The sequence below is a fragment of the Planctomycetia bacterium genome (genome assembly GCA_034440135.1).
In the GTDB taxonomy this organism is placed as follows: Bacteria; Planctomycetota; Planctomycetia; order Pirellulales; family JALHLM01; genus JALHLM01.
The window spans coordinates 57,672-101,816 of the sequence record JAWXBP010000246.1; the positions used below are offsets into that span (position 1 = coordinate 57,672).

35 protein-coding genes (1 of these 35 cut by a window edge) are annotated in these 44,145 nt (G+C 61.6%); 20 read left to right on the plus strand and 15 right to left on the minus strand.

Annotated elements, in window-relative coordinates; translation table 11 throughout:
* Both SGJ19_14815 and SGJ19_14820 read right to left on the minus strand, forming a co-directional pair.
* Positions 1 to 70, minus strand: partial view of a RimK family protein gene (locus SGJ19_14815; GenBank protein MDZ4781519.1) — the 5' portion only. The gene continues 1,400 nt to the left of window position 1, outside the view; 70 of the gene's 1,470 nt are visible here — the first part of the coding sequence; the start codon lies at positions 68 to 70; the stop codon falls past the left edge of the window.
* A complete protein-coding gene (locus SGJ19_14820) occupies positions 45 to 800 on the minus strand; it encodes a C39 family peptidase (protein ID MDZ4781520.1) in 756 nt (251 codons plus the stop codon). Before SGJ19_14820 ends, SGJ19_14815 begins: the two co-directional genes overlap by 26 nt.
* Positions 801 to 1,262: 462 nt before the next feature.
* On the opposite strand from SGJ19_14820, the gene infA reads away from it, so the two are divergent.
* From infA to SGJ19_14840, 4 genes are all read left to right on the plus strand, one after another.
* The gene (gene infA / locus SGJ19_14825; GenBank protein MDZ4781521.1) at positions 1,263 to 1,490 is read left to right on the plus strand and encodes a translation initiation factor IF-1; all 228 of its coding nucleotides are present in this window, start codon (positions 1,263 to 1,265) and stop codon (positions 1,488 to 1,490) included.
* Between the two features lie 128 nt (positions 1,491 to 1,618).
* Positions 1,619 to 2,938 (plus strand): Trx7/PDZ domain-containing (seleno)protein, encoded by a 1,320-nt coding sequence (locus SGJ19_14830; GenBank protein ID MDZ4781522.1) that lies wholly within the window; start codon positions 1,619 to 1,621, stop codon positions 2,936 to 2,938.
* A 9-nt stretch (positions 2,939 to 2,947) separates the two neighbouring features.
* Complete coding sequence (locus SGJ19_14835) at positions 2,948 to 3,973, plus strand: nitrilase-related carbon-nitrogen hydrolase (protein MDZ4781523.1); 1,026 nt, start codon at positions 2,948 to 2,950, stop codon at positions 3,971 to 3,973.
* Between the two features lie 760 nt (positions 3,974 to 4,733).
* Positions 4,734 to 6,731, plus strand: coding sequence for an ABC transporter ATP-binding protein (locus SGJ19_14840; GenBank protein MDZ4781524.1), 1,998 nt, complete (start codon positions 4,734 to 4,736; stop codon positions 6,729 to 6,731).
* A gap of 75 nt (positions 6,732 to 6,806) precedes the next feature.
* Here SGJ19_14840 and SGJ19_14845 read toward each other — a convergent pair whose 3' ends face one another.
* Positions 6,807 to 7,343 (minus strand): hypothetical protein, encoded by a 537-nt coding sequence (locus SGJ19_14845; protein MDZ4781525.1) that lies wholly within the window; start codon positions 7,341 to 7,343, stop codon positions 6,807 to 6,809.
* Positions 7,340 to 8,572: a CoA transferase gene (locus SGJ19_14850; GenBank protein ID MDZ4781526.1), complete on the minus strand. Its 1,233-nt coding sequence runs from the start codon at positions 8,570 to 8,572 to the stop codon at positions 7,340 to 7,342. The genes SGJ19_14845 and SGJ19_14850 overlap by 4 nt, the downstream gene beginning before the upstream one ends.
* Before the next feature lie 81 nt (positions 8,573 to 8,653).
* Here SGJ19_14850 and SGJ19_14855 point away from each other — a divergent pair, with 81 nt between their 5' ends.
* The 3 genes from SGJ19_14855 (at position 8,654) to SGJ19_14865 (ending at position 11,142) form a co-directional block, all read left to right on the plus strand.
* Positions 8,654 to 8,875 (plus strand): hypothetical protein, encoded by a 222-nt coding sequence (locus tag SGJ19_14855; protein MDZ4781527.1) that lies wholly within the window; start codon positions 8,654 to 8,656, stop codon positions 8,873 to 8,875.
* A 40-nt stretch (positions 8,876 to 8,915) separates the two neighbouring features.
* Positions 8,916 to 10,031 (plus strand): 3-dehydroquinate synthase, encoded by a 1,116-nt coding sequence (gene aroB / locus SGJ19_14860; protein MDZ4781528.1) that lies wholly within the window; start codon positions 8,916 to 8,918, stop codon positions 10,029 to 10,031.
* A gap of 163 nt (positions 10,032 to 10,194) precedes the next feature.
* Positions 10,195 to 11,142 (plus strand): aminotransferase class IV, encoded by a 948-nt coding sequence (locus SGJ19_14865; protein ID MDZ4781529.1) that lies wholly within the window; start codon positions 10,195 to 10,197, stop codon positions 11,140 to 11,142.
* Here the strand turns inward: SGJ19_14865 and SGJ19_14870 are convergent.
* Complete coding sequence (locus SGJ19_14870; GenBank protein MDZ4781530.1) at positions 11,139 to 12,584, minus strand: PQQ-dependent sugar dehydrogenase; 1,446 nt, start codon at positions 12,582 to 12,584, stop codon at positions 11,139 to 11,141. The two genes, SGJ19_14865 and SGJ19_14870, sit on opposite strands and share 4 nt — an antisense overlap.
* Before the next feature lie 513 nt (positions 12,585 to 13,097).
* On the opposite strand from SGJ19_14870, the gene SGJ19_14875 reads away from it, so the two are divergent.
* Both SGJ19_14875 and SGJ19_14880 read left to right on the plus strand, forming a co-directional pair.
* Positions 13,098 to 14,366 carry an efflux RND transporter periplasmic adaptor subunit gene (locus tag SGJ19_14875; GenBank protein MDZ4781531.1) on the plus strand — a complete coding sequence of 423 codons (1,269 nt, stop codon included), beginning with the start codon at positions 13,098 to 13,100 and terminating at the stop codon, positions 14,364 to 14,366.
* Between the two features lie 5 nt (positions 14,367 to 14,371).
* Positions 14,372 to 17,704 carry a multidrug efflux RND transporter permease subunit gene (locus SGJ19_14880; GenBank protein ID MDZ4781532.1) on the plus strand — a complete coding sequence of 1,111 codons (3,333 nt, stop codon included), beginning with the start codon at positions 14,372 to 14,374 and terminating at the stop codon, positions 17,702 to 17,704.
* A 46-nt stretch (positions 17,705 to 17,750) separates the two neighbouring features.
* On the opposite strand, the gene SGJ19_14885 is transcribed toward SGJ19_14880, so the two are convergent.
* Both SGJ19_14885 and SGJ19_14890 read right to left on the minus strand, forming a co-directional pair.
* Complete coding sequence (locus SGJ19_14885; protein MDZ4781533.1) at positions 17,751 to 18,737, minus strand: GDP-mannose 4,6-dehydratase; 987 nt, start codon at positions 18,735 to 18,737, stop codon at positions 17,751 to 17,753.
* A gap of 120 nt (positions 18,738 to 18,857) precedes the next feature.
* On the minus strand, positions 18,858 to 20,189 hold the full coding sequence (locus SGJ19_14890; protein ID MDZ4781534.1) for a nucleotide sugar dehydrogenase: 1,332 nt from the start codon (positions 20,187 to 20,189) through the stop codon (positions 18,858 to 18,860).
* Positions 20,190 to 20,467: 278 nt separating this feature from the next.
* Between SGJ19_14890 and SGJ19_14895 the strand changes: the two genes are divergently transcribed.
* The 3 genes from SGJ19_14895 (at position 20,468) to SGJ19_14905 (ending at position 23,635) form a co-directional block, all read left to right on the plus strand.
* Positions 20,468 to 21,850, plus strand: a complete 1,383-nt coding sequence (locus SGJ19_14895; protein ID MDZ4781535.1) for a hypothetical protein — start codon at positions 20,468 to 20,470, stop codon at positions 21,848 to 21,850.
* A 197-nt stretch (positions 21,851 to 22,047) separates the two neighbouring features.
* Positions 22,048 to 22,974, plus strand: coding sequence for an NAD(P)-dependent oxidoreductase (locus SGJ19_14900; GenBank protein MDZ4781536.1), 927 nt, complete (start codon positions 22,048 to 22,050; stop codon positions 22,972 to 22,974).
* A 52-nt stretch (positions 22,975 to 23,026) separates the two neighbouring features.
* Complete coding sequence (locus SGJ19_14905) at positions 23,027 to 23,635, plus strand: Uma2 family endonuclease (GenBank protein ID MDZ4781537.1); 609 nt, start codon at positions 23,027 to 23,029, stop codon at positions 23,633 to 23,635.
* Positions 23,636 to 23,721: 86 nt separating this feature from the next.
* Here SGJ19_14905 and SGJ19_14910 read toward each other — a convergent pair whose 3' ends face one another.
* From SGJ19_14910 to SGJ19_14925, 4 genes are all read right to left on the minus strand, one after another.
* Positions 23,722 to 24,786 carry a DUF1559 domain-containing protein gene (locus SGJ19_14910; GenBank protein ID MDZ4781538.1) on the minus strand — a complete coding sequence of 355 codons (1,065 nt, stop codon included), beginning with the start codon at positions 24,784 to 24,786 and terminating at the stop codon, positions 23,722 to 23,724.
* 162 nt (positions 24,787 to 24,948) lie between these two features.
* Positions 24,949 to 25,386: a hypothetical protein gene (locus tag SGJ19_14915; protein MDZ4781539.1), complete on the minus strand. Its 438-nt coding sequence runs from the start codon at positions 25,384 to 25,386 to the stop codon at positions 24,949 to 24,951.
* Positions 25,387 to 25,605: 219 nt separating this feature from the next.
* The gene (locus SGJ19_14920; protein ID MDZ4781540.1) at positions 25,606 to 26,427 is read right to left on the minus strand and encodes a hypothetical protein; all 822 of its coding nucleotides are present in this window, start codon (positions 26,425 to 26,427) and stop codon (positions 25,606 to 25,608) included.
* 221 nt (positions 26,428 to 26,648) lie between these two features.
* The gene (locus SGJ19_14925; protein MDZ4781541.1) at positions 26,649 to 27,509 is read right to left on the minus strand and encodes a fumarylacetoacetate hydrolase family protein; all 861 of its coding nucleotides are present in this window, start codon (positions 27,507 to 27,509) and stop codon (positions 26,649 to 26,651) included.
* Positions 27,510 to 27,624: 115 nt separating this feature from the next.
* Between SGJ19_14925 and SGJ19_14930 the strand changes: the two genes are divergently transcribed.
* Positions 27,625 to 28,872 (plus strand): PQQ-binding-like beta-propeller repeat protein, encoded by a 1,248-nt coding sequence (locus tag SGJ19_14930; protein ID MDZ4781542.1) that lies wholly within the window; start codon positions 27,625 to 27,627, stop codon positions 28,870 to 28,872.
* Between the two features lie 648 nt (positions 28,873 to 29,520).
* Here SGJ19_14930 and SGJ19_14935 read toward each other — a convergent pair.
* The 3 genes from SGJ19_14935 to SGJ19_14945 form a co-directional block, all read right to left on the minus strand.
* Entirely contained in the window at positions 29,521 to 30,210 is a 690-nt protein-coding gene (locus SGJ19_14935; protein MDZ4781543.1) for a metal-dependent hydrolase, read from the minus strand.
* A gap of 177 nt (positions 30,211 to 30,387) precedes the next feature.
* Complete coding sequence (locus SGJ19_14940) at positions 30,388 to 31,818, minus strand: glucose-6-phosphate isomerase (protein MDZ4781544.1); 1,431 nt, start codon at positions 31,816 to 31,818, stop codon at positions 30,388 to 30,390.
* 114 nt (positions 31,819 to 31,932) lie between these two features.
* Positions 31,933 to 32,772 (minus strand): ABC-2 family transporter protein, encoded by an 840-nt coding sequence (locus tag SGJ19_14945; GenBank protein MDZ4781545.1) that lies wholly within the window; start codon positions 32,770 to 32,772, stop codon positions 31,933 to 31,935.
* Between the two features lie 171 nt (positions 32,773 to 32,943).
* On the opposite strand from SGJ19_14945, the gene SGJ19_14950 reads away from it, so the two are divergent.
* The gene (locus tag SGJ19_14950) at positions 32,944 to 33,543 is read left to right on the plus strand and encodes a BMC domain-containing protein (GenBank protein ID MDZ4781546.1); all 600 of its coding nucleotides are present in this window, start codon (positions 32,944 to 32,946) and stop codon (positions 33,541 to 33,543) included.
* 23 nt (positions 33,544 to 33,566) lie between these two features.
* Here the strand turns inward: SGJ19_14950 and SGJ19_14955 are convergent, their stop codons facing one another.
* Positions 33,567 to 35,978 carry a hypothetical protein gene (locus SGJ19_14955; protein MDZ4781547.1) on the minus strand — a complete coding sequence of 804 codons (2,412 nt, stop codon included), beginning with the start codon at positions 35,976 to 35,978 and terminating at the stop codon, positions 33,567 to 33,569.
* Positions 35,979 to 36,087: 109 nt separating this feature from the next.
* On the opposite strand from SGJ19_14955, the gene SGJ19_14960 reads away from it, so the two are divergent.
* The 6 genes from SGJ19_14960 to SGJ19_14985 all read left to right on the plus strand — a co-directional run.
* On the plus strand, positions 36,088 to 36,747 hold the full coding sequence (locus tag SGJ19_14960) for an MBL fold metallo-hydrolase (protein MDZ4781548.1): 660 nt from the start codon (positions 36,088 to 36,090) through the stop codon (positions 36,745 to 36,747).
* A 334-nt stretch (positions 36,748 to 37,081) separates the two neighbouring features.
* Positions 37,082 to 37,492, plus strand: coding sequence for a hypothetical protein (locus SGJ19_14965; protein ID MDZ4781549.1), 411 nt, complete (start codon positions 37,082 to 37,084; stop codon positions 37,490 to 37,492).
* Between the two features lie 386 nt (positions 37,493 to 37,878).
* On the plus strand, positions 37,879 to 38,910 hold the full coding sequence (locus tag SGJ19_14970; protein MDZ4781550.1) for a DUF1559 domain-containing protein: 1,032 nt from the start codon (positions 37,879 to 37,881) through the stop codon (positions 38,908 to 38,910).
* On the plus strand, positions 38,907 to 39,416 hold the full coding sequence (locus SGJ19_14975; protein ID MDZ4781551.1) for a hypothetical protein: 510 nt from the start codon (positions 38,907 to 38,909) through the stop codon (positions 39,414 to 39,416). The genes SGJ19_14970 and SGJ19_14975 overlap by 4 nt, the downstream gene beginning before the upstream one ends.
* Positions 39,413 to 40,936 carry a heavy metal-binding domain-containing protein gene (locus SGJ19_14980; protein MDZ4781552.1) on the plus strand — a complete coding sequence of 508 codons (1,524 nt, stop codon included), beginning with the start codon at positions 39,413 to 39,415 and terminating at the stop codon, positions 40,934 to 40,936. The genes SGJ19_14975 and SGJ19_14980 overlap by 4 nt, the downstream gene beginning before the upstream one ends.
* A 28-nt stretch (positions 40,937 to 40,964) precedes the next feature.
* The coding region (locus SGJ19_14985) for an efflux RND transporter permease subunit (protein ID MDZ4781553.1) at positions 40,965 to 44,145 on the plus strand (3,181 nt) is incomplete at its 3' end.

Genomic DNA, 44,145 nt, shown 5'->3' on the forward strand with positions numbered 1-44,145 from the left:
CGACCACTTCGGCCCCTTCGACTTTGAAGGGCCATTCCTTGACGTTATTGACTACGATCAGAATCGGCATGTTCCGGGGTCCGACGCTTCGTGCGTGGTTCGATGATCAAGAGGTTCGCGTCGTGGGTGACCACGCCCAACAAGATGGCGCCAATCACACGATCGATGCTCACGAGGTACTCGCAGGTTTCCGACAACGGATTCGGGAACAACGGATCGGCGACCAGCACTTCGCGGGTCTCACGGTTGTAACCGGCAAGAATGACGAAGTGACCGGCGGGTTGTCCGCGGATGTCATCGTCAATTTGTTCAGGACCGTACTCGCGGCACGAGCGATGCAAGTACGTCGAGCTGAGCCCCGTGATGATTGGCCGGCCGGTGTTGAGATACCGGCGGACAAGCGCGGTCGTCAAATCCTCGAAACGCAGCCGGCCGCCGTGCTCCAAGTATTCGATGTAGGCCTTGCTCGCGAACTGCAGACGGCGCTTTTTCGTCTTGAACGCCATCTGGGCGCGCAGGCGATTCGCCAACTCCTCCGCGGATAGTTCCCGTTCGAACCAACTCGGGTCGAACACGGGCAGGTTATAGGTGAAGATTTTCGCCGCGTAGTCGCGCTTCAGGGCGTCGCACGCCAGCCAGACCGCCAGTGTGCCGCCATCGTCCAGTTTCGGGATGCCGGCGATCAAGGCGTCGAGCGGCAACTCCAGCCCGTAATACCGATAAATGGCATGTAGACAGGTCGGGCCGCACGTTTCATCGTCCGGCTGCCGCAAGATGTCGATGCGCAGCTTGGTCTCCACCCGCCCAGACCCCCTCCGTAGTCAGTCCCTCGACGCTCCGTCTGTGAGGATGGCTCCTCAACCCTGGCATTGTAGTGGTCGGGGGGATCGGCGTGAATGCGGCTTTCGTTGTACCGGAGGCCCGGCGATTTGCTCTAAAGCGAGTCGGCGCCGCGAATGTGCCTTCTGCAGCCGGGGTCTGTGACCTATAGGGGGGAGGACACGGCGACCCAATAAATCGTCGTCGCGGATCCCGGCGCAGGGCGAATGGTGCGTTCGTGGACAGCGCGGCCGAGGTCACAGACCTCGGCTACAGAAGTCGGAAGTGGGACGGAGAGGATTCAATTGCCCTTATTGGCCTAGCCGCACCAGTTTACGCAACGTGCTATAAAGTATAAGATACGCGAATCTCGCAATATTTGAGCCAACCGTCGGCGGGCGAGTCGCGGGGCAAGTTCCGGTCACAGAGGGCGCTGTAAGCCTATGGCAGAAAAGCAAAAAGAAGAAGGTCTCGAAGTCGAAGGCGTCGTGACGCAAGCGTTGGCGAATACCCGCTTTCGCGTCACCATCGACGGCGGCCACGTCGTCACCGCTCACGTCGCGGGAAAAATGCGCAAGAATTTCATTCGCATCGTGCCCGGCGATCGGGTCAAAGTCGAGTTGTCGCCGTACGACCTGACCAAGGGTCGAATCACGTTCCGCGAGCGGTAATCGCGCCGCTCGCCAGCCGGTACGCCGGGGCGCCTGCCGCATGATTCTTAGGACGCCGTTCGGTGTTCCGCGTTCGCTGCGCGTGTTGCATTTTCCGCTTGCTCATCTCGTCGCCAAGGGTTCAAGCCATGCGCTCTATCGTGCTCGCTGCGATTTGCTTGCTCGTTGCGAACGCGTCTGTTCATGCGCAGGACGAACGGACCAAGCGTTTGAACGAAGACCGGGCCGCGTTCGAGTCCTCGGAACAATGGTATTACAACGACCTGGAACGCGGTTTCGCCGAGGCGCGCAAGTCGGGCAAGCCGTTGCTGGTGGTGCTGCGGTGTGTCCCTTGCGAGGCCTGCAAGGTGTTCGACGAGCAGGTCGCGCACGAAGACCCGCGGATCAAGCCGCTGCTGGAACAATTTGTCTGCGTGCGGGTGATCAAGACGAACGGGCTCGATCTCAGCCTGTTTCAATCCGACTTCGATCAGAGCTTCGCCGTGTTCATGCTGAATGCGGATCGGACGATCTACGGCCGCTACGGCACGCGCCCGGAAACGGAATCGCAGGAAACCGAGATGTCGTTGGAAGGCTTTGCCGACACGTTGCGGCAGGGCCTCGAACTACACCAAGGCTATCCCCGCAATCGCGATCGACTGGCCGCTAAGACGCCGGGCAAGCCGCGCTATGCGTTACCGGAGGATCTGCCGGAATTGCAGAAGTACCGCGAGTTCGCCAAGGTCGAAAAACTGGAAACGCGGATGTGCATCCATTGCCACCAGATTCGCGAGGCGGAGCGGCTGGAATACCGCAAACGCGGCGCGGCGATTCCGCTGGAAACGCTATTCACCTGGCCGGCCACCACGGCATTGGGCTTTGCCCTCGATCCGAACACCTCCGCGACGGTGGCCGACGTGACGAAGGGGTCGCCAGCGGAACAAGCCGGGCTGCGGCCGGACGACCGGTTAATCGCCGTGGACGGGCAGGCGGTGATTTCGCTGGCGGACGTCAAATGGGCGCTGGACCAAGCCGGCGACAAACTTGAAGTCGCCGTTGAATTGGAACGCGACGACATGCCGTTGACGCTGGCCTTGCCGCTGGCCAAGAACTGGCGGGCGAAGTCCGACATTTCCTCGCGCGTGACGACTTGGGACCTGCGCCGGATGGTTACGGGCGGTTTGGTGTTGGAATCCCTCGATGACGAGACGCGGACCGAGCTGAAATTGAGCCAGGTCGAGTTGGCCCTCCGCGTGAAGTATGTCGGACAATACGGCGAGCACGCGGCCGGCAAGCAGGCTGGTTTTCAGGAGGGAGACATCATCGTCGAATTTGACGGCATGATTCGGCGCTGGCGCGAAACGGACCTGATCGCCTACGGCCTCACGGAGCGCCGGCGCGGCGATTCGGTCGCCGTCACGATTTTGCGCGACGGCCAGCACCTCGAACGCAAGTTGCCGATGCAGTAACCTGAGGGCATGCCAAACTGCGATCGCTACTACGCCGCCGCGTGCCAGCTCGACCTGCCGAATCCCCAGTCGCGCGATGAAATCCCGGCGCGCGTGCAACATCTGCTGGCGATGGTCGATCGCGCGGTGCAAGGTTATGAGCCGTTCTTTCCGGTGCGGTTGATCGTCTTCCCGGAATTCGCCCATGCGGCGCCAATCTACGCCAGCGTCGCGGAGTTGCGCGACCGGCTGGCCGTCGAGTTGCCTGGCGAACATACGGATGCCTATGTGCGCCGCGCGAAGGAGCTGGGAGTCTACGTTCAGACCGGCAGCTTCTTGGAAGTCGATCGCGCGTGGCCGGGGCACGTGTTCAATACGACGTGTTTGATCGGTCCCACGGGGTTGCTGGCGAAGTATCGCAAGGTCCATACTTGGATTCCCTGGGAACTGCACACCAGCCCGCATGATCTGCCGGAATACACGGACGCGATCTATCCCGTCGTGGAAACGGAAATCGGGCGGCTCGGCGCGGCGATTTGTTACGACTGGCTATTCCCCGAGGCGATTCGCCAACTCGCCTTGGCCGGCGCAGAAGTGTTGATTCGCGTTTCGGCTTATATGGATCCCTGGGGTACGGCGCAGCCGCTCGATTGGTGGACGCTGGTGAATCGCGTCCGCGCGTTGGAGAATATGGCCTACGTCGTGGCCGCGAACCAAGCGGCGCGATTGGAAAACTATCCGCCGTTCAGTTGGCCAGGCGGCAGCATGGTTGTCGACTACGACGGCCGCATCCTCGCGCAAGCGGAACCAGGCGGCGGCGACCGGATTGTCGTCGGCCCCATCGATCTCGCGGCGCTGCGCGCGGAACGCGAGCGTCGACGCGGGCACCACATGCTTTCACAACTGCGGATGGAGACGTATCGCACCTACAACGCGTCGATCTATCCGGCCACGACCGCCGCGGAACAACCGCACGACGCTGCCCAAATTGAAGCCAACATTGCCGAGGCAAAACGACGGTGGAATTCACGCGCCGACGGGCCGCCAGAAGCGTAGTATTCAGTGGCGAATGGACGTCGGCTTGATTTCCTGCCGGCGAAGTTTGCCCAACGCCTATGACCCGATCAGGGGAGGGCATATTCCCCCAAGAATTTTGGTGAGAAACCCGGAATCTAATTGACGGAGGGGGAGGCGCTCTGATAACGATAGAGTGTGTTGTGCGATACCTGTCGTCCGCATCCTTGAATTCGAAAGGAGGGCTGCCGTGCAGAGTCCGCCGGACAGTTTTGTCGGAGGAGCCGAGCCTTAGGCCCACGACGAGCGGCCCCGTACCTGGCAGGCCGATTGCCTGCCGGCACAGCGTGTGACGGCCAGCGCCGCTCACACCCGCTTGCCGCCTTAAAGGTCGGCCGCTGCGAATGACCTGGTCCCGCTCCTCCGATGTTTGCCAGCGTGAGTTTTTGGTACGAACTATTCCTCCCAACCTCATGTTGTAGTCCACCAACTTTCAACGCCTTTTTTCGACCCTCCGAGCCCTCTGGCCCGGAGGGTTTTTTCGTGCGCGGACCGGGAAGCTGCGGAGTGCTGGCGATTTAGCGAGACGAGAGAAGGCTTCCATCGCATCGCTTATTCCAAGCCCAGGGAAGGCCGCCATTGACTATGGTGATAGAAAAGTCTCCGAGGGCCTTCCCTGGGCTTAACGGCGAAAATCATTGCTTTTCTAAAGTGTCCGGCGAGATTTCCGGCCTTGGTCGCCCCCTGGGCTTCTGTTACAAACTGCCCGGTTTGTCAGATCAGCCAGGGACGGCTTGCGACGATGGAAAATTTTCTGAGGGCCATTCGACTTGCCCTCCACTATCGATGGACGTTCGCCGCATCGGTGTTTTGTGCACTGATGGTCGGCGTGCTTTGGGGCGGCAACATCGGCGCCGTGGCCCCGTTCGTGCAGGTGGCGTTCGAGAAACAGTCGCTGCACGATTGGGTCCGCAACGAGATTCGCGAAGACGAGTCGAAGGCCGCGGAGCAAGCCGCACTGGGGGCGAAACTTGCCGCCGCGCCGGCCGGCGAATCGCCTGAGCAGCGCGAGCAACGCCTGGCGGAGATCGCGCAACACGAGGCCGAAGCGGCGGATGCGCGTGCATCGGCCGCTTACTACCAGCGGATCGAGCCCTACGTCCAGCGCTGGCTGCCCGTCGATCCCTTCCGCACGCTCGTGCTGGTCGTTGCGCTGTTGATGATCGGCACGACGATCAAGAGCGTGTTCCTGGCGCTGCACGCGATTCTAGTCAATCGCCTCGCGCAACTCGCCATCTTCAATTTGCGCAAGGAATTCTTTCGGCACAGCCTGAAAATGGACCTGTCGCAGTTCTCCGAGGACGGCGCCAGCGACTTGATGAGCCGCTTCACCTACGACATGGAAAGTCTTTCCAACGGGCTCGAAAACCTGTTCGGCAAGGCAGTCCGCGAACCGCTCAAGATGATCGTCTGCTTGATCGGCGCTGGCATAGTTTGCTGGCGACTGCTGCTGTTCTCGCTGATCACCGCGCCCCTCTGCGCGATCCTGGTGCGGCAACTTGCCAAGGCGCTGAAGCGGGCCAACCGCCGCGCGATGGAGGAGATGTCGCAGATCTACAATCTGCTGACCGAGACTTTCGACGGCATCAAGGTGGTGAAAGCGTTCACGATGGAGCGCTACGAGCGCCGCCGCTTTCACGAGAGTTGTAAGAACTATTATCGCAAGGCGGCGAAGATCGCCCGGTACGATTCGCTCACGCACCCGCTGACGGAAATGATCGGCGTGACGATTATCTGCCTGGCGCTCCTTTCCGGGGCTTACCTGGTGATCAACCGAGCGACGCACCTGTTTGGCATCCGCATGTGCGACGAACCGCTCACGCTGACGAGCCTGGCGTTGTTTTATGGGTTGCTGGCCGGCGTGAGCGATCCCGCGAGAAAGCTGTCGGAAATCTTCAGCCGGATGCAGCGGGCTTCGGCCGCAGCCGATCGGATTTATCAACAGATTGATCGCGCGCCGGCCATTGTCGATACGCCGACGCCGCGCCGTTTGCCGCGGCATCGTCAGACGCTTACTTTCGACCAGGTCGGCTTCGCTTATGCCGCGGGGAAACGCGTCCTCGACGATATCCAGCTCGAGATCCAGTTCGGCGAGCGGATCGCCATCGTCGGCCCGAACGGGTGCGGCAAGACCACGCTCGCCAACCTGGTGCCGCGGTTCTACGATCCCTCGGCCGGCTCCGTTCTGCTCGACGGCGTCGATCTGCGGCTGGTCCGCCGCCGCGAGCTAAGACAGCAAATCGGGCTCGTCACCCAGGAACCGACGCTGTTTGACGACACGGTGTTCAACAACATTCGCTATGGTTCGCCGCAGGCCACGGCCGACGAAGTGCTGGCCGCGTCGAAGCGCGCCCATTGCCACCGCTTTATCGAAGAGCGCCTGCCCGACGGCTATCAGACCCAGGTCGGCAACCGCGGCGGTCAACTTTCTGGCGGCCAGCGCCAGCGGATCGCACTGGCCCGGGCGATTCTCCGCGACCCGCCGATCCTGATCCTGGACGAAGCCACGAGCCAGGTTGATCTGGAAAGCGAGCAGGTCATCCACCAGGTGCTGGAGCAATTCACCAGGAATCGCACCACAATCATCATCACGCACCGGATGAGCACGCTGGCGCTCGCGGACCGCATCGTGGTCATGGACCACGGCAACATCCTCGACAGCGGCACGCACGAGCAACTCCTCCGCCGCTGCGAGCTCTACGGCCGGCTGCATGACATTCAATTCCGCGAGATCGCTTAGGTCCGCGACTTTTTTTTCACCGCGGAGGCGCAGAGGCGCGGTGGATCGCGGAATGTCGTCATCGACCTTCCTACTTTAGTCACTCGGTGGAACGAATTGTTCCTTCAAGAAGGATTCCAGGCCTTCGCTGATGGGCGCGACGGAGATCTCTGCTCCGCTTTCCAGTAGTCGCAAGCGCTGGGCTTCCGGGGCGAAGAGAATCGTCGCACGCTCGTCTGTTTCGCCAAATTGCAGCGCGTATTGCCAATCCGCCGACTCGCTCGACGTGGCGTTCCAATCGAAGCAATTTGCGTTCAACAGCCCGCTACGGAAATGAACCAAGCCGCGCGCGTTGGTTATGTCGCGGCGTTCGACGACGTGTAGCCGTTGCCCGTCGAGGGTGATGGTTTCCAAGACGTCCGCGGACGTGGGTTCGTCGTCCGTTGATAGTCGCCAAGCTTGGACTTCCTTGCCATGGGCGATCAGCTTGGCCGCCGCCGGTCCCCAGAGTTCCATTGGCCGGTGCTGCTGGCGATAGTGGAAGAGCCACGCTCCCACGGACATCGCGATGGCTAGGCCGAAGGCGGTGAGGATCATCCATTTGCCGGAGACGGTTCGGGGTGCGTCACTCATGCGACGACTCCCGACTGGCGCAAAGTTTGAATCCGCGCGGCGTCATAGCCGATCCAGTCGCGCAATACTTCATCGGTATGTGCCCCCAGTTCCGGCGGCGCGCCGACTTTGCGCCGCGGTTCGTCGTGCCAATGAATCGGGCTTCCAAGTACATGATATTCGCGTCCAGCGCCGTCGCGAACCGGCACGACCAGCTCTCGCGCCAACGTCTGCGGCGCGGCGAGCGCGACATCGAGCGGCACGACTGGCGCGTGCGGCACGCCGGTGGGTTCGAGCAGTTCACGCCACGCCGCCGTCGTGCGCGTGGCGAGGATAGGTTGCATGAGCGCGATCAACTCCGCGCGATGTTCCACGCGCGCCGGGTTCGTAGCGAACTTGGGATCATTCGCCCAGTTCGCTTGGCCGGCCACCTGGCAGAACTGCCGCCATTGACCATCGTTGCCGACCGCGAGCACCAAATGTCCGTCGCTAGTCGCGAAGACCTGGTACGGCACGATCTGCGCGTGAGCGTTTCCGTAACGCGTCGGGCGCTGGCCGGTGACGAGCGAACTCTGGGCGACGTTCACCAGGCTCGCGAGCGTGCAGTCAAACAAAGATAAATCGAAAGCCGAGCCGCCGCGCCCTGCGATCCGGGCGAACAGGCCGGCCAGAGTGCTGATGGCCGCGTAGAGACCGGTGATGACATCGGCGATCGCTACGCCGACTTTCATCGGCGCGCCGTCCGGCTCGCCCGTGATCGACATCAATCCCGACGTGGCTTGGATCACTAAATCGTAGCCGGGTCGATCGGCTAGGGGCCCGGTGCGGCCGTATCCGGAGATCGAGCAACTTACTAGCAACGGGTTGAGCTCGGTGAGCCTGGCCGGCGTCAGGCCGTACTTCGCGGCGGCGTCCGGCAGAAAGTTTTCGACGAGAATATCCGCGCGCCGGATTAAATCCTCCAGCACGGCGATCCCGTCTGACTGGGAAAGATCGAGCGCCAGCGAACGTTTACTGTGATTGGCGCTGGCAAAATAGGCGCTCGGTCCGCCGTCGGGCACGAAAGGGGGGCCCCAAGCCCTGGTGTCGTCGCCCGTGCTGGGACGTTCCACTTTGACAACGTCGGCGCCCAACTCGGCTAATACCTGGCAACAAACCGGGCCCGCCAAGACGCGCGATAAATCGAGTACTTTGATACCCAGCAGCGGCGTCACGCCCGGCATCATCGGTCGGCCTCCAGCCCTGGTCACGGGGACTCCGGGGCCAGTATACTTTTTGCTTCGACATCACGAAACCGGCGCGACGCCGACATTCGCATTGGGTAGCACGTAATGGCCAACGCATTTGATCCGTACCGCGAAGCCTTGGTGGTGGAAACCCAAACCGTCTGGCCGGACGCCTATGACGATTGGGAAGCAGCGGACCGCGACCGGCTGAGCGAAAAGCTCCATGCCGCGCCCCAGCAGGCCGCGGACCTGGACTACGTGCGGATGCACACCGGTTTCTGCCGGCAAATCACTGTCACCCAGGCCGACGTCGAGCGTCTCAATTAGCCGGCCGTCGCCGTTTCTTCCTCATCACCAGGGCGCCGACGTGTCCACCGCCACTGAGATTGTTCACGTCGCCCTGGGCGAACGCAGCTATCCGATCGAGATTGGCGCCGGCATTCTCGGCGAATCGCCGCGCTTGGTGCAGGAAGTGGTCGCCGCGCGGGGCGCGCAAGTGTCGCGGGTGATTTTGATCACCGACGACAATGTGATGGAGCCGCACGCGACGCCGATCGCCGATAGCCTGGCCGACGCCGGGTTGGACGTCGGCGCGTTGGTGATTGACGCCGGCGAGGAATCGAAATCGGCCGAAGTGGCGGAAGGCCTCTGGGAGGCCATGCTGGAACGCGGCGCCGATCGGCGGACCGTCGTGGTGGCCGTCGGCGGCGGCGTCGTCGGTGATCTGGCCGGATTCGTCGCGGCGACATTCGCCCGCGGCCTAGCGTTTGTGCAGATCCCCACGACGTTGCTGGCGCAAGTCGACAGCTCAGTGGGTGGCAAAGTCGGCATCAATCTCTCACGCGCCAAGAACATGGTCGGCTGTTTCTGGCAACCGCATGGCGTGCTGATCGACATCGACACGCTAGCCACGCTGCCGGAGCGCGACTATCGCTCCGGGCTGGCGGAAGTCGTCAAGTATGGCGTGATCCTCGACGCGGAGTTCTTCGCGTATCTGGAGAGTCACGTCGCGGAATTGCGCGAACGCGACGCCGCGGTGCTCACGCATGTGGTCGCGCGTTGTTGCCGGCTTAAGGCGGACGTCGTCGAACAGGACGAACGCGAGGAAACAGGCCTCCGCGCGGTGCTCAATTACGGCCACACGTTTTGCCACGCCATTGAGGCGCTGGCGGGCTACGGCACGTATTTGCATGGCGAGGCGGTCTCGATCGGTATGCACTGCGCCGCGCAGCTCGCGGAGCGACTCAAGCGCGTGCCGCCGGACTTCACCGCCCGGCAACATGCGTTGCTCACGGCGCTCGAACTTCCGGTCGAACTCCCGGAACTCGGCGTGGACGAAATGCTCGAGGCGATGGCTCTCGACAAGAAAACCGAACACGGGCAAATTCGGTTCGTGCTGCCTACGCGGTTGGGACACGTGGAGGTGGTGAAGGACGTGCCGCGAGCGGAGGTGGAGGGAGTGCTGAGGGGAAGGGGTGAATGACGAATTTCTAAATCTGAATGTCGAATCAAGTTCAAATGACGAATGATTGAATGATTTCGCCACTCAAGCGCCGTGCCGCATACCCCCCATCGCCATTCGAAATTTCGACATTCGGATTTGATTCGACATTCAGATTTAGAAACTCGACATTCTCAATACCCCCATGTCGCGCATCGTCTATTTCAACGGCCGGTTTGTTCCTGAACATGGGGCCCGGTTGTCGATTTATGACTCGGCGCTGTTGCTGGGGGACATGGCTTACGAGGTGACGCGGACCGTAAGGCAGCGGCCTTATCGGCTACGGGACCATCTGGTACGTCTGCAACGCTCGCTCGCAGCCTTGCGGATCGAGCCGGGCTTTTCGATCGACGATTTGGAGCGCATCACGCTCGAAACGCTGGAGCGGAATCGTCCGCTGGAAGCGGACGACGTCGATTGGAACATCATCCACAACGTATCGCGCGGCCCAGCGGATGATTTTCGCGCAGCGTTCGCGCCGGAGGAACTGCGGCCCACGGTGCTCGTGAGTTGCTTTCCGATGCACGAAAAGCTGGCCAAACTGGCGCCGAGCTATACCTGTGGCGTCGACCTGGTCGTGCCGGCGCAACGCTCGATTCCCTCTTCGCTGCTCGACGCGCACATCAAGTTCCGCAGCCGCGTGCATTTTCAACTAGCGAACTTGCAGGCCCGAGAAAAATCCCCAGGCGCGATGGCCGCGCTGCTTGATCCTGACGGTTACCTCACCGAGGGAACGAGCGGCAACCTGTTCTGCGTGGAACGCGGACGGCTAATCACGCCGACGTCGCGCAACATCCTGCCGGGCATCACTCGCGACGTGGTTTTACATCTTGCTGCGAGACTTGGCATCCCCGCAGAGGAGGCCGACATCTCCGTTGATCGCGCGAGCGAGGCGGGCGAGATGTTCGTCACGTCGACCAGCATCGGCATCCTGCACGCCCGATCGTTCGAGCTGCACGCTATCGGCGGCGGCCAGATGGGGTCGATCACGGCGATGCTCCGCGCGGCGCTTGGTGACGAGATCGGCCTGGATTTCGCCGCGCAAGCCTTGGCCTACGCGGCGAAGTTCGGAAGGGATGCTTCCGCAGATTAACGGCGACGACGCTTAAGCACAGCCAGGCCGGCCAGTCCCGTCAACGCTAGGCACGCCGCGCCCGGCTCCGGCACGCTTTCCACCGGTCCGGCGGCGAAGTCGTTGCGCACGTTGTTCAGATCGACGATGTTTACGATGCCGTCGAGGTTCGTGTCTCCGAGGCCCGTGCCGCCGAAGTTGTTGCGGACGTTGTTGAGGTCGGCGATGCCGACTTCGCCGTCACCGTCGGTGTCGCCCCAGAGCGGGACTAGTTTGTAAATCTGACCGCCGAGGTCGACGATGTACAGTTCCCCCGAGGCGTCCTCGCCGAACGCGGAGATTTGATCGACGGTGCCCGTGTCGGGATGGATCGCGTTGGTGCGGTTTTGGAAGTCCGTTTTGGTTTCGCCGTCGTACTTGAAGGTCCAGATTTGCTCGGTGGCAAAATCGGCGAAGAAGTACGCGCCGTCCAGGAACGGCATCGCCTCGCCGCGATAGACATAGCCGCCGGTAATCACAAACCCGCCGTCCGGCCCGCCGACATGGCTGTATTCGTGGATCGGGCCGATGAAGCTCGGATCGTCGCATGGTTGATTGCGATTACCGTTCGCGCAGAACGTGCCTTCCATCACGCGCCAGCCGTAGTTCTCGCCGCCGGCGCTATCGGCGGCCTGAAAACTGACTTCCTCGCGCTGGCCTTGTCCCACGTCGCCGATGTAGAGATCGCCGGTCTCGCGGTCGAAGCCGTTGCGCCAGGGATTGCGCAACCCGAAGGCCCAAATCTCGTCGTCGCCGGTTGCGCCGACGAAGGGATTGCCGGCCGGAATACCGTACTGCCCCGTGGGGCCGTCGTTGCCATCGACGTCGATCCGCAGCAGCTTACCGAGCTTCTGATCGGTGATGTCCAACGCGCGATTGCCCGGGTCGTTGCCGTCGCCGCCGTCGCCGGAGGCGATGTACAAGTAGCCGTCATGGGGGCCGAAATCCATCCAGCCGCCGTTGTGATTCGAGAACGGCTGATCGTAGCCCATGACCAAGCGGCCGCTGTTCGGATCGGCCACGTTCGGATCGTCGCCGACCAGATACTCGCGGATTTCGGTGTCGCCGCCGCTAACTGTCAGGCTTACGTAGAACTTGCCGTTGTTGGCGAAGTCGGGATGAAACGCCACGCCGAGCAAGCCTTGTTCGTTGCCGGTCGCCAATCCGCCGAGATCAAGAAACGGCGTCGGATTGATCGTGCCGGTGGATTGATCGAGAATCTTGATAATGCCGGTGTGCTGCTCGGCAATGAACAATCGGCCATTGTCGCCGGCCGGCGAACCGGTATAGACGGGGCGCGATAGGTTGTTGGCGACGCGTTCGGCAGTGATCGACACAGCGGAAGCATCGAGCGCCAACGCGACGCAAAAGAGCAACGGAGCGGCGGCGCGCAAGGCGAACCAGCGAGCGCGATATGGGCGCATGACGTGCGTCTCCTCAATTCCAAGGTGCTGACCCCGAGTGTTCCTGGCCAGGGCTATTGTCGTTGAGGGCCGGGCGGGACGCAAGCAAGCAGAGAGACTATGGGAGGCGTCTCCGACGCCGATGAATAAGTACGGCTTGATGCAACAACGGGGGACTTACTGCTAAGTCTGTAGCATCGGCGTCAGAGACGCGTCCCACAGGCTACTCAGTTCAACCGCGCGTGGACTTTCGGACAGCGTCGGGGGCGGTGGTATCGGCATCGTCGCGGGGGCTAGTTCGGTCGTTCTGCCTGGCATAGACTAACCCAACGCCGTCAACCTCCTGGACGAGTATCAGTTAAATTCAGCTGAAAACGATGGCGTTTGTCAATTGGAAAGCGGCGTATTGGCAATCGAACCCGACGATCGTGATGCTATACTCGTCGAGGCATCGCGCTAGGCCAACGTCTTGGGCTTTGGCTTGATCGGCACAGCTGCTGACGATGCAAGAGCTGCCTTTGTGCGGAGCAAATCATGATCGAGAGTCGAATCACGGCATTCGTGGTGGGCACTGCGCTATTTGCTACCTCGCTCGCGGCACCAGGCTGCAACCGCGCTCAGCCGGAAACCAAAGCCCAACCGATTCCAAAGGTGACGGTAACGCCCGTCATTGCGCAGGAGATCTACGATTCAGACGAATACACCGGCAGGACGGAGGCGTCAGAGGCCGTCGAAGTGCGCGCGCGGGTGTTCGGCTATCTTAATACGGTCGAATTCAGTGACGGCGACTTTGTGAAGGAAGGACAAACGCTCTTTACGATCGAGCCTGACGAGTACCAAGCGATCCATGAGCAGTCCCTTTCCCGCGTCGAATTGCACAAAGCCAAGCTCGCGTTGGCGAAATCGAAGCTTGCCCGGAATGAAATATTGGTGAAGTCAAAAAACGTCAGCCAGGAGGAATACGAGGAAACGGTCGCAGCCGTGCAAGAGGAGGAAGCTCAGATTACCGCCGCTCAGGCCGACGCTAACCGCACCGCCGTCGATCTGAAATACACCGTGCTCAATGCGCCAATCGATGGACGCATTGACCGAGCGCTGGTCACGAAGGGGAATCTTCTCTCTGGCGGAATGGGCTCCGGAACGCTGCTTACCAAGATCGTCAAAGAGCAGCCCATGTACGTTTACTTCGACGTCGACGAACGATCACTGCTCCGCTATATGCGGCAACGATCCAGTACCAGTGAAACGGCGCCCGGCAGCTTGCGCGAGCAGCACATGTCCTGTTTCGTCAAGCTGGCGGACGAAAAGGAGTTTTTGCACGAAGGCCAGCTCGACTTTGCCTCGGCCGAAGTCAATGCGAGCAGCGGCACCGCCAGAATCCGTGGCGTTTTCAAAAACGACGATCGCGCGCTCGTCAGCGGTCTCTTCGTCCGGGTGCGAGTTCCCGTCAGCAAGCCGTACGAAGCAATGCTCGTTCCGGAACGGTCGCTGGCAACCGACCAGAACATCAAATTCGTCTATGTCGTGGGCGACGACGGCACAGCCACGCGGCGCACAGTTACGCTCGGCGGGCAGCGCGACGAGATGCGCGTCATCACTGCCGGACTTAAATCGGGCGAACGGGTGATTGTCAAAGGCTTGCAGCGAGTCAAGCCGGGGCAAAAAGTCGAAGCCGAGCTCGCGGAGGCCGCTCCGCCGGTTGCTGAGTCCCCGCCGGTCGAACAGGCCGCCGTGGGCGATTCAAAGCCGGCCGACTCGGTGGTTTCGAAGGTTCAACGGCGTGGTACTTCCCAGGAGCGATAAGCGCCGTGGCTAAATTCTTCATCTCGCGGCCAATCTTTGCGGCTGTAATCTCGGTCATCGTCACACTCGCCGGCGGAATTGCAGTCGGTCTGCTCCCTGTTGCGCAGTACCCCGAGATCACTCCGCCGACGGTCCAGGTGAGCTGCTTTTATCCTGGAGCCAGCTCAAAAGTAGTCGCCGACACGGTGGCCGCGCCGATCGAACAGCAGGTGATCGGCGTTGAGAACATGCTCTACATGAGCTCGCAGAGCACCAACGACGGCGGTTACAACCTGACCGTCACATTCGAGGTCGGCGTAAACCTCGATATGGCGCAAGTGCTCGTCCAGAACCGCGTGAATCTGGCGCTGCCGACACTTCCGAGCGAGGTCAAACAAACCGGCGTCAGCGTGAAGAAAAAGTCCCCGAGCATCCTGCTGGTGGTGAATCTCGTTTCGCCCCAGGGGACATACGATCAGCTCTATCTGAGCAATTATGCCACGATTCAGATCCGCGATGAGCTCGCCCAGATCAAAGGGGTCGGCGACGTCACCTATCTGGGTCAGCTCGATTACAGTATGCGGGCCTGGCTCGACCCTGACCATATGGCCGCCCGCGACTTGTCGGCCAGCGATGTCGTCGCGGCGCTCCGCGAGCAGAACGTCCAAGTCGCCGCTGGATCCATCGGCCGCCCGCCGGTCCCCGAGGGTCAGGCGTTTCAATACACGCTGAGCACGCTCGGGCGACTTACCGACCCCGAAGAGTTCGGCAACATTATCGTCAAGACAGGCGCCGATGGGCAGCTCACGCGCATGCGCGACCTGGTGACGGACGTTCGCAATGACGATGCCGGGAACGACTACGGTGGAATTCAGCTCGGCGCAAAAACAGAGGACACGTCCTGCAGTCTCGACGGACAGCCCTCGATCGGCCTGGGCATTTTCCAGCAACCTGGCTCGAACGCGCTGGCCACGGCTGATTCGATTCGCGTTCGCATGGATGAGCTGAAAAGGAGTTTTCCGCCTGACCTCGACTACGCGATCGTCTACGACACCACGCCGTTCATCAACGAATCGATTCACGAGGTCTTCAAGGCCCTGCGCGACGCTATCATCCTCGTCGCCATCGTGGTGCTGGCTTTTTTGCAATCCTGGCGCGCAACCATCATTCCGCTGATCGCTGTGCCGGTGGCCATCGTCGGCACGTTTGCCGTGATGATGGGCTTAGGATTCAGCCTCAACAATCTCTCGCTGTTTGGCCTGGTGCTGGCGATCGGCATCGTGGTCGACGACGCGATCGTGGTGGTCGAAGCGGTCGAGCACCATCTTGAGCACGGACTTGCTCCCAAGCTGGCGGCTGAAAAAGCGATGGGCGAAGTCACCGGACCGATCATCGCCATCTCCCTAGTGCTGATGTGCGTCTTCATCCCATGTGCGTTTATCTCCGGAATTACGGGCCAATTCTTCCGGCAGTTTGCGTTAACGATCGCCGTCTCGACGTTTTTCTCGGCGGTCAACTCGCTGACGTTGAGTCCCGCGCTGTGCGCCCTGTTGCTCAAACCCAAGCACGAGCAGCGCGATCCGCTGTCACGCGTCCTCAATCTTGGGCTTGGTTGGTTCTTCAAGCTGTTCAACGTCGGCTTTGAGAAGTCGGCAAACGTCTACAGCCGAGCCGTGGGCGGATTGCTGCGCGTCAGCTTCATCGTGCTGGCGGTCTACGGCGGATTGCTCTACCTCACCTATTTCAGCTTCACGCATGTGCCGACCGGATTCATTCCTTCGCAGGATAAAGGATATCTGCTTGTCGACGTTCGGCTTCCCGATTCCGCTTCACTCGAACGCACGCAAGCGGTGATGGCGCAGGTCGAGCAGATCGCCCGCGGCGAGGGCCATCAGGCCGAGAACCGTGGCGACGACAACGAGCCCCAGGATGATCAAGGCCATGCGTCTGGAAGCGGCATCCCGGGCGTCGCCCATACGATCACCATCTCCGGCCAGTCCATCGTGCAAAACGCGATCGGCTCGAATTATGGCACGGTGTACGTCGTGCTCGACGAATTCCATCGCCGCCATGGCAGCGAGTTAGGCGCCGATGCCATTGCCGCCAAGCTTCGAGCCGCGTGTTACAGAGAGGTTCAGGAAGCGTCGGTCGCCGTCTTCGGCGCTCCGGCGGTCGACGGTCTGGGCAGCGCCGGCGGTTTCAAAGTGATGGTGCGAGACGTCGCCGCGCTCGGTCTCAATTCGCTGCAAGAAACGGCCGATGCCGTCGCGGCTGTCGGCAACGAAGAGCCAGGACTCGTCGGCCTGTTCAGCGCCTTTCGTTCCGAAACGCCGCAGATGTATGTCGACGTGGATCGCGAACGCTGCAAGGCGATGGGCATTTCGCTCAACGAGGTGTTCCTCACGCTCCAGCTCTACCTCGGCGGATATTACACGAACGACTTCAACCAGTTCGGCCGCACCTGGCAGGTCAACCTGCAAGCGGACCCGCGCTTTCGGTTGTCCCCCGAACAGGTACGGCAGTTCAAGGTGCGCAACGTCAACGGCGAGATGGTGCCGCTGGGCAGCGTCACGCATGTTAGCGAGCGGGGCGGACCGGCGCTGGTCATCCGCTATAACGGCGTCACCGCCGCGGCCGTCAATGGCGGTTCGCTCCCCGGAGTCAGTTCCGGTGACGTGATCAAGAGCGTCGAAGGTGTTGGCGAGCGCGAGCTGCCGCAAGGCATGAACCTGCAATGGACAGAACTCACGCTCTTGCAAATCCGTGCGGGCAATACGGCGATCGTCGTCTTTGCCGTGGCCGTCGTGCTGGTGTTTCTGGTTCTTGCCGCCCAGTATGAAAGCCTCAGTTTACCCCTAGCAGTAATTCTTGTCGTGCCGATGTGCCTGCTCTGCTCGGTCGTCGGCGTCGCCATGGCCGGCATGGACATCAACATTTTCGTGCAGATTGGCTTTGTGGTGTTGGTCGGATTGGCGAGCAAGAACGCGATTTTGATTGTGGAATTCGCCAAAGGAAAATCCGCTCAAGGCGTACCGCCCTGGGAAGCCACGGTCGAGGCCTGCCGCTTGCGCCTGCGGCCGATCATCATGACCTCTCTGGCGTTCATCCTGGGCGTGGTGCCACTTGCCCTGGCTGTCGGGGCCGGCGCCGAAATGCGCAGCACGCTCGGCATCGCCGTGTTCTCCGGCATGCTTGGCGTCACCCTGTTCGGAATCTTCCTGACGCCAGTGTTCTACTACGTGATCGTGCGCTGGTTTGGCGCAAAAACTTTGCCGCCCGAGCCAACGGAAACGACACTTCCCGGCCAATCGCCAGACGGGAACGGAGACGCTGTCTTGACCACGGCATCCGCTGAATGACGACTTCTCTCCCTCGCTTGCGCGTCGGGTTGGTGTCGTAACTCGACTACACGTCGCCGAGCGAAAGATCTTTCGCCCAGGAGCGTTGGGCCTGATACCACTCCACGGCCGCTTTCAGCCCGTCTTCGAAGGACATCTGCGGCGCCCAGTCCAACTCGGTGCGCGCTCGGGTAATGTCCGCCCAGGTGGCTGGGACGTCGGCGGGGTGCATGGGGCGATAGTCGATTTTCGCCTCGCGCCCGACCATCCGGGAGATGGTGTCGATCATCGTGCGGAGTTTGGCCGGCCGATCGCTGCCGAGATTGATCGTGTGATGCCCTTCCAGCTTAAGGGCCGCGCAGACGCCGCGGGCGATGTCGTCGACATACGTGAAGTCGCGTTCCTGGCTGCCGTCGCCGAAGACGACGATCGGATCTCCTTCGCTGATATTTCGCACGAAGCGGAACATGCTCATGTCCGGCCGGCCTGCGGGACCGTAGACCGTGAAGAACCGCAGCGAAGTGACATGCAAGCCGAACAGATGATAGTACGTGTACGCCAGCGCTTCGGCGGCCAATTTGCTGGCCGAGTAAGGAGACAGCGGGCGCGTGACGTCGGCGTCTTCGCTGAACGGCACTGTGTTGTGGCCGCCGTAAAGACTTGACGTCGACGCAAGAATAAATCGCTTCGTCCCGTGCTGTTGGCATAGGTCCAACAGGTTGAGCGTGCCTTCGACGTTGGTCGACTGGTACACCCAGGGATTGGCCACCGACTGCCGGACGCCGGCCCGCGCAGCGAGATTCAACACACCGCCGAAGGGGCGATCGCCAGCGAACACTCCCGCCAGCGCCACGCGATCCGTGATGTCGATCGGCGCGAAGGTGAAGCCCGCGCGCCCTTCTAATTGCTTGAGCCGCCAATGTTTCAAGCGAGGATCGTAAGCGTCGTTCAGCGTATCAATGCCGAACACTTCGTGTCCAGCTTCCAGCAGACGCCGGCAAACTCCGGAAGCGATAAAGCCGGCACAGCCGGTGACGAGATAGCGTTCGGACATGGATTGTCTTCAACCAAAGGTATGTGAATGTGCGCCGCGTCGCAGGAGCCGTGGATGGAATGTCGGATTTCGAAATTCCCCCACTTCCCTCTGCGCCTCTGCGGTGAAAAGTGTTTCAACTTAAGCATGTACGATGTTCGTGCGACCGACGCCGACGGCGCGGGTCGCGTTGCGGGTGTCGATCACCAGCGGGGCGTGCTTGACGATTTCGGCGTAGTCGAAGCCGGTGTGATCCGTGACGATCAGGGCGGCGTCGAGCGAGGCCAGGAATTCCGGCGTCAACGCTTCGCTCGCCAGATCGGGCATCGGATGGTCTCGCATCTTCGGCAGTCGCGAAACGTGCGGATCGCTGTAGCTGAGCTTTGCGCCGCGATCGCCGAGCATTTCCATCAGCTCGAACGCCGGGCTTTCGCGGGGGTCGTCCACGTCCTTTTTGTAGGCCACGCCGAGAATACAAATCTTGCTGCCGCGCACCGGCTTGCCGGCGTCGTTGAGGGCAAGCGCTGTGCGTTCCACGACGCGCGTCGGCATCGAGGTGTTGATCTCACCCGCCAGTTCGATGAACCGCGTCTGCATCCCGTGTTTCCGCGCGACCCAGCTCAGATAGAACGGATCGATCGGCAGGCAGTGGCCGCCCAACCCGGGGCCGGGGTAGAACGCCTGGAAACCGAACGGCTTGGTTTTCGCCGCGTCGATGATTTCCCAAACGTCGATACCCATTCGCTGCATCAACAGCTTGAGCTCGTTGACGAGCGCGATGTTGACCGCGCGGTAGGTGTTTTCCAGAATCTTGGTGGCTTCGGCGACTTCGCAGCTCGAAACCGGAACCGTCTTCACCACGACCGCGCCGTACAGGCGATCGGCCAGGTCGAGGCTCTTGGGTTCCAGCCCGCCGACGACCTTCGGGATATTGCCAGCGGCGAACTGCGGATTACCCGGGTCTTCGCGCTCCGGGCTATAGGCGAGGAAGAAATCCTCGCCGGCTTTGAGGCCGCCCGCGGCGAGAATCGGCAGCACCACGTCCCGCGTGGTGCCAGGATAGGTGGTGCTTTCGAGCACGATCAATTGGCCCGGACGCAGGGCGGCGGCGATGAACTTCGCCGTACCTTCGATGTAGCTCAAGTCCGGGTCGCGGCTCTCGCTCAAGGGGGTCGGGACGCAGATCAGGATTGCGTCGGCCTCGGACAGGCGCTTCATGTCAGCGGTCGGCTCGAAGCGTTTTCGCTTCACGCAATCGCCGATCCATTCCGAGGTAATGTGGCCGATGTAGCTCTCGCCTGCCAGCAACCGATCGACTTTGCGTTGATCGACGTCGAAACCCATCACCGGATAGCCGCCGTCGATGAAAGCCCGCGCCAGCGGCAGCCCGACATAGCCTAGCCCGACGATGCCGACCTTGGCGGTCTTTTCCCGGATGCGTCCCAGCAGGGACTCATAGTTGTTTTGCGCCATTTTCTGCCCCGAAATAAGGTGTCACAGCAGTCTGTGCCAGGGGTCGCAATTCGTCAAGCAATGGATGGCGCGACCGCTAGCACCCAGATGACCGGCCGCGGATTGAGCCCCCTGTGCCGGTCCTATCACCTGGGCGCGACAGGTCGTCGCATCCGGTGCGAACGGCTAAACTCGTGGGCGTTCCCCGCTCACCGAAAGGCGCCCACTTGCGGCATCCGAGTCAGTCAGAAACTCTAGGTTCCTCGTCAACCCGGCGCGATCAGGCCAACCGCGTGGTCATGGCGGCCGCGTGTCTGCTCTTGTTCGCGCAAGTGAGTTCCGATTGGTACGTCACGCGGGACGGGGCGTCGTACTTGTCGATCGCCCGGTCGCTGGCCCAACAGGGCGCGCCCACGAATCTCGGTCAGCAGCAGCTTTTCTTCGCGCCGTGCTATTCGTTTCTGATTGCGCCCTTGTATTGGATCAGCGACCGTCCGATCCTCGCCCTATCGCTGTTGAACGCGGCGCTCGGCGTGGCCTTGCTGTTCTCCACGAGGTCGTGGATCTCGCGGTTCGCTCCCGACGACGCCGCGCTGATTGCCGCCACGTGCGTGATCAATGCCAGCGTTGGCATCCTGCTTCGTCGCACGTTGAGCGAAGCGCTTTTTATGCCGGCGATGGTCGTCACCGTGCTGTTGCTCGAACACGTGCGCGCCGCTACCGTCGAACGCCTTCCCGTACGCGCGGCGCTCGGCGCGGGCGTCGCGCTGGCGATGGTCTGTCTCACGCGTCAGGCCGGTCTGACGACGCTCCCCGGCTTTGCCATCGCACTCGGCGTTACGACGTCTCGAAGCGGCGCATCATGGCGGCGTGCGGCGATGGTGCTGGCGCTGGTCGCCGTGCCGGCGTTGGCGGCCGTGGCGGGATTGGGTGCATACGAGCGCGCCACTGCGGTGGAGGACGCCCGCACCTATGCGGATTTTCTGGCCGCCGATTCCCAGTCGTTCCCCGCGCAGGTGCGCACAGGCCTGGTGTTGCGCATCAGCGAGATTGGACGGGTGGCGCTGCCGGGCATGTTCAAAGCCGCGCCGGACGCCAGTACCTCGGGCTGGTTGAATTTTTCGCTGTATGCGGCGACCGCGCTCGCCGTGGTCTACGGGGCCGTGCGCATGTTGCGCCGCAATCCTGACACGTTCTTATGCATCGCGCCGTTCTACGTTGCACTTTATGTCGTGTGGCCCTTCGATGAAGGAATTCGCTTCCTCGCCCCGTTGGCGCCCGTCTGGTTGATCGGACTTTATTTCGCCCTACCCGAGGTCCCCGCGCTGCGCCGCCGGGTCGCCTGGCTAAGTTTGATCACGCACGCGATCGTGGCCGTTGGCTATTGGCTGGCGAATGATCGGCCGGAAGCCCGTCGCGATAACGCGGAATGGCCGGCGCTCGATCGCCTGGCGCAGTCGATCGACGTCCAGGCCGGCCCCGTGGCATGGCAACTCGACGGCCGCGATCACGAACGGGCAATGTTCCAACTCTCGATCGATCGGCCGGTGAACAATGCGTCGACCAAGGAAGCCGTCGCCGAGGACGTAACTTGGCTCGTCACCACGACCGGCGCGCTCCCCGCCGATTTTGATAAGATCACCACCGGCGGCAATTATACGCTCTGGCGGAGAAGGCCTTAGTGCCCGCGAAACACGCGAAACACACAAAAGAATTCGGGGAAAACGCCTATTTCGCAATCAGTAGGCTGTCGTAAATCCGATCCGAATTGCGATTCCGAATCTCGTGTACGTGTCGCGGCCAAAATCCCTCCTCCTCTTTTCGCGACATTTCGCGTGTTTCGCGGGCAAACTTCCCAATCAACTCATCGAGACGACTCATGTCCCTGCCTGAAATTGCTCCCGGAAAGGCCCGGCTTGGTTGGATTGGAACCGGCGTGATGGGATCCAGTATGTGCGGCCACTTGCTTGCCAAGGGGTTCGCCGTCACGGTCACCAATCGCACACGGGCCAAGGCCGAGCCGCTCATCGCTAAAGGCGCCGCATGGGCCGACACGCCGCGCGCACTTGCCGAAAAGTCCGACGTCGTGTTCTCGATCGTCGGCTATCCGCGCGATGTTCGCGAAGTGTTGCTCGGCGACGACGGCGCGCTGGCGGGCGCGAAGGCGGGCGCCATCCTGGTTGACATGACCACCAGCGAACCGTCGCTAGCGGTAGAAATCGCCGAGCGCGCGAAGGAACGCCGCGTCCACGCGGTGGACGCGCCGGTTTCCGGCGGCGACATCGGCGCGCGCGAAGCGCGGCTCTCCATCATGATCGGCGGCGACGCCCAGGTGGTCGCCGCGCTGCAGCCGTGCTGGGAAGCGATGGGCAAGACGATTGTGCATCAGGGCCCCGCCGGCGCCGGACAGCACACGAAGATGGTCAATCAAACGCTGATCGCCACCGGCATGATCGGCGTCTGCGAAGCGCTGCTCTATGCACACCGCGCCGGCCTCGATCTGAACACGGTGCTGCAATCGGTCGGACCCGGCGCGGCCGGGAGTTGGTCGCTCGCCAACTACGGCCCCCGGATGATTAACGGCGATTTCAAGCCCGGCTTTTACGTCGAGCATTTCATCAAGGACATGGGCATCGCCTTGGCCGAGGCCCGGCGCATGGACCTGGCGTTGCCGGGCCTGGCCTTGGCGGAGCAACTCTACATCGCCCTCAAGGCCCAAGGCCACGGCCGCAGCGGTACGCAGTCGCTGGTGTTGGCGCTGGCGGCGATTTCAAAGGTCGAATGGCCCGGCGGAGTGAAAGCGTGACGCCGTCCCCGCGGGTATGATATGCTGAAGTTCGCAATGTGGAGACCTATGCATGGCTACTGATCACCCCGCCGCTTACGTGCCGCTCACGCCGGTGACGGACTATGCGCCACGGCTCATGACCGCCGCCGATCTGGCGGAACTGCCAGCGGAGCTGCCTTCTGGCCCAGTCCACTACGAACTTGATGACGGAGTACTTATCTCCATGTCGCCGCCCGGTTTCTTACATGGTTCCGTCGAAAGCGGGATTGTCGCGGCACTCCGGCAACAGGGTGAAGATCGTGGCCACGGTCTCGCCAGTTGCGGCGAAGTTGGCATCGTACTGCGCCGCAATCCGGACCGCGTGGTCGGCGCGGACGCCGCTTTTATCTCCAGCGCGCAGTTGCCCGTACAGCTTACGCCGGAAGGTTACCTGGAGACCATCCCCGCGCTGGTCGTCGAAGTCGTTAGCAAGAACGACACGCGCAAGTACCTCGCACGCAAGGTGAACGATTACCTGCGGGCCGGCGTGCAATGCGTTTGGGTCGTCGACCCGCAGTCGAAGTCGCTCACCGAACATCGCGCCAACACCGAGGCCCGCACCTTCGACGCTAGCGCCACGGTGACTCTAGCGGACTTGATTCCGGACTTCGAATTGGCGCTGGCGGGCTTGTTTCGGTAGTTGCTGACCACTCTGGCGCAACAAAAAAGCGAGAGCCGTTGCCGGCCCTCGCTTATGCTGATGTCTTGCTTTCAGCGACGTATCGTCTAGTACTTCAACTCAAATGCCACGCCGTCGCGGCGGTCGCCCAAGTAGGCAAAGACGTTACGATCGACGGCGTAGTCGATGTGCGTTACGCGGCCGTCCGCGAACGCGGCGTTAATCCCGGACGTATGCGCCGAGCCGAAGCGATAGCCGAGGAATCCATCGAACCCAGCTCCTGTGCCGGCCGACGAGGATGTCCTTCCTTCACCATCCGGGAGCGGAGCGAAGCCCGTCGAACGCATTACGTCTGGATCCCAGCCATCGGTCCAACCACGGTCGTCGTGCCACTCGCCGGTCTCGTACTCGAGACGAGCAAGCCGTTTCTCGCTGAGCACCATCGTGTTGGACGCCCCGTCCTTGATCTTCGCATACGTGGTGGGCTTCGCGATCCAGGTCCTCGTCACGATACCATTGAATACCCTGGTGGGACTCCTGGGACCAATGGTATGCGTGTATGCTGATCCGCCCCAGAACGCGTCAACGGCGCCGTCTCCCTCCAATTGCAACACCGGTCCGCCACGCGATTGCCCAATTTTCGTCGGCACCGCAGCCGCATAGTCAATCAGATAGCGATAGGTCACGCCCGAGCGAGAATTGGTTTGTTGCGCGGCTGGCGCCCGGCGCGAGGGACAAAAATAGAACGGCACGGCCACACTGGCCATCTGGTTCTCGTCCGGCAGTTTGGAAAGCCCCAATTGCTCGATGTGAGGCAGGATGGCAAAGGCCCAACTCATGCCCATGATTTTCGGCGCGTCTGACGGGATCGGTGTTGACGGGTAGAACTGTGCTTTGTACTCGGCCTGGTGGGCCGGATTTTTTGGATCGTACCATGGCAATGGCCAGGGATCGGTCCCGCCTTGCGGCCAGGATTTGTTGCTCGATTCGAAGGTGTGCATCGCCAGCGTCATCTGCTTCAGCCCGTTCGTGCATTGCGTCCGGCGAGCGGCTTCGCGCGCCACCTGCAACGCGGGCAACAGCAATGCAATCAAAATGCCAATGATGGCGATCACCACCAGCAATTCCACCAACGTAAACCCGGCGGATCGGCGCGTTGAGCCACGAGGCATGAGGCTCTCCTTCTTCGAATGAACTGAGGCTTGGAAAAGTAGTCTCCGACACCAGCCCGCCACGGACAATGAACCGCCGCCGCCTTGCCCGCGCCGAGCAGCTCTCGATCAGTTGGTACGTTTCAATCCTGTTCTTGGATGCAGTAAAGTGTCGAATGGGCGCTATTTGGCGTTCGGCACGAGTTGCTTGAACTGCTCGGGATCGAGATCCACGACAGACCCGCCGCCAAACGCCGCTAAGCGGCTGTCGCCGTCGCCCTCTTGCTCATAGGCGATCGGATCATACTTCCCCACTTGGGGCGTCACGTTCCAAATAAACACATAGGGCTTCTTGTCGCGGGGTGAAGTCAGGAAAGTCTCAACGTCGCCTTCAAAGGTGATCACTGCCGCTGGATTAGCCTTGGTCGCTTCCAGGTATTTCTTGAACTCCTCCAGGTTGGCCGGAGGCTTCCGCTTCGACGAACTGAACTCGCCGTACAAGAGCGCGATGGCCTTCATGTTCTGTTCGTCGGTCGGCAAACCTTGAACCTTGTTCCCGCCGCAGCCCGGCAGGCAAACCATCGCCAACGCGAAGAACAGGAGCGCGCTCAAGCGAATCATGCGAAAAGCATCCCCCTCAGCGAATTGCCGTGCGCCTTCGTTGAACGCCTGGGCGCGAGGCGATGACGCCTAAAGTATAGGTAGTCGGGGGGGAATTAGAAACCAACAATCAGGGGGGACGCTAGGAGAATCTCCAAAAATCTTGTGCCATGTTTTTGCCCTGCGCAAAGATTGCGCAAGCAGTGGATGGGATCACTGGCTCGTGGCAGGGAGCGGCTACTACGGCTGCGGAGTTTCGGTCGGGAGGCCAGAATCGACCGGCGCAACGTCCGTTTGCGGGGCCTTGGCGCCATCCTGCTGGAACGGATCGAAGCCAGGTTCGACCGTCGTGGGGGTGTCCGACGGCGGTGTTGGCACGTTCGAGGGATCGAAGGCCGGTCCAATGCCCGGCGTGCCGGCGGATGGCGGCGGCAGCGGGGTGGCTGTCACGAACCAATCGTAGAACTCCTTCGTGGCCGGACGCTTCAAATCCGCGACGCGTCGCTCGGCGTCGGCCGCCAAAGCCCCGCCGGCGTATTGTTCGACGAGTTGCTGATAAAGCTTTTGCGCGGCGTCCAGATCGCTTTTTTCTCCGAGGGCTTCGTACGCCTTGGCTTCGCCATAAGTGGCTCGCTCGACCAGAGCTGCGTACTTGCCGGCGGCGTTTTCCGCGACGGCGTGGTAGTTCGCCGCCGATTCTTTGAGTTTCGGCCGCGCCGCGGCGCGGTTGTTGAACAAGTTTTGCGTCCCTTCCGCGAGCTGGCGATCGGCCGCGTAAAGCCGCGCCCAGAGGCCGGCCGGTTCCTTCGGAAGGGCCTCGGCGACCTTGACCATTTCGGCCTCGGCGTCGGTCGCCTCGGCAGCGGCGTAGAACTGGTCCCAATTGGCCTGCTCGGCAGCTTCCGCCTGACTCTGCCAGAAGGAATAGGCCAGAAACAGCACGACCAATGCCACGATGCCGCCCAGGATCGCTTTGGTATAAGGGGCGACGGCGTCGATCGACTTCTCCAGCCAGTCGGCCAACTCGTTTTCCTTCAACTCGTGACGGCGCTCAGATTTCATAGCCAAACTCAGGACGCGAAAGAGACCCTCGGGACGCGCGCAAAGCGGCCCCACAAAAGCGATTGCGCGAAGTATAGAAGCCCCCGCGTCGGGGCGTCAAGGGAGACCGGGGGGTGCTGCTACTGCGCAACTTGCTCCAAGCCCAGGGAAGGCCACCAAAGTCCCGAGAAGACAGAGAAGACTTCGAGGGCCTTCCCTGGGCTTAGCGGCGCTATGCCTGCCTATCCCTGTTCAACCGGGTTCATCAGGCGACCGATGGCGTCGATCTCGATTTCCACGATATCGCCGACCGCCAGTGTGAACTCGTTCGGCGGCACCAGGCCAGTGCCGGTGAGCAGAAAGGCCCCGTTCGGGAAGGAGTTGTCGCGGCCCAGGTAGCCGATCAGATCGTCGAACGTACGGGCCATTTGTCCCAGATCGGTGCGACCCGAGAACGCTTCCGCGCCGGCACGGGTGATCTTCAAGCGGATGCCGACTTCCGGAAGCGGCGGTAGGTCGTCGATCAAGGTGACGGCCGGACCGAGCCCGCAGCAGCCGTCGTAGACCTTGGCTTGCGGCAGATAAAGCGGGTTTTCGCCCTCGATATCTCGGGAACTCATGTCGTTGCCAATGGTGTAGCCGACCAGTTCCAAACGCGAATTGAGCACCAGCGTGAATTCCGGCTCCGGCACGTTCCACTTCGAGTCGCTGTGGATGCGGACAGGTTGCTCCGGGCCAGCGACGCGATGCGGCGTCGCTTTGAAGAACAACTCCGGGCGCGGCGCGGTGTAGACCATGTCGTAGAAGCGCGCGGCCCCTTCGGATTCGTCCATCCGCGCCTTTTGGCTGCGCTTGTACGTGACGCCGGCCGCCCAGACTTCCTGGTTATCGATGGGTGCCAGCAGCCGCACGTCCTCAAGTGCGATCCACTCACTGAGCGATTCCCGTAGCTCTGCCACGACCCGTGCCGGCTCGGCGTCTTCGAGCACATCGAACAGCCGCAACTCGGGCCGTACGGCGGCGACCGGAAAGACGCGTTGCGATTCCAAAATGCCCAGTTGCGGTTGCCCCTCGGCGTCGGCGAAACGAACAAGCTGCTGCATCCCGGAAACTCCTACGTGGAGATGTTTTTTGAGTGAACTACCGCGCCGTAGCTTAGCGAGGAGGCGGCCCACACGCTACTCTATTGATCGTCCCCCGTCATGCTGGAGTTGCCTTGTGAATTCCTTCGCACGCTGCGTTTTGCTCGCGTCGATTCTTGCCGAATCGTTTTTGCTTTCCTCAACGATGGTGAAAGCCGGCGATTGGCCGCAGATTCTTGGCCCGGCGCGGAATGGCATCGCCGTTGACGAGCGGTTGGCCGCGACATGGCCGGGCAATGGGCCGAAGCTGTTATGGCAGCGCGAAGTCGGCGCCGGGCTGGCCGGGCCGGCCGTGATGGGCGAGCGCGTGATTCTGTTTCATCGCGTGGGGGACGAGGAGGTTGTCGAGTGCCTCGCCGCGGCGGATGGCGCCCCGCAATGGCGCACCGCGTTTCCGGCCAGTTACGCCGGCGGCTATCACGCCGACAACGGCCCGCGCTGCGTTCCGACGATTGCCGGCGACCGCGTGTTTCTCCTGGGCGCCGCCGGCGACTTGCATTGCGTCGCCTTGACTGACGGTAAGGCTTTGTGGTCCCGCGCGCTCAACGAAGATTACAAGGTCCGCGACGCGTACTTCGGCGTCGGCAGCGCGCCGCTGGTCGTCGGGGATCGCGTACTGGTGAACGTGGGGGGCAAAGCGGCGGCGGGGATCGTCGCGCTGGCCGTGAGCGACGGCAAAACATTGTGGACCGCCACAAACGACGAAGCCAGCTACGCCGCGCCGACGTTGGTCACGTTGGGCGGAAAGGCGCGGGCGCTATTCGTCACGCGCATGAACGTAGTGGCGATCGCGCCGGAGAACGGGCACGTATTGTTTCAATTCCCGTTCGGCAGATCCGGACCGACGGTAAACGCCGCTACGCCGCTGGTGCTGGGCGATCTATTATTCTGCTCGGCCAGCTACGGCGTCGGCGCGGTGGCGGCGCAGATGGATGCAAACGGAGCGAAAGAACTCTGGCGGCGCGACGACGTGATGTCGAGCCAATACGCGACGTGTATCGCGAAAGACGGGTTACTCTATGGCGTCGACGGGCGCGAAGACGTGGGCGTGGCGCGGCTCCGCTGCTTCAACCCGGTGGACGGCAACGTGAAATGGACCGAGGAAGGCTACGGCGTCGCCACGCTGGTGCTGGCCGGCGACAAGGCGCTGGCGCTCAAGACGAGCGGCCAACTGGTGCTGTTTCAACCGTCACCGCAGGGTTATGAGGCACTCGCGGAAACGCAGTTGTTCGAAACCACGACGCAGCCGCTGCCGGCGCTGGCGAATGGGAGGCTGTTTGCCCGAGATATGAAGGTTTTGAAGTGCCTGGCGGTCGGGGAGTGAGAGCGTTGTGGCAGAGTCGTTCTACATAGGCCTGCAACTGTCGGCATCACTTCTTTGCGAATGTCCGGGCTGCGTAGATATAAAAGCAATTCCATACGGCAGGAATCAGCACGAACAACACAGGTAGCCAGAGTAGTTTGCCTAGTGGCACGACAAGAGGGCGGGGGATGGAGCCAAATTCCCAAATCAGCCTGACGCCATGAATAGCAGCCACTACTATCCCCATTGCGCCGGCAATGTACGCAACCGTTAAACCTCTCCTGTGCCTCTGAATGAGTAGGGACATGGCGATCAGTCCCAAGCAAGGGCAGGCGTACTGCATCGCAACTCGGACGATCCAATCCGACCAATCTGGTTTGATGGGTCTCGCAATCGTGGTCACAATTGATATCAAGAGTGACAACATTGAAAGACACAAGTCAGCAATCAAAAAAACGCCAGAGAGACTGGCAAAACGCGACCGTTCGCCGGTAGGCTCTGGCCTCAGAGAGGTTCGCGGTGAGGCGTAGGGGTTTTCATCTTGTGACATGACCTACCCCGGCGATGTATTCATCAGCGCGTGCTGGGATCGTCGCTGAATGTGAATACGACGTCCTCACCATCGGCGTCGGAGACGCCTCCCACAGGTTCGTGAAAATGGAGCGCTGCTTAGCCATCCAAGCTGAACTTGCCGCCGGGTTCGACCACGATGGGGATGGCGTGCGTTTCGATCCGTACGCGGTGGGCCCAGGCGTGGACGTCTTGGGCGATGGGGGGCCAGGTGTTGTAGTGCGCCGGGGCGACGCGTTTCGGCTGGAGGAGATCGATGGCCACAATCGCGTCGTCGGGGCCCATCGTGTAGCGGTCGCCGATCGGCAGCACCGCCAGGTCGAGCCCGCCGGCGCCGATCAGTTTCATGTCGCTGAAGAGCGCCGTATCGCAGGCGAAATAAATCCGCGCGCCGGGCAGTTCTAGCAGGAACCCGCCGGGATCGCCGCCCGCCGCGCCGTCGGGCATCGTCGAGCTGTGATGGGCCACCGTGAGTTTGACGCGGCCGAACGGTTGCTTCGTCGCGCCACCGATGTTCATCGGATCAACGTGCTTGACGCCTTGCTGCTGGAACCACTCGCAGATTTCGTAGTTGGCAATCAACTTCGCGCCGGTCCGCTCGGCGATTTTCTTGACATCGGCGACGTGATCGAAATGCCCGTGCGAGACGAGAATGAACTCGGCCGACACATCCGCGGCGCGCACCGGGGCGGTGGGGGAATCGTCGAGAAACGGATCGAGCAGCAACTTGTGCCCCGCCGTTTCAATCAACCAAGATCCGTGACCAAGCCAGGTGAGTTGAGCAGACATGGGGAGGACCGAGGTTTTGGGTTGAAACGAGGGTCTGAGATTGAATGTCGAATGACGAAATCCGAATGTCGAATCAAATCCGAATGACTGAATGTCGAGTGACGGAATGCTGAGTCGGCTCTTTCATTCGACATTTAAGCATTCGTCATTCGGATTTCGAAATTCGACATTCTCAACTCACTTCTTTCCTCGCAAGAACGCATTCATGTGTTTCTTGTAGCCTTCCACGCCGGGCTGGCCATAAGGGTTGATGCCGATCAGGCGGCCTTCGGTGGCGGTGGCGAGCATGAGCATCTGGAAAAACTGGCCCATCGTGGCTTCGTCCAGCCGCGGCAGATGCAGGTCGGTGGTGGGGCGTCCGTCTTCGCGATAGGCCTCGTTGGTGCCGGCGATCGCGGCCGCCATCACGTCCGGCAATGTCTTGTCGGCGAGTTCGTTGAGCTTGTCTTGATCCAAGTCGGAACGCCCGATGGCCAGGCGATCGCGGTTGTAACGATCGACGATCACATTCGTGACCAGCTTGTCGCGCTTGCCTTCTTGATGTTGCTGCCCGCGCGAGTGCAGGTCGCGCGTGTTGACGACGGTGATCGGCGTGGCGCCTTTTTCCTGTTTGCCGAGACTTTCGGAGAGGAGCTGGTCGTACCACAGCCCCGCGGCTTCGAGTCCCTTGCCCCAAGTGGAAAGCAAGCGAATCGTGGCGCCGCGTTTTTCTTCCATCAGATGGCAGACGCCGACGTAATCGAGCGCCACGTTGTGCCCCGGCGGCTGCGTTTGAAAGTGCGCGTTCGCCAGCGCGGCGCCTTCCAGCAGCTTGACGATGTCCAAGCCCAGCACCGCCGCCGGCAACAGGCCGACCGCGGTGAAAATCGAAAACCGCCCGCCGACGCCGTCGGGAATATTGAACACATCGGGACAGCCGAGCGCTTTCGCCAGATCGAACAGCCGCCCGCTCGGCCCGGTCACGGGGACGACCAACTGCGCCAAGCGATTCGCGTCCCGTCCGGTCGATTGCCGGAGCGCGGCGAGAAACTGCCGGAAGGCGGCGGCGGTTTCCAGCGTGCCGCCGGACTTGCTGATCACGAGGATGCCCCAGCGATCGTCGACGCTCTTGGCTTCCGCGCCGCGACCCAAGAGATCGAGCAATCCTTGCGAGGCGTCGTTATCGACGTTGTTTCCTTCGAACGAAATCCTCGGCCGGGCGTCGCGAGCCGCGCGCGGCAATTCGTTGTGATACGCGTGGCAGCACGATTCCAGCAGCGCCCGCGCGCCCATGTAGGAGCCGCCGATGCCCAGGACGACGATGCGATCGACGGCTTCGGCAATGCGGTTCGCCGCGGCAATGATGCGGCCCACTTCGCTGGTGGCGCCCTGGTCGCGATACTCGGCGAGCAAACGATCCGGCAAGAACGTGAAGCCGGCGTCCAACGGATGCTTCGCTTCGGGAACCGCGGCGCCTTTCGCCCACAATTCGGCATCACTCAGCACTTCGTCGCGCGCCTTGAGCAGCCGCGGGCGCAGCGCCTCTAAGTCGGCGGGCGCAATCCCAGTGGTTTCGAGAAAAGCGCCGCGCGGATCGTAACTGAGCGGTTCCATTGTGCGTGCGGACATCATGATTCCTCAATGAGATTTGCCACCCGCCTCCACTACAACGCGCGCCGCTCAACATATCCCAAGCCCGAATTCCCCGCCAGGGCCGATGTGGCAGTTCAACGCTTCGCGTTTTCAGCTACTCGCGCTGCGGTAGCTCAAGAGTGCGCGGCGAAAGACCCAGCGGGAGCCGATAAAACTGAGCGCGGTCGCCACGATGGTGAATAGCGCCAGTGGCCAGGACTGCTCCGACAATGGCCGAGTGAACAGCCGCGCCGGAATGTTCACGACGACCAAGACGGGAATCAGGAACGTGAACAACCATTGCAGCCCGACGCCCATCGCGTTGCCGCCGTAGATTTCCATCGGGTAGCGCGAGAAGTTCGTCAGGTAGAACCAGAAATCGTACAGCGATTGATTGCGCCCCAGCCAAATACTGGTGGCCGCCAGCGCCACGGTCAGGCTGTAGAGAATCGCCACGCCGCAGAGGATGTACAAAGCGTAGAGCACGATCGACACGGGCCCAGGCGTGTAGTCCAATCGCAAAAGTGCGTAGCCCAGCAACAGCAGGCCGAACACGAAGTTGGCGAGCGACGCCCATTCAATGCGTTGCAGCGAAATCAGGAACTGCGTATCGATCGGTTTCAGCAGCGCGAAATCGAGCCCGCCCGTGCGGATCAATTCGCTGAACTCCTCGGCGTTCGGCATGAAAAACGTTTGCACCAGGCTGTTGATGATCATCGAGGTGGCGATGAACACGAAAAACTGATAACGCCCCCAACCGCCGGCCCCCAAATCGAGCTTCATGCCCCCCACTTCGACGGTGGAGAATACGAGCACGTAGAACCCCAGATTCATCGCCATCCAGCACACGCTGGTCAAGGCGTTGATCAGAAAGTTCGACCGGTACGTCATATCCCGCACGAGACTATTGCGGGCAAACGTCAGGAAAACGCGGAAATAAGCGGGGGACATGTGAAACCATTTAGAAGCGAAGCGTTCCGACACCGACCATGAGGCTATGCTTCCCGCGCCGAACGGTCAAATCCCATCGCCCCCGACTGGCCCTCGTAAGCTACGCTAGCCATACTGGCGCATCGCGTATCCGCTTCCTCCAGCCTACAGCCTCTCCCCTCCCGCCTGCCCATGCCACTCGCCCTGCTCGAAGTCAGCAATCTCACTCCCTCGCTGTTGGTCGCGGACCATGCGGCGAAGGCGGCTGGCGTGCGGATTGTGGCGATCGAGAGCACGGACAGTCCGGCCCAGTGCATTATTCTGGAAGGGGAAGTCGACGCCGTGCAGGCGGCCGGCGAGGCTGGCGTGGCGTTGGCCCAGCGGATGGGCGCGACTTCGCTGCTGACCATTCTTTCCGGACCGACGGCTGAGGTCGTCCGCCTCGCTCACGCCAAACCGGTTTACAGTCCGCTGTTGGAAATCTACGACGCCCGCATTCCTCGTGAGGAACACATGACGACGCCCGACGCCATCGGACTATTGGAAACGCAAGGCCTGGTGGCCGCCCTGCACGCCACGGACGAGATGCTGAAAAGCGCTTCGGTCACGTTGGTGGGCAAAGAGAAAATCGGCGCGGCCTACGTGACGATCGTCGTCCGCGGCGACGTCGCGGCGGTGCAAGCGGCGATCGCCGCCGGCAAGCAAACCGTGGAACGCCTCGGCGGCAAATTGATTATGGCCGACGTGATCCCGCGCCCGCATCAGGAGTTGTTGGCGCTGCTGCCGAAATAGTCGCGACTTCGCAATATGCGCCGTCAATCATGCGCCGACGGTTCGGGCTTCGGCTCGGGGTATTTTTCTCGCAGCGGTTTAGCCGCATCGCTGCGCAGCAGCGGGCCGATGTCTTCGTCCTCATAGAGGAAGGAGAGTTGGACTTTCAATTCCGCGAGACGTTGCATCGACGCTTCAGCGGTAGCCAGATCGCCGCGAGCTAGATGGACCAGTAGGCCGAAAATGGCGGCGCTCTCTTTTTGTTCGAATCGCGAAGTCTCAGTGAGCGCCTCGTCCCAACGTTGGACTTTCACCAGGCAACGAATCAGTTCGGTCCGGGCGCCGAAGGCGTGATAGCTGGCGTCGCTTGATTCGCCGTCGGCTGCATCAGCCGGCAGCTCGGCGATCTTGACGAACTCTTGCAGCAAACCGATCGCGGCGTCCGTGCGACCCTGGCCGCTGGCCGCTACGCCTTCGTAGTACGCCAACATCGGTTCGGTCGGCGCATCCCGGCGGCGCAGCTCGACGAGTTCGATCAGTGCGTCCCATTTCGATTCTAACTCGCAGTCTAGGGCCAATTGCTCGAACGTCTCATCGGTCGGAGCGACGTTTTCGTAGGCAAACTTGTCCCGGCCAGCGCGATGCAATGCGTTTAACCGCGCCAGGCGAAGCGACTCGCGCACGCCTTCTTCCATTTCCTTGCCCGCGACGCCAGCAAAGATGCGCTCAGCGTCTTCGTACCGTTCTTCCTTGACGCACAACTGGCCGTCGTAGTACGTCAGCCACGGATCATCCGGCTCGATCGGCAAATGTCGGCCAGCCACCGTGCGATACAATTCGTGCCGTTTCGCGCGCTGTTCCGGCGCCTCGCCGGCTACCTTCGTGAACTCGGAATCTTCTGGATACGCATACACGTAGTTCTGCGGATGCAGCAAGCGGTCCGCGATCTGCTCGAATGCGTAGCGCGACAGCGGCGCGCGACCGTAGGCGTCCTCCGCGCGGAGGTCCGCCAACATGCAGGTGATGAAGCCGCTCACGTAGTACTGCAACTGCTCCTCATCCTCCACGAGCTTGAACGACGCCGCGTAGGTCTCGGCCGCGACTTCAAACTCTGCGCGGTGCTGCAGCACTTTGCCCTGATAGTAGTTGATCGTGGGATTCGTCGGTTCCATTTCCCGCATCGCGCCGATCACCGCGTCAAGGTCGTCGTATTCTTCGACGCTCAATAGTTCCTCGCCCAGGCTGGCGAACCAGTCATGGGCCTCGCGAATCTTACGGAACTCGGCGACGATCTCGCCGCTTTGTTCCTTCGGCAGCAGCCGCGCAAGCTGGCCGATGTGTTCTACGTCGTAAGGTACGAGCGCCAATGCCTGGCGATGCACCGCCACGGCCTCGTCGTTGCGCTTCAATCCGGCGAGCGCCAGCGCCTTCACCATCAGAATGCCAGGATCGATCCCCAGCGTGCGCGTGTAGCGATCGACGTGCTCCAACGTCTCGTCGAATCGTTCGTTCATCAGCGCTCGCCACGCTTTGCGTCCAATGAGCGCTGGCATTCGCGGCGCAAGTTCTTCCACCTTCCGATAGGCCGCGTCAATTTCCTCTGGCGTGAACTGGTAGCGAAGCCGTTGCCTGGCGTCGACGGCGAGATACGCGCGATATGCCGCCAATGATGGTGGCAATGGTATCGACTGCAGCGGTTCGATCTTCGACCAGGCCTCGCCATACTCTTCGGCGATCATCTTCGGCAGGTAGTTCATCAACGCCTCCACGGTCGGCGCCGGAATGCCGTCGCGCGCACACTCCGCGGCCACGGTCGACGCGCGCAATCCCGTGCCGACGTCGGCCAGGTCGTAGACTTCCCAGTCGTAGTCGCCATAGCGCAGCGACCACACCTGGCGCGCGGTCGCCTCCCGATTGAATACGTAGCGGCGCGTATACACCGTAGCGTTTTGGACGCCGTCCGTTTCGGTCAGGCGGATGCGGCAAATCTCGAAATCCTCGCCCCCGGCTCCTTCCGCATTGTGGACGAAGTGCTGGACCATTCCCGCGGCAATGCGCCGCGCATCATCGAGTTCCAGCGGCCTGCCCGGGTCCTGGCGATTGATCTGTTCGATCAGCGCCTCTTGGTTCACGAGGCCGACAAACAACTCGACGTCCTGTTGGTCGATGGCAGCCGCGATAACCGCGAACACGTCCTCGAACGGCTCGGTTTCTTCGTAGCTGGGACGTTCGGCCCCTTCACGGAAGGCGCGGCCCGCTTCGCGCGTCGAGATGCGCGGCACGCGCAGTGGCGGCTTGCCGGAGTTGGCGTTTTTCGCGGCCGTTTCTGCCCAGGGCCGATCGATCGTGACCGCGTACAGCACTGCGGCGATAATCCCGCCGAGCGCGATGGCTAAGAAACCGCCTAGCGCCCATAGTCGCCGGTCGATGCGTACTTCGGGTCCGTGCTGGCTCAAGGCAGTCCCTCCGGAGAGTCCTTCACGCTACGATTACTGATCGGACGTCACTTACGAATTATAGTTCGCCGCGCCGTCGCCGTGGCAGCCCACCCTTGCCGACCGCTTCATGAGCTCGACCTACCACGTACGCCGGATCGTCTCCGCTCCCTTTGCGGAAAACACCTTCGTCGCCCGCTTCGAGGGGCGCGACGATTGCCTGATCGTCGACCCTGGCCTGGAGCCGGAACAGATCGTGGCCTACGTCGAACGGGAACAACTCACGCCAGCGATGATTCTCAACACGCACGGCCACGCCGATCACATCGCCGGAAACGCCGAAATGAAACGCCTGTGGCCCGAATGCCCGTTGGTGATCGGCCGCGGCGACGCGCCGAAACTGGCGAGCGCCGCACTGAATCTGTCGCTTGGCTTCGGCATGCCGATCACCAGTCCGCCCGCCGATCGCCTGCTGGACGAAGGCGACATCGTCAGCGCCGCGGGCTTCGAGTTCAAGGTCGCGGAGATTCCCGGCCATTCCATCGGCCACATCGTCTTCATCGCCCGCGGCGCGTCGCCGCCGTTCGTCTTCGGCGGCGACGTTTTGTTTGCCGGCAGCACCGGTCGCTGGGATTTTCCCGACGGCAACCGGGAGCAGCTCTTTCACGGCATCCGCACGAGGCTGTTCACGCTGCCGGACGAGACCGTCGTCTACCCCGGTCACGGGCAACGCACCACCACAGGCGCGGAAAAAAGCACCAATCCGGTCCTCAACGGCGCCTACGATTAGCGCGTTTAAGGGCCTGCGAAATCTTCCACACTAGCCCGACGCGCAACCGAGGGTGAGTCGTCGTAGATTTCGAGTAGACGTCTACTCTTAGCGGCGAACTAGACTCGACGGTATAGAGTTCTTCCGCGCCATAAGTCGTGAAACGATGGGCGCAGGCTGGGCGAATCGCCGGCGCGCTCGGCTTGGGTGGCCGCGAAAACGACGACGCGCCTGTCCGCCTTGAGGCGTTCTCGCCAGGCGTTGTTGTAGGCGGCGGAGTTGTAGGCGGCGGAGTTGTCGAGCGTGGCTTGGCACAGTGCCCCGATCGCCAGCAAACGTTACCTGCAAGTGACCGATGCTCATTTCGCAGACGCTGGGGAGGTCGCTACCTGCCCGTCACCGCTGGCTAAAAGCGGCGCAAAAAAAAGCGGCGCAGAATCCGGCGCAGCAAACACGCGCAGGTAGCGGTGAGGAATCGCACGTTGCCACGGCTACCCAACAAAAAACCTCGGTTTTGCCGGGGTTTGCGACATCTTGCGATGTACTGCAATCTTGTTCAATACCCCCAGCGGGAGTCGAACACAGTCCTGATTCCTCGCAAAAAACAGGGATTAGGGTCGAAAGTGGCGCAGAATCCGGCGCACTCGAAGCCCGTCAGTCCACAATTGACCACAATTTGGCCACCGTCGTCGAGGCTTGGCCACGGCTGCCCGAAGCGATCAAGGCGGGCATCGTGGCCATGGTTCGTTCAGCCGCACGACCGTGAGCGCTTCTTCGAGACCTTCTTCCAAGCTGGCCGCGGCATCTGGATGCCTTCATCGTCAGCGGAAAGTCGTCGTATTGCTAGAGGAAGTCACAGATCTGGGCACCGGGCTGCATGAACTGACGTGAAGGCAATGGATACGTCCGTGGTAGCATTTGAATGCCTCCAGTTGCCATGGATAGCTGACTCGCACGTCGATTTGTTGACCCGGCGTTCAGAGGTGATAAACTGAGAGCCAGAAACCAACGGGGGGTCATGATCGCCCTTCGCGCTGGCCGGTTGGCCCTGCGCGAAGGGTTTTTCGTTGGCCCAGTGGTTCCACTCGCCCGGTCCGCTCGCACTTCTCAAGCTACACTTTCTCGGCGTACACACCGTCTGTGGGGACTTCTATGTTTCGACATCGTCGTGGGTTCACGCTCGTCGAATTGTTGGTCGTGATTGCGATCATCGGCATCTTGATCGCGTTGCTGTTGCCGGCGCTGCAGATCGCCCGGGAAGCGGCGCGCCGTGCGCAATGCACGAACAACACCAAACAGATTGGGTTAGCGCTTCACAGCTACCACTCGGCCTTCAATCTCTTTCCGTTCGGCAAGGGAGCAAGTTACCCCGGCGCTCCGGTATACGCCCGCTGGTCGATGCATGCATTGATCTTGCCGCAATTGGAGCAGACGGCGGTACAACGTGCGATCAATTTCAAGATGCCACCCGAAACGCCTGGTATGGGTGGCGCCGTTGCGTTCATGCCGGCCTTTCAGAATCCTAATCGTGAGAATGCGGAGATTTGCCGTACGCAGATTCCCACATTTCTGTGTCCTTCCGATCTCGCAATCGCTGGCGATTGGCCTGGGCAAAACAACTATGCCGGAAACCAAGGCGGCTGGCTTTGTGATCGCGGTCACAAGCCGGGAGCTTCGAGCGACGTCTCGCCGGGCGAAGTGCAGACAGGCGTCCTCTTCTATCTCAGCCATGTGCGCATGGGAGACCTAAAGGACGGCGCCAGCAACACCGCTCTGCTCAGCGAAAAGCTTCGCGGGCAAGGAGTGCCTGACCCGCGCAGCGATATGTTCGTCATGTCCCACCAATCCACGCTCGATGCGACGTACAGCACTTGCACTAATATGGACGTCACCACCGCCACGCCGCTGACCAGCAAATGGGGCTGGAGTTGGGTGATGGGAGAGAACTGCTGCACGCTTTACAACCACGTGACCACGCCGAACAAGAACACCTGCGGCGGGACGGGCTTCCCCGGCTCGATGACCAATATGGCCATGCAGGTGCCGCCGTCGAGCCGCCATCCCGGTGGCGTCAACGTGTTGATGGCCGATGGCTCCGCACATTTCGTGAACGATACGATTGACCTCGTGGCATGGCGCGGCTTGGGAACGCGGAACGGCAAGGAGCCAGTGCAATTGCAATGAGCCGCCACGTCCCGATCGCCGCGAAGCGCAGTTCGCTCGTCGCGATCATGGCGTGCCTTGGCGCGATGGTTCCCGGATGCCAGCCGCGCGGCGCGGCGGACTTCGTGCCCAACACCGACTTGGCGCGCAACGCCGTGGAAGCGTCTCTCAACGCTTGGAGCAAAGGACAAGCCAAGGTAGACCCCATTCGCAACGCGGAATCTAGCATCGGCGTCGAACTCGTCGACAACTTTCGCGCGCCGGGCCGCGAGCTGGCGCGCTTCGACATTCTTGGCGAGACGCCAGCGACCAACGCTCGAGCGTTCGCGGTAAAACTCACGCTCGCCAATCCGCCGGAAGAGTTGAAGTGCCGGTATCTGGTCGTTGGCATCGACCCCCTCTGGGTATTTCGTCAGGAAGACTATGACATGCTGGCGCATTGGGATCACGCCATGCCGGCCGAGAGTGAGAAATCCGCGACACTCGAAGTTATCGAGGAGCCGGAAGCTGCCGGACAAGGCCCATGAGCGTCCCGGATGCGGCCGCGGACGTAGCGCCCAGGCCAGGCCGGTTTGGTCGAGTCACTTGGCTATTGCGCGTCCTCGAAGTGCGCTTTCGATTCATCATCTTGCTGGCAGCGCTGCTGCTCGTGTTTGGCGGATGGAGCAGTCTGCAATCGCGGTTTGATTGGTTCCTGCGAAAGTTGCGAAATGTCGCCGAGACGGAGGCCGTCGTCTCCAGCGACACCGAGTATTTTTGTCCGATGGACCCCGGCGTGTTATCCGACTGGCCGGAAAAGTGTCCCATCTGTCAAATGTCGCTCGTCCGGCGAAAGAAAGGAGACGCGGCCATACTGCCTAGCGGCGTGACCGCGCGGATGCAGCTCACGCCCGAGCGCGTCCAACTCGCCGGCGTACTGACGATGCCGGTGGAATATCGCCCGCTTAATCGCGAACTGGCCGTCGGCGGTGTGATTTCACCAATTGGGGCGGACTCGCCAGGGACATGGGACTTCGAGGCTGCCATCGCGCGTGCCGATATCCCGCTCGCCGTCCATGCCGACGCCGGGCAGCTCTCGTTGCATGTCGATGGTTTGTCAGACGCCAGCGCCAGCGTCTCGAAACTGAAACTCGTTCAAACCGACGGCCATGCTGCTCCGCGCGTCCGAGTAGAACTTAGCGATCCGGATGGTACTTTGAGCTCCGGACAATATGTCGCCGTTACCCTGCGCGTTCCCGCCGCCGCATTCGAGCCATTTCGCGCACTGTCGATATCGCCGCCAGCCATGCGCGACGGAGAAATGCGTTCCGTGTACTACTGTCCGAATCATGGGGATACGCTGCACGAAGCGCCAGGGAAATGCCCGCTCGATCAGCAAGCGTTGCTTGAGCGCACGCTCCACGACAACGAACGCCTCGGCTGGTGGTGCCCGATGCATCCGCGTGTCACCGCCGACGAACCAGGTCATCTATGCGCTGAATGCAACGGCATGCGACTCGTGCCGCGCGTGAAGAGTTACGCGCCGGCCGGAACTGTGTTGGCCATACCCGAAAGCGCCGTCGTCGATTTTGGTCGTGAACGGGTCGTGTACGTTGAGCGCATGCCCGGCATGTACGATCGCGTACGCGTCGAGCTAGGTCCCAGCAGCGACGGCCAGTTTCCTGTGCTGAGCGGCCTTGCGTCGGGCGATCGCGTCGTCGCAGCGGGCGCATTTCTACTGGACGCCGAAACACGATTGAACCCGGCGCTCGCGAACAGTTACTTCGGCGCCGGACCCAATGTAGGCGTCACGGCCAAGGTGCCGACGGCCACCGACAACAAGTCGGACGAAGCTCAATCGCAGCGCATTGCCGCCGCACTGAAACAATTGAGTCCGCAAGATCGCGCCGCGGCGGAGCGCCAAGGCACGTGTCCGGTCACCGGTCTGCCGCTCGGCTCGATGGGCGCGCCCATCAAGGTTACCAGCAGCGGCCGACAAGTCTTCGTTTGCTGTGCCGGATGCATCGATCAACTCGAATCGTCGGAGCAGCCCGCCAAGTCGGAATAATGTCTCGCCGACACATGGCCTTCGTCCCATGATCGACCGCATCATCGAACTTTCGATTCGTCATCGCTGGTTGGTCATCATGGCCGGCCTGGCGCTGGCGGTTTGGGGAATCGTGGCGGTCTATCAAACGCCTATCGACGCTATTCCGGATCTCTCGGAAAGTCAGGTCGTCGTCTTCGCAGAATGGTCTGGCCATAGTCCGTTGGAGATTGACGATCAGGTCACGTTCCCGCTCACCACGGCGCTGCAAGGCCTGCGCGGCGTCGACGTCGTGCGCGCATCGAGCGATCCCGGCTTCTCGATGATCAACGTGATCTTCGCGGAGCACGTCGATCGACAAACCGCGCGCGAGCAGGTCTCGTCGCAGCTCGCCGAAGCGCGGCTCCACTTGCCGCCGGGCGTTACGCCGCGTTTGGGACCGGATGCGGCGAGCACTGGACAGATTTTTTGGTATGTCCTCGACGGCGCGGGCGTCGACCTCGGCCAACTACGCACGCTCCAGGAATGGACGATTCGTCCGCAACTCGGCGCTGTGCCGGGAGTTGCCGAAGTGGCGAACGTGGGCGGCATGTCGCCAGAATACGTGGTCGAGGTCGATCCGCGGAAGCTGGCGGCGAACGGCGTCCCGTTACCGGACCTGTTGCGCGCCATCGAAGCGGCTGACTCCACGGTCGGCGGCAACGTCATCCATCAAACCAATGCCGAGTATCTGGTCCGCGGGCTCGGTCGTTTGGGTGCGCGGGGCGAAGCGTTCGATGCAGCGCAAGCGATCCGCGACATCGAACGCATCCCGATCGACGTGCATGGCGGATTCGTCTGCTTTGTCGAAGACGTGGCCACCGCCTCCATCGCCCCACGAGCACGGCGCGGCTCGCTCGAAATGGACGGCAATGAAGTGGTCGGCGGCGTGGTGATGATCCGCGCTGGAGAGAACCCGCTCGAAGTGACTCGCCGAGTCCATGAAAAACTCATCGAGCTCTCCGCAGGGCTCCCGGAAGGCGTGGCGATTGTTCCGGTTTACGATCGCACGTCGCTGATAGAAGGAGCCGTCGGCGCCGTCACGGGGACGCTTATCGAAGCGATCCTCTCCGCGGCCGTGTGCGTCCTCATTATCTTGCTGCACTTTCGAACGTCGTTCGTGATCGCCATTACCTTGCCGCTGGCCACATTGGCCTCATTCGTGGCGATGTGGACGCTGCGTCGGTTCGGCATTGCCGACATTCAAACCAATATTATGTCGCTCGCAGGGCTTGTGGTCTCGATTGGCGTGCTGGTCGATTCGTCGATCGTGATGGCGGAAAACGTCATGCATCGCTTGCACGCCGAATTCGGCGATCGCCCGGTCACCGGCGACGTGCGGCACATCGTATTGCCTGCCTGTCGCACCGTCGGACGGCCGATGTTCTTTGCGATACTGATCATGCTCCTCTCCTTCCTGCCCGTCTTTGCGCTCGGCGGCCTGGAAGGCAAGATGTTTCGGCCGTTAGCCTATACCAAATCGTTTGCGTTGATCGCCGTCGGCGTGTTGGCGATCACGCTCGTTCCCGCCCTCTGCACGATATTTGTCCGTGGACGACTGCGCGGTGAACGCGCCAGTTGGGTGGTGCGAAGCGTGGTCGACGTCTATCGCCCTGTGCTGGAATACCTGCTAGATCGCCCGCTCGCGCTCGTCGTGTTGCTTGGCGCCACATTGATTGTTGGCTTTGCGCCCTTGGGCAGTCAGGTTGTCACAGTCGCTATCATGGCTTGCTTGCTAGTGTTCGTCGCGCTCGCCGCAAATCGCGGCCGCAACGCGATCTTGGCCTCGATGTTTTTGGTCGTGCTCGCCTTGACCTGCAAACATTTGATGGCGCCGCTCGGCTGGATTGACATGCCTCCCTTAGACGAAGGCATGGTCATGGATATGCCGATCACGATTCCCCGGGCATCGATCAGTCAGTCCACAGACGACATGAAGGCGCGGGACATGGTGCTATGCCGTTTTCCCGAAGTCAGGATGGTCGTTGGCAAAGCCGGTCGCGCGGAATCCGCCGCCGATCCGGCGCCGCTCGATATGATCGAAACGATGGTTGATTTCCGGCCAGTTGCCACCTGGCCCGCCCGCCATATTGCGCCGTCGGATGCGTCGCGCATCGCCCTATCATTGTTGCGCGCACTAACGGAGCGCGAAATGGCAGGCGTCGACATTGAAGCCCAGTCGCACGATCAACTGGCCGATGAGGCGGCGGTAGCTGGCTTGCCGCGCTACGATGCCCTCATGCGGGAATACTGCTATCAACGCCAACAAGAGTTTATTGCGCAGCTGGCCGTCGACACCGTGTCGCATGCGCTCGACTTGTTCTCTGAGCAAGCCGACCGCGAGGCGGTGTTGCTTCGCCCGGTGACAGAAGAGGACCGCGCACTCGTACTGAATGGCATTCCCGATCGTTTGCGCCGGCGCCTCGGCCAGTCGCTTACTGAGGAAGACGTGCATCTACTGTGGAAGAGGATGGCGCAGCTGTTTCACGAACGAGGACTCACCGCACAAGAAGCAGATTTGCTCGGCCTCGAATTCTCCCGCTGGAGGCGGCCGCTCCAGGTCCTCAGTAGCGCGATGGGAAAGACTTCTGCTTCGCCAGATAGTTTCTTGATGGCCGAATTGGCGAGGTTTCAATCCTCGCACTGGCGCCAAGCCACGCAAACGCTCGATGACGCACTCGCGGAACGTGGCCCTGCCACCTTTATTCAAATCGCGGCCGAAGAGCTGCTCGCGCGACTGCGAATTCTCGACCGCGACACGATCGCGGCGTTACAAGAGCGCCAGCGAATCCGAACGACTCCGCCGCCCCGCGCAGCCGGCCATCATGGCGGCAAACTTGGCCCCTTGGCCACGATCGACCCGCATCCGATGTTTGATGCGTTGCTGCGCGATGAAACGGCCGCCTGGGCCGGCACTATCGTGCTCCGCCCCCTTCACCGCCACGAACTTATTGGCTTTGGCGGCGAGTTAAACCGCGCCTTGCAAATGCCAGGCTGGACGAACGTCTGGACGACGCCGATTCAAAATCGGGTCGACATGTTGACCACCGGCGTGAACACTACGGTCGGGATTCGCGTGTTGGGGCACCGTCTCGACGACGTCGTCGACGCCTCGCAACGTGTCGCGAAAGCCGTGTGCAAGGTGCCCGGTGCCGTGAACGTCGTCGCCGATCCGATTCGCGGCAAGGCAT

What these genes read in the sequence shown, in the direction of transcription:
- SGJ19_14970 (MDZ4781550.1), top strand. Translation starts at nt 37,879, where the DNA reads ATGTTTCGACATCGTCGTGGGTTCACGCTCGTCGAATTGTTGGTCGTG.
- SGJ19_14950 (MDZ4781546.1), top strand. Translation starts at nt 32,944, where the DNA reads ATGCCACTCGCCCTGCTCGAAGTCAGCAATCTCACTCCCTCGCTGTTG.
- infA (MDZ4781521.1), top strand. Translation starts at nt 1,263, where the DNA reads ATGGCAGAAAAGCAAAAAGAAGAAGGTCTCGAAGTCGAAGGCGTCGTG.
- SGJ19_14905 (MDZ4781537.1), top strand. Translation starts at nt 23,027, where the DNA reads ATGGCTACTGATCACCCCGCCGCTTACGTGCCGCTCACGCCGGTGACG.
- SGJ19_14870 (MDZ4781530.1), bottom strand. Translation starts at nt 12,584, where the DNA reads ATGCGCCCATATCGCGCTCGCTGGTTCGCCTTGCGCGCCGCCGCTCCG.
- SGJ19_14835 (MDZ4781523.1), top strand. Translation starts at nt 2,948, where the DNA reads ATGCCAAACTGCGATCGCTACTACGCCGCCGCGTGCCAGCTCGACCTG.
- SGJ19_14935 (MDZ4781543.1), bottom strand. Translation starts at nt 30,210, where the DNA reads ATGTCTGCTCAACTCACCTGGCTTGGTCACGGATCTTGGTTGATTGAA.
- SGJ19_14940 (MDZ4781544.1), bottom strand. Translation starts at nt 31,818, where the DNA reads ATGTCCGCACGCACAATGGAACCGCTCAGTTACGATCCGCGCGGCGCT.
- SGJ19_14855 (MDZ4781527.1), top strand. Translation starts at nt 8,654, where the DNA reads ATGGCCAACGCATTTGATCCGTACCGCGAAGCCTTGGTGGTGGAAACC.
- SGJ19_14960 (MDZ4781548.1), top strand. Translation starts at nt 36,088, where the DNA reads ATGAGCTCGACCTACCACGTACGCCGGATCGTCTCCGCTCCCTTTGCG.
- SGJ19_14895 (MDZ4781535.1), top strand. Translation starts at nt 20,468, where the DNA reads ATGGCGGCCGCGTGTCTGCTCTTGTTCGCGCAAGTGAGTTCCGATTGG.
- SGJ19_14865 (MDZ4781529.1), top strand. Translation starts at nt 10,195, where the DNA reads ATGTCGCGCATCGTCTATTTCAACGGCCGGTTTGTTCCTGAACATGGG.
- SGJ19_14830 (MDZ4781522.1), top strand. Translation starts at nt 1,619, where the DNA reads ATGCGCTCTATCGTGCTCGCTGCGATTTGCTTGCTCGTTGCGAACGCG.
- SGJ19_14975 (MDZ4781551.1), top strand. Translation starts at nt 38,907, where the DNA reads ATGAGCCGCCACGTCCCGATCGCCGCGAAGCGCAGTTCGCTCGTCGCG.
- SGJ19_14845 (MDZ4781525.1), bottom strand. Translation starts at nt 7,343, where the DNA reads ATGAGTGACGCACCCCGAACCGTCTCCGGCAAATGGATGATCCTCACC.
- SGJ19_14925 (MDZ4781541.1), bottom strand. Translation starts at nt 27,509, where the DNA reads ATGCAGCAGCTTGTTCGTTTCGCCGACGCCGAGGGGCAACCGCAACTG.
- SGJ19_14920 (MDZ4781540.1), bottom strand. Translation starts at nt 26,427, where the DNA reads ATGAAATCTGAGCGCCGTCACGAGTTGAAGGAAAACGAGTTGGCCGAC.
- SGJ19_14875 (MDZ4781531.1), top strand. Translation starts at nt 13,098, where the DNA reads ATGATCGAGAGTCGAATCACGGCATTCGTGGTGGGCACTGCGCTATTT.
- SGJ19_14945 (MDZ4781545.1), bottom strand. Translation starts at nt 32,772, where the DNA reads ATGTCCCCCGCTTATTTCCGCGTTTTCCTGACGTTTGCCCGCAATAGT.
- SGJ19_14900 (MDZ4781536.1), top strand. Translation starts at nt 22,048, where the DNA reads ATGTCCCTGCCTGAAATTGCTCCCGGAAAGGCCCGGCTTGGTTGGATT.
- SGJ19_14885 (MDZ4781533.1), bottom strand. Translation starts at nt 18,737, where the DNA reads ATGTCCGAACGCTATCTCGTCACCGGCTGTGCCGGCTTTATCGCTTCC.
- SGJ19_14980 (MDZ4781552.1), top strand. Translation starts at nt 39,413, where the DNA reads ATGAGCGTCCCGGATGCGGCCGCGGACGTAGCGCCCAGGCCAGGCCGG.
- SGJ19_14890 (MDZ4781534.1), bottom strand. Translation starts at nt 20,189, where the DNA reads ATGGCGCAAAACAACTATGAGTCCCTGCTGGGACGCATCCGGGAAAAG.
- SGJ19_14910 (MDZ4781538.1), bottom strand. Translation starts at nt 24,786, where the DNA reads ATGCCTCGTGGCTCAACGCGCCGATCCGCCGGGTTTACGTTGGTGGAA.
- SGJ19_14965 (MDZ4781549.1), top strand. Translation starts at nt 37,082, where the DNA reads ATGCTCATTTCGCAGACGCTGGGGAGGTCGCTACCTGCCCGTCACCGC.
- SGJ19_14915 (MDZ4781539.1), bottom strand. Translation starts at nt 25,386, where the DNA reads ATGATTCGCTTGAGCGCGCTCCTGTTCTTCGCGTTGGCGATGGTTTGC.
- SGJ19_14840 (MDZ4781524.1), top strand. Translation starts at nt 4,734, where the DNA reads ATGGAAAATTTTCTGAGGGCCATTCGACTTGCCCTCCACTATCGATGG.